The organism is Ideonella livida (genome assembly GCF_010499455.1).
In the GTDB taxonomy this organism is placed as follows: domain Bacteria; phylum Pseudomonadota; class Gammaproteobacteria; order Burkholderiales; family Burkholderiaceae_C; genus Ideonella; species Ideonella livida.
Window position 1 is genome coordinate 170536 of the sequence record NZ_JAAGOH010000001.1, and the last position, 53255, is coordinate 223790.

General features: G+C 65.9%; 66 protein-coding genes and 1 tRNA gene (1 of these 67 running past the window's edge). 20 read left to right on the top strand and 47 right to left on the bottom strand.

Going from position 1 to position 53255, the window contains the following annotated elements; genetic code table 11:
* Positions 1-197: 197 nt before the first annotated feature.
* From G3A44_RS00785 to G3A44_RS00915, 27 genes are all read right to left on the bottom strand, one after another.
* A complete protein-coding gene (locus G3A44_RS00785; RefSeq protein ID WP_163455577.1) occupies positions 198-635 on the bottom strand; it encodes a hypothetical protein in 438 nt (145 codons plus the stop codon).
* 22 nt (positions 636-657) lie between these two features.
* A complete protein-coding gene (locus G3A44_RS00790) occupies positions 658-1203 on the bottom strand; it encodes a hypothetical protein (RefSeq protein WP_163455578.1) in 546 nt (181 codons plus the stop codon).
* A gap of 5 nt (positions 1204-1208) precedes the next feature.
* Positions 1209-2321: a hypothetical protein gene (locus tag G3A44_RS00795; RefSeq protein WP_163455579.1), complete on the bottom strand. Its 1113-nt coding sequence runs from the start codon at positions 2319-2321 to the stop codon at positions 1209-1211.
* A 337-nt stretch (positions 2322-2658) separates the two neighbouring features.
* Positions 2659-3246: a hypothetical protein gene (locus tag G3A44_RS00800; protein WP_163455580.1), complete on the bottom strand. Its 588-nt coding sequence runs from the start codon at positions 3244-3246 to the stop codon at positions 2659-2661.
* On the bottom strand, positions 3246-4067 hold the full coding sequence (locus tag G3A44_RS00805) for a hypothetical protein (RefSeq protein ID WP_163455581.1): 822 nt from the start codon (positions 4065-4067) through the stop codon (positions 3246-3248). Before G3A44_RS00805 ends, G3A44_RS00800 begins: the two co-directional genes overlap by 1 nt.
* Positions 4060-4941 (bottom strand): hypothetical protein, encoded by an 882-nt coding sequence (locus tag G3A44_RS00810; protein WP_163455582.1) that lies wholly within the window; start codon positions 4939-4941, stop codon positions 4060-4062. The genes G3A44_RS00805 and G3A44_RS00810 overlap by 8 nt, the downstream gene beginning before the upstream one ends.
* Before the next feature lie 13 nt (positions 4942-4954).
* On the bottom strand, positions 4955-6553 hold the full coding sequence (locus G3A44_RS00815; protein WP_163455583.1) for a hypothetical protein: 1599 nt from the start codon (positions 6551-6553) through the stop codon (positions 4955-4957).
* A 57-nt stretch (positions 6554-6610) separates the two neighbouring features.
* Positions 6611-7090 (bottom strand): hypothetical protein, encoded by a 480-nt coding sequence (locus tag G3A44_RS00820; RefSeq protein WP_163455584.1) that lies wholly within the window; start codon positions 7088-7090, stop codon positions 6611-6613.
* An 81-nt stretch (positions 7091-7171) separates the two neighbouring features.
* Positions 7172-7756 carry a hypothetical protein gene (locus G3A44_RS00825; RefSeq protein ID WP_163455585.1) on the bottom strand — a complete coding sequence of 195 codons (585 nt, stop codon included), beginning with the start codon at positions 7754-7756 and terminating at the stop codon, positions 7172-7174.
* The gene (locus tag G3A44_RS00830) at positions 7746-8657 is read right to left on the bottom strand and encodes a hypothetical protein (RefSeq protein ID WP_163455586.1); all 912 of its coding nucleotides are present in this window, start codon (positions 8655-8657) and stop codon (positions 7746-7748) included. The genes G3A44_RS00825 and G3A44_RS00830 overlap by 11 nt, the downstream gene beginning before the upstream one ends.
* Positions 8654-9034, bottom strand: coding sequence for a hypothetical protein (locus G3A44_RS00835; RefSeq protein WP_163455587.1), 381 nt, complete (start codon positions 9032-9034; stop codon positions 8654-8656). The genes G3A44_RS00830 and G3A44_RS00835 overlap by 4 nt, the downstream gene beginning before the upstream one ends.
* 44 nt (positions 9035-9078) lie before the next feature.
* Entirely contained in the window at positions 9079-10137 is a 1059-nt protein-coding gene (locus G3A44_RS00840; RefSeq protein WP_163455588.1) for a hypothetical protein, read from the bottom strand.
* The gene (locus tag G3A44_RS00845; protein WP_163455589.1) at positions 10137-10721 is read right to left on the bottom strand and encodes a hypothetical protein; all 585 of its coding nucleotides are present in this window, start codon (positions 10719-10721) and stop codon (positions 10137-10139) included. The genes G3A44_RS00840 and G3A44_RS00845 overlap by 1 nt, the downstream gene beginning before the upstream one ends.
* 59 nt (positions 10722-10780) lie before the next feature.
* On the bottom strand, positions 10781-12220 hold the full coding sequence (locus G3A44_RS00850) for a hypothetical protein (protein ID WP_163455590.1): 1440 nt from the start codon (positions 12218-12220) through the stop codon (positions 10781-10783).
* Positions 12204-12530, bottom strand: coding sequence for a hypothetical protein (locus G3A44_RS00855; protein ID WP_163455591.1), 327 nt, complete (start codon positions 12528-12530; stop codon positions 12204-12206). The genes G3A44_RS00850 and G3A44_RS00855 overlap by 17 nt, the downstream gene beginning before the upstream one ends.
* A 254-nt stretch (positions 12531-12784) precedes the next feature.
* Positions 12785-14383: a hypothetical protein gene (locus tag G3A44_RS00860; RefSeq protein ID WP_163455592.1), complete on the bottom strand. Its 1599-nt coding sequence runs from the start codon at positions 14381-14383 to the stop codon at positions 12785-12787.
* 112 nt (positions 14384-14495) lie between these two features.
* Positions 14496-14855: a hypothetical protein gene (locus G3A44_RS00865; RefSeq protein ID WP_163455593.1), complete on the bottom strand. Its 360-nt coding sequence runs from the start codon at positions 14853-14855 to the stop codon at positions 14496-14498.
* Positions 14852-15067: a hypothetical protein gene (locus G3A44_RS00870; RefSeq protein ID WP_163455594.1), complete on the bottom strand. Its 216-nt coding sequence runs from the start codon at positions 15065-15067 to the stop codon at positions 14852-14854. Before G3A44_RS00870 ends, G3A44_RS00865 begins: the two co-directional genes overlap by 4 nt.
* Positions 15068-15069: 2 nt before the next feature.
* Positions 15070-15591: a hypothetical protein gene (locus tag G3A44_RS00875; RefSeq protein ID WP_163455595.1), complete on the bottom strand. Its 522-nt coding sequence runs from the start codon at positions 15589-15591 to the stop codon at positions 15070-15072.
* A 172-nt stretch (positions 15592-15763) separates the two neighbouring features.
* On the bottom strand, positions 15764-16057 hold the full coding sequence (locus G3A44_RS00880; protein WP_163455596.1) for a hypothetical protein: 294 nt from the start codon (positions 16055-16057) through the stop codon (positions 15764-15766).
* A gap of 107 nt (positions 16058-16164) precedes the next feature.
* Positions 16165-16650 (bottom strand): VUT family protein, encoded by a 486-nt coding sequence (locus tag G3A44_RS00885; protein WP_310734300.1) that lies wholly within the window; start codon positions 16648-16650, stop codon positions 16165-16167.
* Complete coding sequence (locus G3A44_RS00890) at positions 16644-17318, bottom strand: hypothetical protein (protein WP_163455597.1); 675 nt, start codon at positions 17316-17318, stop codon at positions 16644-16646. Before G3A44_RS00890 ends, G3A44_RS00885 begins: the two co-directional genes overlap by 7 nt.
* Positions 17319-17350: 32 nt before the next feature.
* Complete coding sequence (locus tag G3A44_RS00895; RefSeq protein WP_163455436.1) at positions 17351-18025, bottom strand: hypothetical protein; 675 nt, start codon at positions 18023-18025, stop codon at positions 17351-17353.
* A gap of 94 nt (positions 18026-18119) precedes the next feature.
* The gene (locus G3A44_RS00900) at positions 18120-18392 is read right to left on the bottom strand and encodes a hypothetical protein (RefSeq protein ID WP_163455598.1); all 273 of its coding nucleotides are present in this window, start codon (positions 18390-18392) and stop codon (positions 18120-18122) included.
* Positions 18393-18468: 76 nt separating this feature from the next.
* The gene (locus G3A44_RS00905; RefSeq protein ID WP_163455599.1) at positions 18469-18936 is read right to left on the bottom strand and encodes a hypothetical protein; all 468 of its coding nucleotides are present in this window, start codon (positions 18934-18936) and stop codon (positions 18469-18471) included.
* A 77-nt stretch (positions 18937-19013) separates the two neighbouring features.
* A complete protein-coding gene (locus G3A44_RS00910) occupies positions 19014-20018 on the bottom strand; it encodes a terminase small subunit (protein ID WP_163455600.1) in 1005 nt (334 codons plus the stop codon).
* Entirely contained in the window at positions 20015-20680 is a 666-nt protein-coding gene (locus G3A44_RS00915; RefSeq protein ID WP_163455601.1) for a helix-turn-helix domain-containing protein, read from the bottom strand. Before G3A44_RS00915 ends, G3A44_RS00910 begins: the two co-directional genes overlap by 4 nt.
* A gap of 130 nt (positions 20681-20810) precedes the next feature.
* Here G3A44_RS00915 and G3A44_RS00920 point away from each other — a divergent pair, with 130 nt between their 5' ends.
* Positions 20811-21173 (top strand): DUF6232 family protein, encoded by a 363-nt coding sequence (locus G3A44_RS00920; RefSeq protein ID WP_163455602.1) that lies wholly within the window; start codon positions 20811-20813, stop codon positions 21171-21173.
* Positions 21174-21533: 360 nt separating this feature from the next.
* Here G3A44_RS00920 and G3A44_RS00925 read toward each other — a convergent pair whose 3' ends face one another.
* The 11 genes from G3A44_RS00925 to G3A44_RS00975 form a co-directional block, all read right to left on the bottom strand.
* Positions 21534-21995 carry a hypothetical protein gene (locus G3A44_RS00925; protein WP_163455603.1) on the bottom strand — a complete coding sequence of 154 codons (462 nt, stop codon included), beginning with the start codon at positions 21993-21995 and terminating at the stop codon, positions 21534-21536.
* Positions 21996-22587: 592 nt separating this feature from the next.
* Positions 22588-22974 (bottom strand): hypothetical protein, encoded by a 387-nt coding sequence (locus tag G3A44_RS00930; RefSeq protein WP_163455604.1) that lies wholly within the window; start codon positions 22972-22974, stop codon positions 22588-22590.
* A complete protein-coding gene (locus tag G3A44_RS00935; protein WP_163455605.1) occupies positions 22971-23204 on the bottom strand; it encodes a hypothetical protein in 234 nt (77 codons plus the stop codon). Before G3A44_RS00935 ends, G3A44_RS00930 begins: the two co-directional genes overlap by 4 nt.
* Complete coding sequence (locus G3A44_RS00940; RefSeq protein ID WP_163455606.1) at positions 23201-23728, bottom strand: hypothetical protein; 528 nt, start codon at positions 23726-23728, stop codon at positions 23201-23203. The genes G3A44_RS00935 and G3A44_RS00940 overlap by 4 nt, the downstream gene beginning before the upstream one ends.
* Positions 23728-24096, bottom strand: coding sequence for a VRR-NUC domain-containing protein (locus tag G3A44_RS00945; protein ID WP_163455607.1), 369 nt, complete (start codon positions 24094-24096; stop codon positions 23728-23730). The genes G3A44_RS00940 and G3A44_RS00945 overlap by 1 nt, the downstream gene beginning before the upstream one ends.
* A complete protein-coding gene (locus G3A44_RS00950; RefSeq protein WP_163455608.1) occupies positions 24093-24806 on the bottom strand; it encodes a phage antirepressor KilAC domain-containing protein in 714 nt (237 codons plus the stop codon). The genes G3A44_RS00945 and G3A44_RS00950 overlap by 4 nt, the downstream gene beginning before the upstream one ends.
* A 737-nt stretch (positions 24807-25543) precedes the next feature.
* Positions 25544-26764 (bottom strand): hypothetical protein, encoded by a 1221-nt coding sequence (locus G3A44_RS00955; protein ID WP_163455609.1) that lies wholly within the window; start codon positions 26762-26764, stop codon positions 25544-25546.
* Positions 26757-27707: a hypothetical protein gene (locus G3A44_RS00960; protein WP_163455610.1), complete on the bottom strand. Its 951-nt coding sequence runs from the start codon at positions 27705-27707 to the stop codon at positions 26757-26759. Before G3A44_RS00960 ends, G3A44_RS00955 begins: the two co-directional genes overlap by 8 nt.
* Before the next feature lie 9 nt (positions 27708-27716).
* Positions 27717-28253, bottom strand: a complete 537-nt coding sequence (gene ssb / locus G3A44_RS00965; protein WP_163455611.1) for a single-stranded DNA-binding protein — start codon at positions 28251-28253, stop codon at positions 27717-27719.
* Between the two features lie 3 nt (positions 28254-28256).
* On the bottom strand, positions 28257-28517 hold the full coding sequence (locus G3A44_RS00970; RefSeq protein ID WP_163455612.1) for a hypothetical protein: 261 nt from the start codon (positions 28515-28517) through the stop codon (positions 28257-28259).
* A gap of 222 nt (positions 28518-28739) precedes the next feature.
* Positions 28740-29237 (bottom strand): phage regulatory CII family protein, encoded by a 498-nt coding sequence (locus G3A44_RS00975; RefSeq protein ID WP_310734301.1) that lies wholly within the window; start codon positions 29235-29237, stop codon positions 28740-28742.
* 715 nt (positions 29238-29952) lie between these two features.
* Here G3A44_RS00975 and G3A44_RS00980 point away from each other — a divergent pair.
* Positions 29953-30573 carry a hypothetical protein gene (locus G3A44_RS00980; protein ID WP_163455614.1) on the top strand — a complete coding sequence of 207 codons (621 nt, stop codon included), beginning with the start codon at positions 29953-29955 and terminating at the stop codon, positions 30571-30573.
* A 107-nt stretch (positions 30574-30680) separates the two neighbouring features.
* Here G3A44_RS00980 and G3A44_RS00985 read toward each other — a convergent pair whose 3' ends face one another.
* The gene (locus G3A44_RS00985; RefSeq protein WP_163455615.1) at positions 30681-31043 is read right to left on the bottom strand and encodes a hypothetical protein; all 363 of its coding nucleotides are present in this window, start codon (positions 31041-31043) and stop codon (positions 30681-30683) included.
* Positions 31044-31194: 151 nt separating this feature from the next.
* On the opposite strand from G3A44_RS00985, the gene G3A44_RS00990 reads away from it, so the two are divergent.
* The 14 genes from G3A44_RS00990 (at position 31195) to G3A44_RS01055 (ending at position 40989) form a co-directional block, all read left to right on the top strand.
* Positions 31195-31566 carry a hypothetical protein gene (locus G3A44_RS00990; RefSeq protein ID WP_163455616.1) on the top strand — a complete coding sequence of 124 codons (372 nt, stop codon included), beginning with the start codon at positions 31195-31197 and terminating at the stop codon, positions 31564-31566.
* A gap of 223 nt (positions 31567-31789) precedes the next feature.
* Positions 31790-32566 (top strand): ERF family protein, encoded by a 777-nt coding sequence (locus G3A44_RS00995; protein ID WP_163455617.1) that lies wholly within the window; start codon positions 31790-31792, stop codon positions 32564-32566.
* The gene (locus G3A44_RS01000; RefSeq protein WP_310734302.1) at positions 32563-33360 is read left to right on the top strand and encodes a YqaJ viral recombinase family protein; all 798 of its coding nucleotides are present in this window, start codon (positions 32563-32565) and stop codon (positions 33358-33360) included. Before G3A44_RS00995 ends, G3A44_RS01000 begins: the two co-directional genes overlap by 4 nt.
* 10 nt (positions 33361-33370) lie before the next feature.
* Positions 33371-34465 carry a coiled-coil domain-containing protein gene (locus G3A44_RS01005; RefSeq protein WP_163455619.1) on the top strand — a complete coding sequence of 365 codons (1095 nt, stop codon included), beginning with the start codon at positions 33371-33373 and terminating at the stop codon, positions 34463-34465.
* A gap of 14 nt (positions 34466-34479) precedes the next feature.
* Positions 34480-35364 (top strand): recombination-associated protein RdgC, encoded by an 885-nt coding sequence (locus G3A44_RS01010; RefSeq protein WP_163455620.1) that lies wholly within the window; start codon positions 34480-34482, stop codon positions 35362-35364.
* A gap of 7 nt (positions 35365-35371) precedes the next feature.
* Positions 35372-35860, top strand: coding sequence for a hypothetical protein (locus G3A44_RS01015; RefSeq protein WP_163455621.1), 489 nt, complete (start codon positions 35372-35374; stop codon positions 35858-35860).
* A complete protein-coding gene (locus G3A44_RS01020; protein ID WP_163455622.1) occupies positions 35857-36237 on the top strand; it encodes a GNAT family N-acetyltransferase in 381 nt (126 codons plus the stop codon). The genes G3A44_RS01015 and G3A44_RS01020 overlap by 4 nt, the downstream gene beginning before the upstream one ends.
* On the top strand, positions 36234-36527 hold the full coding sequence (locus tag G3A44_RS01025; RefSeq protein ID WP_163455623.1) for a hypothetical protein: 294 nt from the start codon (positions 36234-36236) through the stop codon (positions 36525-36527). Before G3A44_RS01020 ends, G3A44_RS01025 begins: the two co-directional genes overlap by 4 nt.
* Positions 36524-37285, top strand: a complete 762-nt coding sequence (locus G3A44_RS23350; protein WP_239061632.1) for a hypothetical protein — start codon at positions 36524-36526, stop codon at positions 37283-37285. The genes G3A44_RS01025 and G3A44_RS23350 overlap by 4 nt, the downstream gene beginning before the upstream one ends.
* Before the next feature lie 28 nt (positions 37286-37313).
* Positions 37314-39086, top strand: a complete 1773-nt coding sequence (locus tag G3A44_RS01035; RefSeq protein WP_163455624.1) for a DNA cytosine methyltransferase — start codon at positions 37314-37316, stop codon at positions 39084-39086.
* A 70-nt stretch (positions 39087-39156) separates the two neighbouring features.
* Positions 39157-39474: a helix-turn-helix domain-containing protein gene (locus tag G3A44_RS01040; protein ID WP_163455625.1), complete on the top strand. Its 318-nt coding sequence runs from the start codon at positions 39157-39159 to the stop codon at positions 39472-39474.
* A gap of 86 nt (positions 39475-39560) precedes the next feature.
* Positions 39561-39929, top strand: coding sequence for a hypothetical protein (locus tag G3A44_RS01045; RefSeq protein WP_163455626.1), 369 nt, complete (start codon positions 39561-39563; stop codon positions 39927-39929).
* Between the two features lie 100 nt (positions 39930-40029).
* A complete protein-coding gene (locus G3A44_RS01050) occupies positions 40030-40383 on the top strand; it encodes a hypothetical protein (RefSeq protein ID WP_163455627.1) in 354 nt (117 codons plus the stop codon).
* 117 nt (positions 40384-40500) lie between these two features.
* Positions 40501-40989: an XF1762 family protein gene (locus G3A44_RS01055; protein ID WP_163455628.1), complete on the top strand. Its 489-nt coding sequence runs from the start codon at positions 40501-40503 to the stop codon at positions 40987-40989.
* Between the two features lie 793 nt (positions 40990-41782).
* Here G3A44_RS01055 and G3A44_RS01060 read toward each other — a convergent pair.
* The 7 genes from G3A44_RS01060 to uvrC form a co-directional block, all read right to left on the bottom strand.
* Positions 41783-42073, bottom strand: a complete 291-nt coding sequence (locus G3A44_RS01060) for a hypothetical protein (protein WP_163455629.1) — start codon at positions 42071-42073, stop codon at positions 41783-41785.
* Positions 42074-42159: 86 nt separating this feature from the next.
* A complete protein-coding gene (locus tag G3A44_RS01065; RefSeq protein ID WP_163455630.1) occupies positions 42160-43290 on the bottom strand; it encodes a site-specific integrase in 1131 nt (376 codons plus the stop codon).
* 164 nt (positions 43291-43454) lie between these two features.
* Positions 43455-43530 (bottom strand) — tRNA-Val (locus G3A44_RS01070).
* Positions 43531-43542: 12 nt separating this feature from the next.
* A complete protein-coding gene (locus G3A44_RS01075) occupies positions 43543-43830 on the bottom strand; it encodes an HU family DNA-binding protein (protein ID WP_163455631.1) in 288 nt (95 codons plus the stop codon).
* 77 nt (positions 43831-43907) lie between these two features.
* Complete coding sequence (locus G3A44_RS01080) at positions 43908-44822, bottom strand: DMT family transporter (protein ID WP_163455632.1); 915 nt, start codon at positions 44820-44822, stop codon at positions 43908-43910.
* 30 nt (positions 44823-44852) lie between these two features.
* Positions 44853-45419, bottom strand: a complete 567-nt coding sequence (pgsA, locus tag G3A44_RS01085; RefSeq protein ID WP_163455633.1) for a CDP-diacylglycerol--glycerol-3-phosphate 3-phosphatidyltransferase — start codon at positions 45417-45419, stop codon at positions 44853-44855.
* Positions 45420-45538: 119 nt separating this feature from the next.
* Positions 45539-47584 (bottom strand): excinuclease ABC subunit UvrC, encoded by a 2046-nt coding sequence (uvrC, locus tag G3A44_RS01090; protein ID WP_163455634.1) that lies wholly within the window; start codon positions 47582-47584, stop codon positions 45539-45541.
* Positions 47585-47621: 37 nt separating this feature from the next.
* On the opposite strand from uvrC, the gene earP reads away from it, so the two are divergent.
* From earP to mnmC, 4 genes are all read left to right on the top strand, one after another.
* Positions 47622-48740, top strand: coding sequence for an elongation factor P maturation arginine rhamnosyltransferase EarP (gene earP / locus G3A44_RS01095; RefSeq protein ID WP_163455635.1), 1119 nt, complete (start codon positions 47622-47624; stop codon positions 48738-48740).
* Between the two features lie 272 nt (positions 48741-49012).
* The gene (gene efp / locus G3A44_RS01100) at positions 49013-49567 is read left to right on the top strand and encodes an elongation factor P (RefSeq protein WP_163455636.1); all 555 of its coding nucleotides are present in this window, start codon (positions 49013-49015) and stop codon (positions 49565-49567) included.
* Between the two features lie 94 nt (positions 49568-49661).
* Positions 49662-50666 (top strand): heme-dependent oxidative N-demethylase subunit alpha family protein, encoded by a 1005-nt coding sequence (locus G3A44_RS01105; protein WP_163455637.1) that lies wholly within the window; start codon positions 49662-49664, stop codon positions 50664-50666.
* A 15-nt stretch (positions 50667-50681) separates the two neighbouring features.
* Positions 50682-52814, top strand: coding sequence for a bifunctional tRNA (5-methylaminomethyl-2-thiouridine)(34)-methyltransferase MnmC2/FAD-dependent 5-carboxymethylaminomethyl-2-thiouridine(34) oxidoreductase MnmC1 (gene mnmC / locus G3A44_RS01110; RefSeq protein WP_163455638.1), 2133 nt, complete (start codon positions 50682-50684; stop codon positions 52812-52814).
* Positions 52815-52829: 15 nt separating this feature from the next.
* On the opposite strand, the gene rpiA is transcribed toward mnmC, so the two are convergent.
* Positions 52830-53255, bottom strand: partial view of a ribose-5-phosphate isomerase RpiA gene (gene rpiA / locus G3A44_RS01115; protein ID WP_163455639.1) — the 3' portion only. The gene runs 237 nt beyond the window's last position; 426 of the gene's 663 nt are visible here — the last part of the coding sequence; its start codon lies off the right edge, out of view; the stop codon is at positions 52830-52832.

Below are 53255 nucleotides of genomic sequence, written 5' to 3' on the forward strand. Positions count from 1 at the left end.
CCGGCAGGGCTTCGCAGCCCTCTCCACCCGGGCCGCCATAGAAACAGGCGTGCTCAGGCACGAAAAAGGCCGCTATCCCTGCGGGAGGGGCGGCCTTGCGCCGCGAATGCTACTCGGGCTGCCAAGCCCGGCTCCCGTTTTTTTCGGGAACGGCGGTAGCGTAGCCCCTCAACGACGGAACTGCAAGCCACGTGGATTTACTTGGCATCCTCGGGCACGTCCTCTCGAATCCATCTCCCGGAGAAGACTGCTGAGGCACCGCAGTAGGAATTTGGCTTGCCCGACAGAATGGCCCCCGCCCTGGTGAACGTGGCCTGGAACACTTCGCCCTTGACAGGCTTCAGGTCCGAGTCGACGACCTGCATGACTACGGCGGTTTCGCTGGCTGACTGGATTCTGCCGCCGGTGAGCTCAACTGCCCGGAACTCGCACATGTGGCGCGTTCTCTGGTTCCCGGAGCGAAGCGAGATGGCAATCGGCACAACAGGAGTACCGACCGCCTCTTCATTGAGGACCACAAGGTCGCCCACGTGTCCTCGCTCAGCGTACTTGAAGAGCGTGAGATCTTGTGCGGCAACGCCTTGCAAACAGACCGAAAGCGAAGCAAGGATTGCCGAGGAGGTGATGCGGTTCATACCAGTGCCGGTTGATTGTTCGTTACCGATTATCGACGGCAGCGGACACGCTCGGGATGTAGGTCAGATCGCCCTGGGCGGCCAGGATGACCTTGGGCACATAGGGCGGGAGCATCAAGGTGTTGCTGAAGTCCTGCACGGCGAACGTGAAGACGACCCCGCCGCCCGGCATCACCATGATCAGGTCCCCTTTGCTCAGCTCGAAGTAGCCGGGGGATCCTGGGGCCGCCAGGGGCTCAATCCTCGCCTCCTGCAGTGCGGGGGCATCGGGGCCTTGGCCGTTGTCCAGCATGGACGAGCCGGAGTAGCCGCCCAGCAGTAGGCACTTGGCATGGATCTGGTCCTCGGGCAGGACTGGATCCCAGTCAACATCCGCCTCGTCCTCGTCGGACAGAACCGGGACCCCGCCCAGCAGGGGCAACCCGCCGATTGTCTCGCCTGGCGCGTCGGTGTGGGCTGTGCGGGATACCGACTTGCGGTAGACCTGACAGTCCATCGCTGCGGGGTGGTTGAGGGTGATCATCCGAGCGCTCAGCTGCAGGCTGGCGGCGACTGGGGAAAGGCTCATGGTGTTCAGGCCTTCTGTGCGGAGAGGAGGTCCAGCAGGCGCTTGGCGTCCTGTTTTGAGACGGTCCCCAGCAGAGACTTCAGCTTTTCGGCGGCGCTCGAAAGCTGGGCGTCACGCGCTTGCATTTCAGCCCGCTTCTGAGCGAGCTTGGCCGCGCGGTCCAACGCCCGCTTCTGCCCTGCCGGGGTTCTGGCGGCTGCTGCCTTGCGGTCGGCGGCTTCCTGCGTGCTTTCTACACGCGACTTGACGAGCCCGCGCTTGGCCTCGGCCTCCTGGCGCCGGGCGGCCTCCTTCGCCTCTTTGGCGGTCACGCGAATGGGGGCCTCCACCTCCACCTGGGTGCGAGCTCGCTCCAGCATTTCGGAGACCCGGCCGCGAACGGCTGGATCATGGGTCATGGCCCGCATCACGCGCAGGAGGTGCTTGCAGCACACGCCTTGAAGCTGCGGGTTCCGCTGGTCAGGGTAGCCCTCTTCGGGCCGGCCATGGACGAACCCGCCGATGGTCGCGATGTAGCGGAACCAGTACCGGAAGCGCCCGCAATCGCACTCAAAGCGTATTTGTCGCTTGAGCAGGTCCGTTGCGAGGGTCTTCGTATCGGCGCCGCGCTTGCCCGGGGCCGCCACGTAGGCAGCCCAATCCCGCTCATGGAATCGAACGTGCACGTAGTGGCGCGCCACGTCTGAATCGGGGCCGGAGTTGGTCACGAACTGGAGAGTCCCGGCCTTCGGGCCGGCTGGCCAGGCTTGAACGACAGTGGCGATCCGGATTTCCTCGTTTGCCCGCTCTCGGTCCTCTGGTCGCGACAGGTTGATGGCCTGCTGCGCCGTGATCCCGCCTTTGAGGCGGGCGCCCAGCTTGCGCGAGAACTCCCGAAAGGTCCTGATGTCGTCGTGGGTGATGGGGCGTGACTTGCCGCCGAGCGTGGTCAGCAGGAAGCGCTCAGCGTCGTACTCCCCGCCCACGTCGGTGTTGGCGAGGATCTTGGACTTCGTGCCGGCGGTGTAGCGATCCGCCCTCTCCGCTTTGCTGGCGCGCTCTACGGCGGCCTGGTGTCCGCGCACGCCGAAGAGTTTGGAGAGGTTCAGCGTCTTGCTCTTGGGTGTGGTGGCCATCATGCGCCCGTGCTGAGAGGGTTGTCCTCCGTGCCGTCTCGCTGCCAGGAGGTGGTGACGAGCCCCGTGTGCACCTTGATCCGCTGGAGTTGGGCAGGCGTCGGCAGGATGAGCCGGCGTGGCGAGAGGGGCTGCTCAGGCGAGTCCAGTCCTGCCGCGGCCTGAATGGTCAGCCACTCTCCCACGTCCCCATAGACTTCGTGCGCGATCCTGTGCAGCCCATTCCACTCGTAGCCCGGCGGGACCTCCTTCGCGATGCAATCAGCCCACTCCGGCTGCGTCTGGCTAAATCGCCGGACCAGGGCAAAGAACTGTGCCGCTGCGGTGTACCTGGTCGCCATCAGAACCTCGGCTGCCCGTGCGCGAAGTGCATCCCCGAAAACTCCCCCGTGCCGGCCGACGGCCTGCCCGCAAGAGGAGATGAAGCGCCTCGGGCTCGGAAAGTGGCAGCGACGGCCTGGGCGCTGGCGGCCGTGAGGTCATCGCCAGCCCGCAGCACGTGGGCAAAGGTCATCAGTTGCTCTGCCATCCAGCACAGCGCGAGGATGGCCATGTGGCCGTTGTTGGCGGTCGAGTCCATCCGAATCTTGGGCTTGCCGTCGGTGTCCAGACCATCGAACTGCACCGCATTGCCTGGGTTCCACCGCTGGGCCTTGCTGTCGATGGCAAGCCGGCCCATGGACTCCATCGTGCGCAGTGCGAGTACAGAGGGCCCCACGGTCTCCTGCGCGTACAGCCAATCGAAGTCAGCACAATCCCACCGGTCAGTGACGAACGCCACGTCAGGGCGCGAGCGGTCGAGAAGGATCCCGGTAGCAGGGCCAACCACCCGGAGTGCGCCGGATTCCATGTCCACCGCACCCACCATCGTGACCGGCTCCCGACCAAAGGTCACGAAGGTGGCCTGCATCGCATGAAGCTTGCTCATCACTGGAGCCCCAAAAGGTCGGTCTCGAGCGCAATGGGGAAGTCCCCGAGCATCAGTAGCCCGTCCAACAGGGTTTGGTAGTCGGCACCGTCCAGAGAGAGCATGACCGCTGCAGGCGTGTCCTCCGAGATGGCCATCGGCGCGCCCAACTGCTCCACCACGGACAGGCCTGCGGACGGGTAGCCTGCGCCGCTGTTGTCATCGATGTGCGGCAGCGTGGCCACAAGGTCCAGATCAATGTGAAGGACCGTGGTGCTGAATTGCTCCTGGGCGTCAGCACTGGCGTAGGCGTCGCCGGATCGGACAGAGCACGGCCATGACAGGCCAGCACCTGCGGCCGCCTCGTAACGGAAGGACTGGCCCTGCACGTCGGCAACCCAGGCCAGGAACTGCGCCGCGATGTCGGCTGCCGTCTCCGACTCTGCCGCCACGATCACCACCTGAGCCCGGCGCATGGCCCGAGTCGTGCGCAGTTTGACCCAGCGGCCATCGTCCAGGCGAACGAACTGAGGGCGGGCGACATTGACGCCACCCTCCTCCGCTGGGGCCGGCTGGGTGTCCTTCGCCAAGGCCAAGAACATCACCGGCAAGAATGCGGACGTGGCGCCGCCAGGGCGGTTGGAGTTTTTGCGCCACGCCCCGAGCATGTCCGAGACCGCATCGATCATGCGGTCCGGGACGAATGCAATCGCTGGCTGCCCGTTGTCCCGCGTAGCCCAATGCCTCCCCGCTTCTGTCGTCGGGATGTACCACGACGAGCGGAACTGGAGGATCCACCGAGCGAAGCCGGCCTTCACCGGCAGGAAGGGGCCGTCACCCACGGCGGTGCACCAGCGAAATCGCCCCGGCCAGGCTGGCCGCGGACTGCGTCTCAACGGAGGCGTTCTCCGAGGGAGCCTCTTCGCGCCGGGCGAGAAGCATGCCGGAGAAGTCCGCCGCCTTGTCCGCAAAGGAGGCGCCTGCAGGGGTCATGGACGGCCGCTGGAAACTGTGGGCGGAATCGAGCGCTTGGCGCAGCGCCGCAGCATCAGGCCGACGAGCCAGCAGGCCCAGCAGATAGGACTGCTCCCCGGACATGGTGGCCAGTTCAGCCATCACCCGCTCCAGCTCGCCGCGCGTCTGAGCCAGGGCCGAATCCAGGGCGGCGAGCTCTTCGGCATGCTGCTGCACCACGCCGTCGAAGGCGGATAGGTCCACGCCCGCCCCTTCGCGAGCCGAGTCCAGCGCGTATCCGCGGTTGGTGGTGAAGTTCGGCTCGCTCACATAGTCGAAGCCGTGGAAGTTGGTGGGGTAGTCACAGTCCGTCCGTCCCGCCGCGAGCGAGATGGCGGAGGAAAAGCCACCGACCTTAGACGCCCACATACTGGCGGCGGTGCGCCCCGTCAGGGTGTCCAGAAACTCGGTCTGGTGGAGGATCTCACCCTCGGGCGAAGCCTCCAGGCGCACCGTGACCACCGCAGGCTCAAGCGGGACAACTTTGCCTTGGTCGATCACGGCCTCTTTGGGCTCCATCCCCCAACGCTCCCGCGTCCAGTGCCCGAGGTAGCCGCGCAGATCCCGGTTTCGCACCCGCTCTTGCACGGCGGGGCTGTTGATGATCTGCGCCAGCCGCGCAGTATCAAATGCCCGCGGGAGTCCGCGATGCTTTCGCCCGCGGTCTTTGACGTTGAATTTGATTGGATCGAGTCGCAGCATGATGCGTCCTTTGTCAGTACCACATACAGGCCAGCAGGCCGACACTGCGGGGGGCCGTTTCGTTTTCGCCGGTGCCGCCAATCAGCTTGGCCTGGCCAGAGTTGTTCTCCGGGGCGCCGGTGTACGCTGGGTGCACAGACACGGTGCCGTTGCCCTCGGTCGCAATACCGCCGTCCGGGTCGGTGTCGCCGTTGCCAGTGCCCGCGATGTACGGGTGGCCGTGCAGGCGCAGCTTGTCGCCCACCCATGCGCCGATCCCGCGCCCCGGCTCAACACCAGCGCCCCGGTCGGCAAATCGAGCGAACTCGCCCCCGAAGCGCGGCATGCGAAAAGTGCTCCAGCCATCGCCCGAACTGAACATGGTGTGGCTCCCCCCACCAGCCAGCCACACCGCGTCTGAAACGACCTTGCCGGCCGCCTGGGCGTGGCCCCAGAGTTCCCCGTACTGGCCGTCTCGGGCGAGCAACTGCCCGGCGATCTCGACGGACCCGGCGGGCGCGCTCTCGCCGTAGTGCCCAAATACCTGGCCAACCGGCCGGCACGCCCGCACCGCGGCCGCCACACTGGCGTTGATCATGTCCTGCACCTGCGAGACGCTCAGGTGCGCCGTCTCGCCGGTGTGTTGCCCAATGGCAGTGCTTGCCGCATCTGCCAGCAACTCGGTCATGTCCACATCCACCGTGGTGCCATCGTTCATGGCGAGCGTGAGCACGTTGCTCCATTGGTTGTAGCTCGCCAACCCCTGCAGGTACTTGTCCCCTGGGAGACTCGACAACTGGGAGGCGACGTAGGCCTCCAACTGCTGCTTGGGAACCGCATGCAACGCCGCCGAAGCATTGCCGGGGAGTTGCAGCGCCCCCAGCATCGCCACGCTGCCATCGCGCTTGACCACCTCGGCGTCATCAGCAGCATTGATGTTGGCTCGCGCCCGGGACCTTGCCGTCACGTCCAGCGACTGCATCGCATCGTGGCGCAGGTAAAGCCCATCGTGCCCCGGGGACTCCGCGTGTGCGGCCATGGCGAGGGCCATCGTCCCAGCCTTCTCGGCTGCCACGTTGGCCCGGGCCTGAGCTTGACTCACATCGGAGAGGGACTGGGGGGCATCGTGGCGGACGTACTGCCCGTGCGGGTCCGCGTGCTCTGTGTGGGCATGCATGACCGAGGCGTCATAGCCCGATGAGGGGTCAACCGTGACCGTCACGCTACCCGCCGGAACTTCGCTCAGGTCAAGCGTCCAGGACGATGCAAGGTCCACATCAGCCCCGCCACGATGGGCGCAAACCCAACCCGGGGCCGAGTACACGGCAAACAGCACGCCGCCAGCAGACGGCGCCCCCCCGATGTAGAACCCCACCTCGGTCGCTTGGTACTGCGCCCCAGCGAAGCCGCTGGCAAGGGCCGTCAGAGTGGCAGAACTGCCAGTCGACGCGCCATAGGTGATCTGGCACACCTCCACCGGCTGGACCAAGGAGGTCTGAGACTGGGCGGGCACGTAGCCCGCCGCTTTGCCCAGCACGACGTGCGTAACGGAAATCGACTCACCCGCGGCATAAGCCGCCGATGCGGCAGCCTTGCCAACGGTGGTCAGGATCGGGGTGACAGGGAGCGCCATGACTCGACTGTCATGGCACGAGTAGACACAGACCCCGCCGGATTACCGGGGCAGCGGTCAGTCAAACAACCGCGTGAACGCCAGTTCCTTCAGTTCAATCCAGTCGTCCTGGTGCAACCCAGTGAGCGTGTTGAACTTGATGTTGACGCCGCTCTGGAGGGACAGGCCCTCCAGCCTGAACCACTCACCCGCACCATCTGCCTCGCCGGGACTGGCGCCGGGGGCGCAGGTCACGACGGGGCCCATGACGGCATCTCCCACCGCGTAGGTTTGGCCGCCGTTGTACTCGGCGACCTGGTCCCCATTGACGGACACGGAGCCGGCAGCATAGGGGACATGGACGGAGCCGTCCACATTGCCCCCCAGGCCGCCGACCGTGGTGATGAAGGCCCCGTAGGCAGCCAGCGGGTAAGACGGGTCCACGGGGATGGCGTAGAACACCCGCAGGCCCTTGGCTGCTGGCGCCAGGACGCCATTGATCGCATCGATCAAGGCCTGACGGCTCACGAAGGCTCGGTAGGTCACAGCAACGCTCATAGCGCTTCTCTTTCAATATGAATGATGAGTGCGAAGCATGCGGCCGCCGCTCCTGATAAACCTGCAGCAGTTACCGCCTGGTCAGCTTGAGAGCTTGTACTGCATCCGGCAAGCGAGGCTCATCCCAATTCTGTCCAGCCGGGACACGCCAGCCGGCAGCAGATAAATGCGGTTTTCGTTGGAATATCGCTCGCGTTGCAATCGAACGCACAGCCAACCATCCCGAACATAGGCAAGGACAACGTCACTTCCCGAAATGAATTCGGCCCGCTTGTCGTCAAGCGAAATACGCGGGGACGTGGCCCCTGGGATTGGCAGGAAAACCATTGATGATTCAAGAGGGTCATACCACCAAAGCCATGCACCAGCACGGTCCATGAACGTGACACATGGCCGCATAAGTTGGTCGAAGGCAAGCCCTATGTGCCAGATACCAGGCCTGGAAAACAGCGCAGTCGCCTCGGCAATGTCGTCTTCCGGCGCGCACATTACTGAATCACCGGCCAACCATGCGCGCCACACACGGACCTCATGCCCGGCAGAGGAGTCGGAGATGGCCTGGCCTCCGAGTTCGAAGTCAGTTGTCGGCGTAGGTCTCGGCCAATCGTCTGGAGACCTGAACTGCCCAGCCGCCGAAACAATCGTCACCACTGGATCAACCAGCATAGCGCGACCAGGTGGCAGTGACGGAATAGGTGAGAACGTTGGTCGAAACCTTGTTGAGCGTTGCCGGGAACTCAACCTGGAAAGTTCCGAGGCCTGTGATCGTGTGCACGATGCTTCTGAAGCCGCCTGTGGCGTTGTTCCCCTGGGTGAGGCCCCACGTGACGTTCCAAGTTCGACTGAGCGAATTTGCCACGTATGTTGTGGCCACGTAGGTCCAATTGGCGGAGGACATGGAGAGCACCGTTCCACTCGGAGTCCCGGTAATCGCCCCCAGAGTACCCGAGTAGTTCCACATGTTGGAGGACATACTGATGGCGGCGAGTGAACCGCTCCAGTAAGTCGATTCAGCACAGCGCGCAGCTCGGATCGTCGCACTACCGGCGGCCACTCCGTTGACGGTGACGGGCACCACAACATCCTCTGTCGGCACGTAGACGCGGCGCTGGTAGGTCACATCCAGGCTGTCCTCCGCCGTCTTCGTGATCGTCACCGGGTTCCCGTTCGAGTCCTTGAAAAGCGCATGCGAGAACGGGACCGTTGCCGTGCCGAACCAAACGTCGGTCAGATTCCCGGTGCCGGCTCCTGCTGCAAATCGCCAGGTCTGGGTCGTGTACCCGTAATAGGGCGCCGTGGTCGTGACACCGCTGGTTGAAGAAAACACCGAAGTGGCCGTGGCAGCGACATTGGAATATGCCGAATCGGTAACGGCCGGGGTTGCAGTGCCAGTGCCGATATGGCACTGAGGATGCGGTGAGTTCGTCGCCATGCTGTTCAAGCCGGCGTCTGTGATGACGTTGGGGAACCACTCCAGCTGCTGCTTGATGTTCCCGAATTTGTCGCGAACAGTCGCGCAGATCATGCCCTGAACGCCAAAGCAGACGGGGATATTGATTTCACTCATGACAGTGTGATTCCAGAAATAGACACGCTTGGGTTGATGGATTCAACTTGCATTTCAGCCGAAATCAGAGCATCCCGAAGAACGACGCCGCCAATTGCAAATGAGGCGGAAATTGCCTCAGTCGTGGTGCCGGCATTAATCAGAGCATCCCGAAGAACGACGCCGCCGACAGAGAAGGCGGGCACGACGGATTCCGTCGTGGTGCCAGCGTCCAGCAGCGAAGTTCTAAGAACGATACCCCCCAGAGAGATTGCGGAAGTAATCGCATCCGGCTCGACCGAAGCCGTCCCATCAATCAGTCGAAGCCCACCCACCTCGATCTGCGGGACAACGGAATCGGTGGTGACGTTGGCGGGATAGAGGAGGCTGGTCTGCACCTCACTGCGCAGGACGCCGCAGAGGGGAAGCGGGGCACCGAATATCACGCAGCCTCCCGAACGCCATGACCTCCAACCCACACGTCATCCACCGAATCCCGAACAAAGCTGAACAGGTCTCGGCCTCCAGCTGATGTCGCCGCCACGGGCGCATCCCCCAAGGTGACGAGGAAGGCCGGGTCAAAGGTCAGGACGCGCCCGCCAATTTCGTCCTGCAGAACATGCAACGTGATCGCGGGACATCCAATTGCACCTGTGGGCCGACTCACGTTCGCATTGCCAATCAGCCGCATGCGAAACACATTTGTGCCAGTGGCGAGGTTGAGGGCGACCGCGCCGAGGACATCCCCCAGGTCCGTGATGCCGACGGACTGGGTTCGGCTGAAGGTGTTTGCTGTCGAAAGCCCGGCCTTCGTCTGCTCCAGGGTATCCACGGCGGCCTGAAGGGCCGCAACAGCGGCACTGTGCGCGGCGCCCGTGACGTATCCCGTCAAAATCTGTGTCAAATCGGCCGCGGACACCTTCCCTCCAATGAGGGTCAGCAGGTCGGAGATGATCTCTGGGTTTCCCAGGAGCGCGGCAGCCAGTTCCTCGACGGTATCCAGCACAGCAGGGCTGGTGCCCACCAGGCGGTCGATTGCGGCAGCGATTGCAGCGTCTCGATCCTGAGTGATCTTGGCGACCAGCGACTGGTGGGCTGAGCTGCTCCCGTCGTGAGACGCAAGCGCACCAGACGCGTCGCCATCTGCCCCATGGAGCGATTGCAACCACTCCGATTCAGTCCCCTCAAAACCATTCGCCAAGGCCGCAGCATAGGCGCTCTGCCCGGCGGGCCCTTGAGGTCCTGGGGGACCTTGAATTCCGTCCTCGCCAAGGCTTTGCACCTGGTTGCCATCTGCGTCGATCAACCGGCCATCCGCCGTGACGCCAAGGACCGCCACCACTCCGGCGGCAACCTGAGCGCTTGTGGCGTGGGGTGTGGTTTTGTGGTTGTCGAATTGTTCCGATGACACTGCATAGATGGCCTCGCGCAGAGCGTCACGCTCCTCCATTGACGCTGCGACGTAGGCGCGGCGCTTGACAATCTTCAGGTCCTTGGCCATCAGTTTCTCGCGATGATGCTGGGGGCCGAATACACGTCAACGGCCCGGTAAAGGGTTGCGATCCCGACTTCCCGCTCCGCCTTGCGAAGCAGGGCCACGAGTAGGAGGAATCGAGCCGCGAGGAGGGAGCGCAAGCTGCCGCGGGTTTGGAGCAGGTCTGCGCCACTGGCGTCATCGCCGTTGATCTGGACAAGCACACGGCTGGTGAGCCAACGCCCGGCAGCTGGTGTCAGGGCCAGTCCGGAGGGGTAGGCTTTGGCGGCGTCGTGCCAGAGCTGGGCGCACTCCCACATGTCAGGCCAGAGCATCTGCAGGTACTGGGTGAGCATGTGCAGGCCACGGCGGGGGTTTCGCGCCTTCCACTGCCGGTAGAGCTGCCGGGTGTACGCCTCTTCGGCCCCCGGCCGGTCAAACGCCAGGCCGTCGGCCGTGATCGCCTGCCTCAGCACGCTCATGTGTGCTCTGTGCGGGATGGCCTGAGACTCCACCGCGGTCAGGGACGGGCGGATCATGGCGGAGAAGACCTCGCTGAAGATGGCCTTGAGGGCTTCCTCTCGGGCGTCTGCGGCGTGACTCTCGCGCAAGGGCCCGAGCGCAGGGGGGATCTCCTGGGCGGGCGTCAGGGGGGATGGCTCAAACTCGGTCATTGGGTCCAAAGCCCCGAGCTATCCGACACGCGGGAGACCGTGACGGTGATGCTGGCATCCGCGACATATCGCCAGTCTTCGGGCAAGACGGCGCCGTAGGCCCCCACGGACACGGAGTAGTCGCTGACGGTGTCCTTCAGCGCCGCGATGTTGGCCCCCAGGAGCGCATAGGCATCCCGCTGGCGCCAGGGCGCCTTGGCCAGGCCCTGGGAGGCATTGGCCGTGCCCTTGCCGTAGTGCTGCAGCAGCAGAGACCGGATCTGCGTTTCTACATCCGCGGGGTCGAAGATGGCGGGGACGGCTGCCGTCACCGTTACGGGGATCTGGCACTCGCGTGGCTCAACATGGCTGACCTGATAGCTGTCATCTGCCCGCCCAACAATCGCGGCCACCTGGGCATTCGTTGCCGCCGCGGACTGCCCAGACACGGAAGCTGCCACAAACAGTCGGTTGATGTTGCTGGGGCTGGCTCCCCGCGCCTGTTCCTCAACCTGCTCATTCCAGACGGCCAGGAACTGCAGGTTCCCGCCCAGGTGCCGACGCAGGTAGTAGTCCCATTGCCCGCGGTAGACGGGGTTGTCGTCGTGCACACCGGGATACGCCGCCATCACCCGCAGTTGGGCGATGGTCGGAGGGTTGGCCCCGGTGTCGACCACATCGGCGAGCGTGAAGTCCAGGTATCCATCAGCTGAGGACGACAGGTAGTCCAGCGCGAACGCTGCGCCGTCCGCAAGGTCGCCAACGGCACCAAGGCACTCCGTGACGGTGACGGTCAAGACCTCGCCGGGAATCGGGCTGTAGCCAGTGATTCCTGTGGCACCGAACCGGACGACTACCCGGCGGTACTCGTCAACTTCGACGGCGAAGACTCGCTCCCCCTCCTCCACCCCGTGAAAGCCAGGGACGTACCGATACGTGTTGCCGGCGGCATCGGCGATGGACAGCCCAACCAGGAATGCGTCGTCTGCGCTCTCAGGCACGATCACTTCCGCGAACGGGGCGACAGACGAGACCGAGTGCGAGAACGTCCGCGAGGTGGTTTGCCGGAGGGTCAGTTGCACAGTGCCGCCCTGGGCAACAGTGGCGCCCCCCTCAAGCGCGTAGGTCCGACCCTTGGGATCCGAGAACCCGCGGCCGGTGGCCAGGGTCACGGCCGATGGCCCCGAGTTGGTGGCGATGATCTCGACCCGAGCCGGCTTGGCCAGTGGCAGGACGCCCCGCAGGGCGGCGTCAGCCAGCACTGTCCCGTCACGGGCCTTCGTCGCCCACTCGGTCTCCGCGATGGACACCTGAGCAGAGATCATGGCCAGCATGGCCGCCATGGCGTCCAGCGAAGCCAGGAAGGTGGGGTCTTTGGCCGCCAGCGCAGCTTTGGCAGCCGGATAGTTGGCAGCAGCTGCGGCGATGGCCGCATCAAAGTCAGCCTTGAGATACACGGACGGAGCCCCCAGCGTCGATGTAGGCCTGCACCTCTGCCGCACTGACCTGGAGGGTCAAGGCCAGGTTGTCGGGGCCTGTCGACTCACCCAGGATCTGAACCGCGGCCGCGGGCATCATCCCGACAATGGGCACGTCCTCCCGCAGCTTTTGCTCCATGACTGTCCCGGCACCCGAGGCCAATGGGCGCATGAGCAAGGCCGGCGCGTCGAAGCCGTAGGGGCTACCGAGGTAGCCCCAGGCTGGGGTGCTGACCCAATGGGCCACCATTGCGGCAGTCCGTGCGGGCGATGCGGGCGAATCAAACATGACGAGATGGTCGGCCCCCGCTGGGGACGACCTGCCGCCAACTTACCGACCCCTCCGCTCCTCCTCCTCGGCAGCTATGGATCGTCTGAGCAGGGAGACACTGGCGTGCAGCCGCTCGACATACCGGTTCAGCGCGACCGCCAGGACCAGAGTGGGCAAGGCCAGCGACAGGCTTGCAGCGGTGTGCACAGCGCAAAGGACTACCGCCCCGGCGCAAGCCGCTGCGGCTGCCGCATCAGTCACGACTGCCCTGATCATGCTCCGACCAGCTCCGCCAGGTGAGCCATCACGTCCGCAGCAGGATCCGTCGTGAGTGATGCACCAATCACTGGCGCGGCGGGAGATGGCGACAAGCGAGCCGCCGGCTCGCGGGGGATGTAGACGACCTTTTCGAGGAAGGCGAACGACATGACGTCGATCATGTCCGGGCTCTTGATCCCGTCTCGGGCCATGTCCTCTTTCGAGGCCATCTTGTACTTCAGGCCGCCGTGCTCGACAAAGTGGTACGGCAGGTTTGAGCCCTGCTTGGTGATCTTGTTGCGGTGCACCGGCGGCAGGGCCGCAGTGACGCTGACCCGCCCTTGCCTGACCGCATCCCGGAACCGAACTTGCGCGCAAGCTCTTTGGTTGTAGTATCGATCCCGGAACTCCTTGCGAAAGCAAGGCTCTCCCCAGTTGATGCGGGTCACGCTGAATCCTGAGCGCTCGACCAGTTTGATCACCGAATGCCCGATACCGCCCGCATCGGTGTAGGCGAGGATGTCGCTGGCGCCGCGCAAGATCTCCACGATGTCGCCGCTTAGGTCCACTTCATCCCGGGTGTTGCTGACTACCGGGAACGCGAAGAACTCCACTCGACGGGCATCCTGGCCTTGGTCCTCGCTGCCGATGATCTTGGCCATCACCAGGACGCTGTCGTCTCGGTACTCGCCGGCCGCCACATCCACCAGAAGGACCACACCATACGGCTCGTCTTCGCCGATGATCTTGCGACCTGCCAGGATGGTCTGAACCTCCTCGCGAGTGAGGAGGATGTTGCTGGTGTCCGAAGCAAACAGCCCGCGAACCCGGACCTTGTACTCGACAGTGTCGCGCCCGCCGCACTCGAATGCGCGATCTTTGAGCCACTGGTCAGTGACGAAGGGCGAGCGCTCGGACGAGAACCGGAGAGGCAACCATGTTCCTCCGGCCTCCCGGCTCAATTCGTGGTGCGAGTCGTAGAAGCGCCCGGCGCTGCGGACGCCTTGGGACGCCATCAGCGTCCGGTTGCCCGCCTGGGTTTGGGTGCCGTCGATCACGTCGAAGTGCTCGTCTGGCACACCCGCGGCCTCGTCCACGATGATGAGCTGCCAGTACCGGTGCTTGCCGGCAATGCCGACGGCCTGGCCCGCCTGCATGGCCACCTGCCCGATGAACCACTGATCCGCGTATCCGTTGACCCGGACCCGGGTCTTGCTGATGGTGTAGTAGGCGTTGATCCAGGCGTGCGGCCCCTGAGCGATGGCCATTCGCCGGTCGCCCAGCTCCTTCCAGACACCGTCGGCAACTTGCTGGATGCGAGGTGCGCCGATGTAGGTGTTGGACCCCACCTCCACCTTGCCGTCGTAGTAGGCGTAGGGGTGGCATAACAGACTCCAGAGGGCGATGACCGCGAAGCACGCGGTCTTGCCGGTGCCTGTGCCGGACACCACGGAGACCTTCACCGCTGGGTCCACCATGGACTGCAGAAGATCTGTCTGATCCTCAGACGGGACCATGCCGCAGACCTCCACCGCAAAAGCCAGCGGGTCCGCGTGATAGCGCTCAATGAACGGCCGATAGCGCCGGTCTCGGAGTAGGTCTTTCTTCGCCACGGCGCCAAATGTGCCGGCGGAAAAGCTCGCTTTGGTGCGGACTTACCGGATTTGCCGGCGTTTCCGGTTGGCTATCTATTCAAAAAGCAGACGATTTGCACATACAGATTATTCACATAATCAGTGCATCAACGGCCTGGGGAGCATCAAGCCAGACCGCCGGAGACGGCCCTTGCGGAAGGGCGTCCCTCATGATCTCGTCCTCAAAGGCCCAACCCTCCCACAGCCCAGGCGCGCGCAGCCAGACTGCGGCCACCCACTGCCCGTCGTGCGCAACCAGGACGGACCGACCATCCCGAGGCGCGCTCTCGATGGCTCTGACGCTGGGTAAGGCGGCTGCCCGAAGAAACGCCACCGCCTGGTCGACCCACTGGCCGACGGCCTTCGGGTCCGGCTGTTCTGCGCCTTCGCCGCGGCGCCACCGATTGAAGGCCTCCAGGTTGTCGGCCAGGGCCTTCAGGTCGGCGGTCACTTGTCGTCCTCGCTCATCATCGGCATGCGGCCCTCACACTCCTTGAGCGCCTGCCGCAGCACGGCCAGCGAGTAGGCCCGGCGGGTCGCCCGCCAGACGGCATTCACCCCCTGCTGGAGCACGAAGGCCATGAGCAGCAAGCCAAGCCCGAGGGAAAGGCCATGCCCGATGGCCAGGGCCAGCCAAGTGGGGAGAAAGGAATTCATGTCCATGTTCACACCTCCTTGAAGGAGCCGCCCCGCAAGAGTGCACGCTCCATGTCCATACCCTGCCGGCATCGCGCAGCCCTCGGAAGAACCACGGAAGCCGCGCGCTCGGCATCAAACACGGGGGACCCGATGAATGCCCCGATGGCCCTGGCCGATTCCGTAGGCGATGCCAGCAGCCTTTCAAAGCTGAGCACCAGCACTGGCCGGCCGCCAATCACACGCATGGCCTTGCGCCGCTCTTCCGGGAGGCTCCGCTCGAGCTTGCGCCGGCCTTCCCGGTCAATCACAGTCCCCGTCATCAAGCACAGGAACTTGGCCGTGGACTTCGCTTGCTCCCGCACATCCCGGTCCAGCCAGATCACGCGGCAGTCGTCAGGGAGCCCGACGCGATGCGGGTCCAAGACCTTGACCGCACGCCCTGCGCAGGCGCCCAGGAATTCAGGCGACATGGGCAAGGCAGCCCGGTCTTCCTCGAAGTCTGGGAAACTGCCGACGCACGGGATGCCGCCAGCGAACAGCATTTGCATGGCCAGACTTGAGCCGCACCGGCCAAGCCCGCTCACGACGACGGAGGCTCCGCTCACCACGCGACCCCCTCAGCCCGAGCTGCGCTCATTCCTGACCTCCCCAGCTCTCCCGGACCCACGGTTGCGAACCGTGCGCGCCGATGGCGTCCCACTGCCGCCACTTCTTGCGCTGTCATGCAACGCCAACAGCCGCCCGCGCCGCCTTCTGTTCTTCCCTCGTGGCAAGCCTGCGCCCAAGGCCGGAGCTGACAAGCATCGGCTCCTTTTCGCGCCAGCCGGAAACGTCGCGCTCAAAGAACAAGCGCGGCTTGTTGCAATTCCAGGATGCCATGCAGCGGCGCTGCTCGGAATCAACCTCAACGATCCGCACGGGCCAAACAGCAACAGTGCTCATCGTGGTGTTGCCCATCTTGTGCCGGCCAACGCTATAGACAGTCATGCCGGGCTTCAGCTTCTCGAATTTCATGCTCACTCCATCTGTGCCGCGCTTTTCACCAGGCGCTGCATAACACGTCGTTGCAGCGGGACCTCATCCGGCAAGCCGGCCTCAGCCCCTGAACTCTGCGTTGTGCGTCACGCGGCAACTCGCTGCGCCGTGCGTGCCAGCACCCAGGCCCACAGCGAGCCCCCCGCGATCTTTGCCACGAACTGCAGCGCCACGATTTGTGGCATCAACGCACCAAAGGCCAGCGTCGGGAAGATCAGCGAGTCCACCGCCGCGCCCGCCACGTTTGAGCCGTTGGCCCGGAACAACCACGAACCGCGCAGCCGGGCGAAGGTGGCCCAATCAACCAGCGCCGCAGCCGTGAACGCGGCTGAGCTGGCGACCGCGATCTTCCCGGCCGCCGGATTCAGCGGGTAGGTCAGCGCGCCGGCCGCAACGATCAGCGCGAACATCTGCCACGCCTTCAGCCGAACGTGCAGCCAGTCGCGCAGCGCCAGGTCCATCCCGATCAGCACGAAGGCATTGATGGGCGAGACTGCCGGCCCCCAGGTGGCGACGGAAAGGTTCGCCAGCGTCATCGCGGCGGCGTAGATCACGATTGCGAAAGTCAGCACAGGGCCTCCTGAATTGGCCGCTCCGTCCACAGAGTCGGCGGGTTGGTTGAATCAATGCGGTGGGCCATACAGTCGGCGCACTTGCCGTAGTCCTTGAAGTTCCGCGCCACGTTCACGCTGTCAGCGCTGGCCAGCGGCCACGGGCCAGAAGACTGGCCAAGCATCCGCAGGCCGTGAACCCACGGCAGCGGGCCGCGCTTGGCCAGCGCGTTGAATGCCTCGTCCATGCGCCGGCACCATGCGTCGGTGCCGATCTGCCAGAACTGCGCAGTCGATCCAAAGCACACGCGCTCCCACTCGTCGCACAGCTCCAGCAAGTAGTCAACCGGCAAGCCCATGTGCCACACAGGCAGGCCCAGGCTGCGCCTAAACGGCCATGTCTTGACCATCGCGCGCTGTTGCTCCACGGTGCCGTCTATTGCGTCGGGCACAACTGCCCAATGTGGATGCGCCAGGTGCGGCTCGATCCATTCGTAGAAGCCGGGCAAGTCGAACGGGATGCCGCGCGTGTGCACGCTGAATGCCCCGTTGTCCAGCATCACAGACTGGCCGATTCGCAGGCACACGTCCAAGTCGCGCGGTTCGGCTGCGCTCACGCAAAAGCACTTGCCGCCCATCTTCAGGAGCTGTGCTCGTGGCGTCAGTGGTGTGCCGTGATAGTGGATCATTTCGCTTCGGTTAGGGCCGCACAACAGGTCGCTCAAACGGACGGCCCTGGTGGGCCGCCGTTTAGCTTTGCGATAGCCGATCCCCCGGGGGTTGCGGCCGGCTGCGCGCCAGTCGTCGCCTCACCACGCAGCGCCAGGAACATCGCATAGGCCGCAACGTCCAGCGGATCGCCCTTCGCCGCGTGCTCATGCAACTGGCGGTTGATGTCAGCGGCGGGCCACGCCGGATCGTCCCAGCCGCTTCGGCCCTTGGCGCGGGCCTTGGCCAGTTTGGCCTTGAGCATCCCGGCGAAGCGGTCCACGGCCAAATTGTCGGGATGCGGAGCCGGAGAGCTGACACCGAGCGCAGCGTCAATGGCAACGTCCAGTTCTTCGGGAAAAGGTGCTGACGCGCGCCCGTTACCCTCGCCAACAAGGATGGACGAGAAGCCGCCAAGATCGAACTCTTCATCCTCGGCTCGACTGGCAGTCTGGTTTTGACGGATGAACAAATACCGCCGCGCATTGGCCTTGAGGTCAAGGCAGTAGCCCCGATGCTGGCAGCCGTTGAACGGGCTTGCGATGTTGTCGTCACCGGGCCAGCGCTCATCTTGCTTCACCACCGGCTGCGCAGCCAGGGATACCAAAGCCGCGTACCACCCCCGCTTCATGTCGCCCACACAGCCCGCCGGCTGGGTCTCTCTCAGCCAATCGTCAAACGTCATCATTGACACCCCACCAGTAGCCCCACGGCCGCGCAGACGGCCACCAGGGCGAACATGTACAGAGCCGCGGCGCCGCGGTTGGCGGCGTCTTGCGCAGTCACGCCTTGGCGACCTTGCCCCGCTTCGCCACCCGGCACAGGGCGTTCACACGGGGCCAGTACAGCTTGAGCTTGGCCTTGTCGGTCTTGCCGGACTTCACGGCGACGATGTAGCTCTCGTGGTCCCGGGGCGAGCCGGCGCCGGTGATCTGGAACCCATCGGGGATGGCTCCTCGGACGGGGACCACTGCCACCACCTCGCCAAACTTTTGCTTCGTGCTGCCCTGGGCCTGGCTGGACCAAGAGACCGAATCGCCGACTTTGAAACTCATGACTGACTCCTGAAAGAAACAGGGCCTCAGTCTCCGGCGAGACTGGCGCCAACCCCGCGCCGATACCCCAGAGCAGTCAGAGGGCGCTCGACGTGTCATCCAGGCTCGCAGACTCCCGGGCCACTCTTGCCGCGGTCGCAAAGCCAATCTCCAGGGCCTCACGCTGGCTCAGGAACGCAAGGGACTGGTCATAGACCGCAAGTAGGTCCTCCAGCGCCTCAAGGCCGCAGGAGTCGAACGTCAAGCCTCCACCAGTTCGGCACGACTCCGACGCCAGCGCAAGGCAGCGAAAGGCGCGAGTCATGTGCTCGTCCGTCTCTGCCCGCTGGAGATTCCCGGCCTGTTCCATGGTGCGGATGTGCTGCACCAGGTCAGCCAAAACACGCCAGTCTTCCACCGCGGCGCACCCCGCCCGGGCTCGGGCGAGACTTGCTGCCATGACCCCGACCACCTCCAGGCGCTTGCTATCAGGCACCAACTCATCGTCCGGGGACTGCTCCAAGAGCTTCGTCCGGACTGATTCAATCCGCGCCTTTGCGTTCATCGCCGTCGCCTGAGCCACTAGGCGCTGCAGGGGGCTCGGCTTGCTCGGCACAAACGGCCGTCGTGCGCGCTTCGCCATCAATCGCCATCCATCCCGGACGCCGCGCGACGAGACCGAACCTGTTCGGCGGTCTCTCTGGACTTGGCCATTGCGGCGCCGAAGGTGGCCCCCAACGCTGCAGCAGAGGCCACATCAGTGGCATCAGGTTCTTGGTCCCGATCCTTGAACGCGCCGATGATCCGACCCATGTTGGCCCAGTGGGCATCTTGATCTGCGGTCTTCATCTCCAGCCCATCTTTACCGACACGCAGCCCACGGAAGAGCTTACGGGCCGACCCTTTGAGCGCCCGGGTATCAGCAAAGAACGGCTGCACCTCCCCTTCCCCTCGGCACTCCAGACACTCCGGATTCGGGTCCTGCTTGGGGTTGTACCAAGCGACCGGCTCCTCAAACTCCGGCATCACATCCTTGCCGGACTTGGCCAGCAGTTCAGCCCGCCGGGCCTCATGCTCCTGCCGGGCCGCCGTGACCTCGCTGGGCTTCATCAGCGGCTTGGTAGGGTCCGGCGAATGGCAGTAGCGACAGCAGACCCGCCGCATTTGCATCAACTCCTGGGGGTCCGCCGTAGCCATCGCCATGGTTTCCCGGGCGTACTCTTCAATCGAAATCCCCAAATGCTTGGCCAGGGCCGCCTCGTGGGCCTGGATTACCGCCTTGACCTTAGGGTCCGATAGCAAGCGGAATGCGGTGACGCTGGCCCCATTCGGACTGAACCCGGCCTTGATCGCGGACTGCAGGCCATTGCGGTCGACGAGGTAGTGAAGGATGAAGGTTCTCCAGCGGGCGAACTTCGATCCGGACAGGGCAGCATCCCATCCGGGCTCAAGCCCGACAGGAAGCCTTTCCCCGCTCGCGTCAATGGCGGAAGGCAGTTCGACCGATGGGGGCTTGCGCAAAGGCTTTCGCTGTTTCTTGCCTTTGGTCTTGCTCGGTGGCTTGTCGGTAGGTTTGGATTTGGTCTTGGGCGATGGCTTGTCGAAAGGCTTGGAGGAAGCCTTGTCGGTTGGCTTACTTGCGCTCATTGCGGCTCCTTATGGGTGACGAGCAGGCTCGCTGCGGCAGCGGTCAGGCCGGACAGCAGGTCGGGAGCTGCGCGGCTGGTGCGGTGGGCCAGGGCGCGGTGCGCTCGATCACGGCGAGCGACGATGACCCTGGCCAGTTCTGAGGCCGCCTCACTCTTGAGGATGACGGTCGCGAGACCCTTGGCCTGGTCGTCAAGGTCTGGGTTGAGGCGGCGCATCGTGGCGATGGCCCGATCAAGTTCCAGGGTGGCGGCGCTCAGGCGCATGGTCTCAGCGATGTCCACGCCCATCGTCCGGACTGCAGCGACGTTGGTTGAGACCATGGCCTTCGCCAGTTCGCCCAGCTGGGAGGTGACATAGGAGGCGATCTGGCGCTGGGCGCTTGCTGCGGGGTCCTTGTCGGAGTCTTCGGCGAGGCCGAAAAGGTAGTCCAGCGTGGTGCCGTACAGGCGAGCGAGCTTCACCATCTTGTCCGCCCCGAGAAGGCGCGAGCCGGACTCTGCAATGCAGAGCTGGACAGCGGTCTTGTAGCCTACGGCTGTGGCTGCTTCGATCTGCTGCATTCCGGCGATCTCGCGAGCTGCGACCAGGCGCTCTCCGACGAGCTTGGTGAGCTCTCGCATCTGTTGCTCGGACGCCAGGCGGCGAGCCTTGTTCTGCATGCCAGCGTCAATGGGGTGATCAGGCTGCATTTTTCGGGCCCAACGTGGTTGATGGGCGCGGATTATTTGGAAATCTTGCCTGGGGTATTAAGGCTAAAGTTCAGCGGTTACCGGACAAGAGCGGCGCAGCATGAGCGAGTTGAAGTTTTTCGAGCACAACGGCGTGATGGTGACGAACGCCCGGCTGGTTGTGGACGGCCAAACCTACGCGATGGCGAACATCACCTCTGTCAGGGTGAGCGTCGTCAAGCCGAACCGTGTGCCCCCCATCGCTGTGGGCGCTCTGGGCCTGCCCGGCCTGTACGCGCCTCACCTTGAAATGACCGTCCTGTTCGTGCTGCTGGCTGCGGTGATCTGGCGGCTGCAGAAGACCTGGTACACGGTGGCGATGACGACGAACTCAGGCGAGGTCAATGCAATCAGGAGCCATCAGCGGGCGTTTGCCGAGGCCGTTGTCGGTGCGCTCAACAAAGCAATCGTCTCGCGAGGGTAGCCATCTGGCCATGGGAGCCCAGCCGGCCATGCGCCAGAGGCGAGGATTTCCAGCGCCGTCTCAATGCCCCATGTGACCTCAAGTGCCCGGCGCTCCTGCCTGGAGTAGAGAGCGTGCTGATCAAACAGGCCGTGACAGCCGACCACCAGTGCGCCACCGAGGCCGGGGTGCACCGTGCACAAGGGAAAGCAGAGGTTGTCGTCCGCCTTCATGCCCGCCCCTTTTCCGGTGTTCGGGTGCGCGGCCTGGCTGTACCCATGGACACCGCAGCGCTTGCACGGCATAGCGGCCACCAGGCGCCGGTAGCCTTCGTGCCTCACGGCTATCCGCTTGGGGTCCGGCGATGCGGCATCTTGGAGATCATGAGCCGTCGCCATCCTGGCCCGGGCAGTCATCAACGCTGGACTCGAAAGCGGCGTGGGAACCTTCCGAATCCGCGCCGCAGCCATCGCAGCAGGCTTCGCCCTCAGTGGCGTCTTGCGCTGCAGGGCCGTTCTCTTCATCCGGGAATCCTTCCTCGTCATCATCGAACACGACACCCAGGTCCGTGACGGCGTAGGCCTGGACTTGCAGCAGGTAGTCCGCGCGCTCTGAGCTGGTCAGCTTGGCCGTGCTACGTCGGGTGCGCCGCACCTTGCCGCCGGCCACCGTCTGGAACTCCCATCCCAAGAACACCTCGGCAAAGTGGATGTGCCACGCTTCGGGCGTGTAACGCGCGCCAGACACGCGGGCCTGCTCCGAGATCTGAGCCAGGATCACGCCCCAGTAGTACCGCAGGGCCGGCAGGCTCCACCCTGCTGGGGACTCCTCGACGGAGATCAAGGGCCGGCCTCCGCGCTGCAGCATTTGCTGGGCGACGGCCTCAACACGCTTGGCTGCGGTTCTGGCGCCGTCCTTCGTTCTGGGTGTGAATTGCATGAGTGGGGGTTGGCTTCAGCGCTCGCCAGCATGCGGCCCCCCATACCAGGGTGTAGGCGCCACTTACCAAGGCCATGCCCGAATGCCCACCGGTCCAGGCGATCAAAAGCCACGCAGGCTGGCCAGCCAACCCCAGGAACGGGGCAATGCGCCGGCTCCTGGGGCCGCCAAGTAGGGAGCCCGCCAGCGCACTCAGCCCGGTGACGGAGACCCAGATATCCAGGAAACTGAAGGCCATCACGGAAACACGCTCTCTGGAATCGGGTGGGACTTGAACTCTGTGCACCGAACCAGCGGACGGCCATCTTGGACCCACACAACGCGCAACCCCCCCAGCGGCACAAGGCAGTCGACCGGCCCCCGGTCGCATCGCAGGCACTGGCCCGGAACGGGTGCCACTTGGCCGACGGGCCGGCGGGACACACGACCCGGGCAGCGGGAGTCTGTGCAGCCTTCTGGGCCGCAGCGGCAGGGTCGCGCGGTCATTTGTCGTCGCTCACTTGAGAACCTCTGGAATTTCAATCCCGAGCCACGCAAAGCACTGGCGGACGTGCGCAGGCTCCAGATCCTTGCGAGCGAGCCCGGCGTTGATGGACGCAGACAGCCGGCGCAGGAGCATCTCGGCCTCCACGCTGCGCACCAAATCCTCGCGTGTCGCCCATGCCATGAGCCCGAGCGGGTAGCGAATCCCCTTCGATGGGACTGCAACATCCCGCCCAAGATCTGGCCGCCATGCGGCGATCCCCGCGGGGGACTTGGCGACGATGTACTGCTTAGACAGGCTCAAGACCGGTATCTCCATCGCTTGCGCCGGCGCAAAGTCGTAGAGCTTCAGGATCCAGATCGTTCCAAGAGGCTTGGTCGGTTTCGCAGCCTTCGTCATGGATCAACCCCCCGGCTCTTGTCCGCATACTGCCGGTCCCAATCGTCCAGCGCCTTGCGCAGGGGCGCCGCTATCCTCTTCCTGTCCGCCAGATCCTTGCGGCGCTCCCTCACCACGCACTCGGCTTCGGCCAGTGCGGTGGCGTCCTTGGCGATGCGGGCATCGTATTCAGCCAGCGTGCGGCGGGCGTCGGCGATCTTTTCGGCCAGGGTGGGGAGTTCGATGCTCACAGCTCCACCCCCAGGCGCTTCAGCACGCCGGCAACGGCTTCCTGAGAGCGCTCGCCGTACACGGGACCGAACGGCCCGATCTTCTCCAGCTCTTCCCGCGCCGCCTCGCGCAGCTGACCCCGGAACTCCCGCCGCAGCTCGATGCCGGCACAGTCCCGCGCCTCCACGGCGGCGATGCGCTCTTGCTGAGCCTGGATGCGACGGGTGACCTCTTGCTCTCGCATCACGGCTTCCACGCGCCCAATGTCCCACGCTGGCTTCAGCCAGTGCCCGACAGGCGGCGGATTGGTGTCTTGGGAGCCGAAAGCCAGTGCCCCGGTGATCGCGGACATGAACAGCTCTTGCAGCCGCGGATCGTCCAGGGGCTTGGGGTGCGCGGCCTGGGCTTCCAGCGCATCGGCAGCGACCAGCAGGTCCGCCATCCGCTCGGGCGTCGCAAGAACACGCAGCACGCCCTGGAATCCCGCCGGGACCGCAGCCGCATGCATGCCGCGAAGGCGGCTGGCCAAATCTCGGTATTCCATCAAGAGAACTCCAGTTTGATCATCCCCGCGTAGCCTTTGACCACTCGAGAGGCGGCCTCCCAATCCCAGCAGAGCACGGCCAGCCAGCCGGCCATCTGCAGAGCGTTGATACGGTCGCGCTGCTCTTTGGTCGGGCCCTCTCCAGGGCTCTTGAACTCAATGGCCAAGCCGATGTAACCGCCGCGCGCCACAGGCCACTGCCAGTCCGGCACGCCCGGCTTGACCCCCTCAGCCTTGAGCCTTCCGGCCGTCGCCTTGCTCCGCTGGCCACCGTTGGGCACCGCGTGAGACAGCTCAATCTCCGGGATCCGGCAGACGGAGGTCCAGCGGACAAAGGCCGCCTGCATGGCATGTTCAACGTCCCTCATGCAGCCTCCTTTATTGCCTTGCGCGCCTGGTGCTTGGCCCACTCCCCGGCCACCCACTCCACGCCCTTCGGGGTGAATCGGGCCCGGGTGTAGGCATGCCCGTGCTTCGCGCCAGTGCGAACCTCAAACCGGCCGGCGCCGATGTGTTCGGCATAGGCCGTCAAATCACCGCCCAGGCGGTACATCACCCGTCGATCCAGCAGCCAATCACGAAACTCGCCTTCCTTGGCGCCCAGCAACTTGGCCACCTGGCGGAAGCCCTGCGACCCAGTGGATGCGGTCGCATACCGGTCTGCAAACTCAACCTTTGGCGCGGCAAGCTGAAGCGCCCTCTGCTGGCGCTCGATCTGCTCGGCCTGGTCGGCGGCCAGGCGCAGCGCCGCAGATAGCGAGCGTGGGATCAGCGCCACTCCGCTTTCCAACTCCTGCCAGCGCGCCACGATCCGATGACGCATCAGGACCGAGTAGCCAGCCACCAGGGTGATCGTCAAATCCTTGGGTAGCGCCAGCATCGGGTAGCTCTGGCCGTTCTGGGGGTCGGTCCAGTTCTGGGCATACCCCTGCTCCGCCAGCCCCAGCTCGCTCAGCATGACCCGTGCGTCACGCAAGATGTGCTTGTGCTCTTTCCCTGTCAACTCCGCGATCTCACGGCTGGTCATGGTCACAGGCGCGATGCCGGACATGCCCCCGGCCTCAACGAGTTGTTGCATTGTTGGGTCCTTCAAATCATGGCCGCCTGGCCAGCCACAAACTCATCCACCCAGTCCCGCTGGGATTCGTCCCGAACCGGAGCGTCTTGGCCGGCTCCTTGACGCCGGCAGACCTGAGACCTTTGAGACTCGCCCGCCCGACGCGAGGAGCGCTTGCGCACCGGCACGCGACCCTTGCCCACCGGGATACCTGCACGCTTGGCGCAGTGCCGGCCGACGGGAACACCGTTCGGGAGAGGTGTCAGCAGTCCGCGCCCACAGAGCGCGCACCGCAGAACGCCGGGGATCGTCTGCTTAGGCTTGGTCATGCCACTGGAAGGTAAGCTGATTTGCCGCCTCCTTGCGCCCTGATACCCCAGCCGCGCGCCTTGTCGTCCGGGTCGGTGGTTTGCCGTCCGCTGGGGCGATCAGGTGGAGTTGCTCTCCCGCAGTGGGGCCCGTAAACATGGCCCCGGCATATCGGGACGCCAACGCCCAGATGCTGTTGATCGTGTCGGCCACAGTCCACCGCGAAGCGCCGTCTGGGATAGCCCTGTACTCCAGGTACATCCGGTCCCCGATCCGCGCCTCTCGGGCCTCGAACCAGCCAGTCCCCACTGCATTGCGCAGGAGTCGACTGGGCGCCGATTCGCTGGATGGCTCACCGATTGCGGCGAGCACATCGGAGACCCGGAACCAGCGGCGATCTTTCAGCCCCCAGTCCCTAGCCCGCGCAGTCCACTCCGAACGAGGGGCGCTCATGCTCCAGCCTCCTCTTCGTTCGGCTCAGGACTCCGTCGGAGTCGCTCACGAAGCGAGGCAGGAGGCGGCACTGCCTCACGATGCCGGCGCTCGATCTCAGCCAACACCGCCCGCCCGGCTTCACGCCGGGCCTCAGCCTTCTCCGGCGATTCTCCCTGTGAGGGCTGAAACCCGGCGGCCCGCGGAGCCTGATGGGCCATGGGGCTCCGGCACCAGTTGCGCCAAGTGGCCAGCCAGTCCGCCTTGGTCGCATCCTTGCCGGTCTTGGCACACCAGTGATCCCGGAACTTCTGCGCCTCCAGCCGGACCTTGGCCTCATCCCACTGCGAAAACTCAGCCAGCGCCCACAAGCCCCAAGCCTTCGGGAGCGACCAGTCCCCCGGGAGGCGGGCCCCACGTGCCGACGCCTTGCCGGGCCCTGCCGCCTCAGGTCCGGTAGCGTCTGGGTCGGCATCATAGCCATCGCCGTTGACGGGCACGTCCTCGGAAAACTCAGTTGTTGCCGGCGCGGCAGCGCCGGGGGCCGTGACATCGCGGCTCGAATCTGCGCCCTCTTGCGCCGAATCGGCCGATTCGCCCGGCAAACAACTAATACCTTTCTCTTCCTGCTCCTGTTTCTGCTCCTGCTCCTGCTCCTGATTCCCGGTAGTCTTTTTCTTAGGCTTGGAGAAAGCCTTTCCGGGTGTCTTTCCGCGCGGCGGCTGAACTGGTGGGTGATCCGGCCTTTCCCCGGGCACGACACCATCAAAAGCCGAGCAATAGCAGGAGGTTACGAATGCTCGCTCGTAGGATGGGCCCAACTCGCGCAGGGCAGCGCGAAGCACCTTCCAGGCCTCCTCTTTCAGCGGGCACTCAGGAATGCGCGACCACGTCGCCGCCCAGCTCTTGACGACGTTGGGGCTCTGGGGGTGGTTGTAGACGATAGCCTTCGGCACCCAGATGAGGCGGGCTTTCCAGTCGGCCAGCGCCATGCCTTGCTTAGAGACTTCAGCGAAGGCTTTGTCAAAGTCTTCGATTTCCCACCCGAGCATCTCGGACAGGCCCGCCCGCCCGACGGGCTGCAGGCCGGGAATGTTGGTCGTCTGCGGCCCCATCAGCAGGACCATCCACAGGGCCTGCCCGCTGGCGTGCAGCGGGCTCAACGCGTTGAATTTGCGGTCAGACCAGGTCTGCACCGAAACCTTGCGGTAGGGAGACATTTCGGGCGCGTCATGCATTGGCGAGCCCTCCAGCCAACTCCCAAACGCTACGCGGTACGCTGGCATGCGGGACTACAGAGCGAGACAATGGCACGTCGTCGCCGGAAACAACCGTGACGCCCCTGGCGACCGCCTTCCGCCTGACGCCCACCTTGCTGAATACGGGAATTTCTGGGGCGCTGAACACCAGTTGGCCCTCAGTGCCGCGGAGCTGGGCAATCTTGCCGTTGCGCAATCCCGGCTCCACCAGGTTGGGAATGAGGTCAGGATCCACCCCGAGCACCTCAGCGAGGCCGGGGCTCGTCATTTGGGACTTGGCCTGCCGAAGCGCCGCCAGAGCGTCCTCCCAGGTTGCGCGGATCGCGCTCCGGGGATTGGCCTTGAGCTTGGTACGCACGTGGTAGCGGGCGCATCGCTCAGCATTGGTGTAGGCAATCGGGCGCTCAACGTTGTGCACACCCATGCCCCAAAGCGGCGTTGGAGACCCGCCCCAGCCTTCGCGGCGAACCCACTCGACCACGGATGCGAGCCGAAGCCCTTTCATCCGGTTGAGGTTGCTTCGAATCGCAGCGGGCGTAAGGCCGCACGCATGGTGCAGGTCGGCAACGCTTGCTGGACCTGCCCGCAGGCGCTTCACGAGAGCGCCAAACGCGATCAGGTCAGGCCATACCACCGCCGCAGCTTTGCTGCGCAGAAAGTCTGGCTCAACTTCACCGGGGTAAGCCACATCCTCTGGGATTGGCGCGCCCCACACCGGGCTGTAGGGCCCGCGCCCCTTGCGTCGGGTCCACCCGTGGATGGAGATCAAGCCATCTGCGTGGAACCGGACCAGGATCCGCTGCAGGTGCTGGATGCACGCTCCCCCAATCTGCTCGGAAACGTCCAGCCCAGACAAGCCGCCGGCTTTAGACCCAGCGTAGACGCAGGCGAGGATGTTGACCAGTGCGTTGATCTTCTTCATGCCTTCACCTCAGAAGGGGATGTCATCATCCATGTCCTCGAAACTGGAGCCGGACTTGGCCGGGCCCCTGGGTGCGGGCGCAGGCGCCACGGGACGGCGCTCTGCCATCCGTTCGCCATGCGTCCGGCCGCCGCCACGGTCCTCAGGCGACCCAGCCGGCCGGCGGGTGGCCCTTTGTTGGCTACGAGGCTCACCCTCAGGCTCTTCACTTTCTCGGCCGCCCAGCAGCTGCAACTGCTCGGCCACGATCTCGGTGGTGTAGTGGTCTTTGCCGTCCTTGTCCTGCCACTTGCGGGTCTTCAGGCGGCCCTCGATGTAGGCCGGGCGGCCCTTGCGCAGGTACTCGCCGGCCACTTCGGCCAGGCGGTCATAGAGCACGACGGAGTGCCACTCGGTTTCTTCCACGCGCTCGCCGCTGTCGCGACTCTTCCAGTTGCGGGTGGTGGCCAGGCGCAGGTTGCACACCGCCGAACCGCTGGGGGTGTAGCGGACCTCGGGGTCGCGCCCCAGGTTGCCGATGAGGATGACTTTGTTGATGCTGGCCATGGGTCAGTCCCCCTTGTTCTTGGCGGTCATGACGGCGGGCGGCTTGAGCGACTGCCGTGCCGCTGCGCAGTCCCCACAGCGATAGACGCCCTGGAGTCCTTTGCGCTTGCGGCAGAGGCCAATCGGGCGGTAACGGTTGCAGTCCAGGCACCACACAGTCACGCCCTTGTCCTGGGGAATCAGCGCTTTGCCGTGGGTCGGTACGTAAGACCCGCGCACAGCGGAGCCCTCCCGGCGCAGTGCCGGGCCCTTCTCTTCAATCATCGGAATCCCTTCTTCGACTGACGGATGCCAGTCCCAACGTGGAATAGCCCGCAGCAACGACAGAGGTACGGAGACGCCCGACCGTCGCTGCGCTCTCGATTTCTTCGGGCCCGCTTGGCAGCCCTCTCGGCTCTCCCGAGGTAGCGATGGGCAACCTTGCCCACGCAAGACGCGGCGGCATCACGGGAACCTCTGTCAACGCGACTGCCGCTCATCACACCCTCAGCTCAACTCGCGCAGCGCGTAGGCGCGCCGCTCCAGTGAATCCGCCTTCCTGGCCCGCATCGCCTGGATGAATGCGAGTGCGGCCTGAACGGCAGCGATCAACTCGCCAGCCTCGCGCTGGCAGTCGTGCAGCTCGTTCTCGGTGATGTCGTCATCTGCCAGAGACGAGCTCACCTTGGCCACCAGTTCGGCGAACTGTTTGGCCAGCTCCGCGATGTGAGCGTGGCCAGTTCCTGCAGCCGCTCCGCCGGGCATAGGGACGACAACCGCCCCGACTTCGGCCGCGAACGCATTGAGAAACACCCAGTTGGCCGTGTACTGAGTGGCAGTCACCACATCCACGGCGCCGGCCTTGGCCATGCGGTTCCTCGGGTCAACCTCTTTGTAGAGGGTGTCCCGCGGCTTCCCGAGCCAATCGGCGATGTCTTGGGCGCTCACTCCTGGGGAGTTGTGCACCAGGTCATACAACGCGCGCTCAAGCGCTGCCCTGCTCATTGCAGCACCCCCTGCCCTGCTGGAATAGACCGATCCCCGACACAGGGCGACAGTCCGGCCCCATGAACAGAAAGCACTCGACCCCGCGAATCCCGGTCCCCGTGGTCATCACTGAAGACGAAGCCCTGTGGGCGCGTCGGGCGCTTATCCGCCTGTTGGTGCGCGTCATGGAGCGCATCAACCGCGGTGACCCGGTGTGACACGGGCCGCGCGGCGGGCCATTGCGCGGCGCTGGAAGCAGTTCCATGACGCGTCACGACTCACCCCCGTCAGTCCCCCAGTCCGGATCCACAGCAATGGCGAACAGGGCAACGACCACAAGGAGCGGGACGATCAGGACCGACAGCCACCGGGGCCACCAAGGATCTCGGGACATGGCAACCCCTTAACTGCTGGTTTTTTGTTGGACACTGACCCGGCTCAACACTGCCGGCTGACGGGTGGCCAGCTTGGTGGAGCCGCTGCATGCCCGAGCGAGTTCCGCCCCGAAGTGCATTCGGGCCCAGGCCGCCACGACCCTGTCGGCAGCGATTGAGTGCAACTCTTCAGGCCACTGGCTAACAGCCGATGGTGTGAGGCCAGTCAGCGCGGCGACCTTCTTCACGGACCCACCCAGGAGATGGATTGCTTGCGCTTTTTTCATGCCCTGGATGTTAACGCGTTTAACTCTATGCAGACAAGCCCGCTTAACTGCCCCGCTGTTCTAATCCGTGAAATGAGTTCACTTCGCGAGCGGCTGGAAGAGGTCATGGCCGCAAAAAAGTGGACCCGCTCCGACCTGCTCCGGATCACCGGACAGTCGCAATCCCTCGTGTCCCAGTGGCTCGGGAAGGGGTCCAAAGAAATCAACGAGATGCACAAGCTCGGCGCTGCCGTTGCCCTAGCGCGCGAGTCGGGCTATTCGGCCCTTTGGATCGCAATCGGCGAAGGCCCAAAGTTCGTGCGCGATGTCGAAGACGCGCGCTTGGTCGGACAGAGCGCCACCCAGAAACAAGACCTAGGGGCGGCCTTGACGCTGTTGGCCGGAGCAGTGGCGCACCGAACGCGTGTCGAAAGAGCCCAGCTTGCAGCCCTGCTGCGCATGCTGGCCGAGGAGCCGGACGACCGCGAGGAGACTTGCGCAGCAGTCATGGCCTGCCTTGAGCCCAAGAGCTACTTCCGCTATCTGCAGACCTGGGAGGAAACCGCCCGCAGCGTCGCACTCCGTCTCAACCCGGAATGGCTGGGCACAGGGCAGGACTTCGTGGATCTCGTAGATGAGATGCGGGCAAAGGGCGAAGGCGGCATGCTGGCCGAGGTGCCCAAGCTCCCCGATCTGACGCGCAAAGCAAAGTAAAAAGGCCCCATCCATCCCTGGATGAGGCCCCAGCAACGGCCGCGGCCGTTGCTAATTTGATCGGGTGACTGGACGACCACGCGAGTAGCCATCCCTCCTAGTCCACGTCACGCCGCTCGACGCTCCTCGCGCGCCACACCTGATCCGTGGCTCGCCTCGGCCTTCGACCAATGCACTGTCTCTGCATTGATGATGACCTGACCGCCGTGGATGGTGATGGTCTGCGCTGGGCGCGGGTCGGCCGGTGGCACTTGCCCACCGGCGGAAACCTCCCGGCCCGTTCGGGTCGAGAGGTTCGCGATGACATCCGATCTCATGGTTCTCCCTAACTGGCAAATCGCCAGGAGGGCGCTTGTAACCGACAGTGAGATGACGGTCAATGGCGGCAGCGCCGCCTCCCAGACCGAGTTTGCCAACACGCCCGCCGCCGCGAGCATGTGGACTACCAAAAACGGCAATTGGTACAGCATCCCCGAGTCATCGGCGGCCCTCGGACGAAAGTCAAACTCATCGACACCCGGAATAGCCCTGTTTTTTTGTCAACAATGTTAACGCGTTTAACTCTTCGACTTAAACGAGTTAAACTTCTTCCATCGCATCCAACGACAGGAAGGAGAGCAGTTGAACCCGCAAAAGCTGATCGCCAAGAGCCGCGCCGCAGCGGACCGGCACTGCAAGGCAGCCGGGGTCTCCAACGACCCCGGGCAAGTCGCGGCGGCCCGCCTGGAGGCCCTGGAGCGAGCAGTGAAGGCTGCCGCCGCCGAACTGGCGCCCAAGACCGCCAACCCCTGGGTGGAGGTCGAGGACAACGGCGTTGTCTTCGAGGTCTCCGAGGAAGAAGATGGATTCGCCGTCTGGCACATGGGCTCGCAGATGAGCGAGCACCTGGATGACCAGGTGATCGCTGCACTGGTCCGCCAAGCGGCCGCCCCCTTGGCCGCCCTGCAGGCCCAGGGCCGTGAGGAATTCGCCCCCCTGGAGGCGATCCTGTGACCCCCGCGGCAAAGGCCCAGGCCGCCCGGGTGGTCGTCTTCACCCGCAACCCGGAAGCCCATATCGCTGGGCTGCTTGCTGAGTCCCGCCGCCGAGCGGCCGGGACGGCGCCACGGATTCCCGTGACCCTGGCCGGAAGCTACCGCCGGCCTTCCCTTCTTCGCAGTCTCTGGGCGTTCCTGACCGCCCCGAGCCCCGACCTCTCCCGCTAAGGAGTCAGAACATGAACAACACCGCCAACTCGGTGGTGCAGGCGGAGCCCTGCCTGCCCGCAACACAACCCGCCTCCCCCGCCTTTGCGGGCCTTGACCTGATCGCAAAGGCCGTAGAGCGCGGCTGCTCAAGCGAGCAAATCGACCAGCTGGCCGCACTGGCGGAGCGGATGGCCCGCGACGCCAAGAAGGCCGCATGGTCTCGCGCCATGGCCGCTTTCAGCCGTGAGCCCATCGAAGTCTTGAAGAACAAGACGGCGGACTTCCCTGGGAAGAACGGGCGCGTGAGCTACAACTTCGCTGACCTCACGTCGGTCACGGACGCCATTCGCCCTGCGATGGCCAAGCACGGTCTGTTTTACCGGTGGGAAGAGCGCACCGAGGGAACCACGGTGCATTGCACCTGCTACGTGGGCCACGCAGACGGCCACGAAGAGAAGGGCTCCACCCTTTCCGCGCCGAAGGACGACTCGGGGTCGAAGAACACGATCCAAGCCAGCGGCTCAACGATCTCCTACCTGCGCCGGTACACACTTCTTGGTTTCTTCGGCCTGGCGCCGCGCGATGGCGCTGACGACGATGGGCGGACCGCGGCTCCCACTCCGGGCACCCAAGCCAAGGGCGCTGGTGCGGCAGAAGAGGCTGTTGACTACAAGCGCAACCTTGAGGCCTGCCGCAACCCGCAGGCATTGGCCCGCGTGATGAACGGCATCCCGTCGTCCGTTCGCCAGAAGTTCCTGCCGACCTACCACGCCTGCCTGGCCGTACTGCAGGAGGCCGCGGCGTGATCCGAGACCCCTCCCCGCAGGGGTCGCCGGAGTGGCACCAGGCGCGGTGCGGCGTGCTGACTGCCTCCCTGTTTGCCCAGGCCATCGGGACCACTTCCAGGGGGTCTGCTGGGCGGACCCGTGGAGACGCTACGGCATCCTCGGAAGAACTGGCGGCCATCCTGGCGTGCGAGCGGATCTCCGGCAAACCCTACCGCGCGCTGCTGGACAACGAGTGGACGAGCTTTGGCCATGAGCAGGAGCCCATGGCCAAGATCGAGTACCTGGAGCGCACAGGCATTGCGACTGATGACGCCGGCCTGATCCTGACCGACGACCGCAAATTCGGGTACTCCACCGACGGCGAGGCCGAAGACAGGCACGGCCTTGGCCTTGTTGAAGTCAAAAGCCTTGCAAGCGCCCGCCGGATCGCTGAGTTCTTGTGTGCCCCCGACAAGCGCGAATGGGCCATGGGTCAGTTCAAGCCGCAGTGCAAGGGCGGGCTTTGGCTCACCAACCGGGCTTGGCTGGACCTGATTGTCTGGATCCCCAGTATGGAGTCCGTCAACAAGCATTTCTGGTCTTGGCGGATCTGGCGTGACGACGACGAGCTGGAGCAAATGGAAGAGCAGTTGTGGCGGTTCATGCGCCGCGTTGACGGGCTCGAAGCCATCTTCCGTGCGCCCCCACTTCAGGACGAACTGATTTCCCTGGGGCTCCCGCCGGCGATCCGGCACGGCGCCCCGACCGAACAGCCCGAGCTTGTCGCTGCGCAGGCCGCAACCACCACCGAACTCCCCCTTTCCCTCTTCTGAGGATCCCGCAATGATCGACACCACGACGACCCTGGAGCGCCCGGCTCCCTCCACCGACCTGACCCCCGCCGCACGCGCCGTGCTGGCCCTGGGCTCTACCCGGGCAGAAACCGAGCTGCGGGCTTTGGTGAGCCTGAGCGAAGGCCTGACTGCGGTGGCCGACGACGCCGGCCGCGATCAGGTGCACCGCGCTGCGATGCAGCTTCGCACCGCCCGCACCAATCTGGAGAAGAAGGGCAAGGCCGCCCGTGATGACGCCCAAAGCTTCTCCAAGGCGGTGATCGCCGAAGAGAAGCGCCTGATCGCCATCGTGCAGCCCGAAGAGCAGCGATTGCTGGTGATCCGCGACGAATGGGACGACCGCAAGGCCGCCCAGGAGCGCGCCCGGGTTGAATCCCACGAGAAGCGCCTGGCCCAGCTGCAGGGCCTGCGCCTGATCCCCGCCGATGCCCTGACCAAGACCCCCAGCGAACTGGAAGGCGCCATCGCCAAGCTGGTGGGCTACGCCATTGACCCGGCCGTTTGGGAGGAGTTCTCCAAGAGGGCTGAGACCGTCAAACTGGAAATCATCGGCGAGCTGCAGTCCTACTTGGTCCAGGCCAAGGACCGCGAAACCCTGAAGGCATCACTCCGGGAAATGGCGATCCTGCTGCAGGCCCAGCAGGCAGAGCAAGAGCGCGAGGCTGCCCAACGCCGCGCGCTGTGGCTGGAAGAGCAGGCCAAGACCGACCCCGCGCCGATCCCGATGCAGCCCGTCACGCGGGAAACCATGGACGACATTGCGCAGGAAGTCCCCGCAGACCCTGCGCCTGCCGAGCCGGCTGCAGCAGCAGAACCCCCCTCCGCCACTGTGGTCACTGTGGCCCAGCCCACGGGCCCCAACCTCTCCGGCGCTCCGGCTCTGAAGCTGGCCGAACTGTGCGCCGTGTTGGGCGTCAGCCTCACGGCGGGCGACCTCCTTGACCTGGGCTTTGCCCACCACTCCGGGGAGAACAGCCGCAACGCCAAGTTGTACCGGGCTGACCAAGTCCAAGCCATCGGTAAAGCCGTGAAGGCCCGCATCGATTCCGGCATTGCCAAGTGGGCCGCCGCCGTCTCCGCCTGAACGAGGAACCAACCATGATCAAGTCCGCCATCATCTTCGCTCTGGCCGCTGAAAACGGTTTCGATCTGGACCGCGACAGCGCCGCCATTGCGCCCCAGGCCTTCCTCCCCTGCGGCCCGTCCCAAGCTCAGTCCATCGGCTGGGTTCCGCCGCGTGGCGAGAAGCACGGCCCGCTGATTGAGTCGGTCAACTCTCAGTGGATCCTGCGGGTCCGCATTGAAACCAAGGTGCTGCCCGCATCCGTGGTGAAGGCTCGCACGGCTGAACTCGCTGCAGAAATGGAGCGGAACACCGGCCGCACCCCCGGCAAGAAGGCCCTCCGGGAGCTGAAGGAGCAGGCCATTCAGGAGCTGATGCCGCAGGCCTTTGTGCGGCAGCGTGGCTGCCTGGTCTGGATCGACCCCAAGGCCAGCCGCATGGTGATTGACGCTTCCCCTGCGGTTTGCGAGGACATCATCGGCCTGCTGGTGAAGGCCTGGCCTGGCGTCACTGTGCAGAACCTGCAACCCCACACGCCGCCCAGCCTGGTCATGGCCGGCTGGCTCCAGCATGGCCCCCAAACCCCGTTTGCGCTGGGCCGCTCCTGCACCCTGAAAGCTCACGAAGCCACCCGGGCCATGGTTCGCTATGCCCGCCACGCCCTGGACATTGACGAGGTGCGCGAACACCTGGAGCAGGGAAAGTACGTCACCTCACTGGAGCTGTCCTGGCATGGCCGCGTTGGGTTCAAGCTGCAGGACAACTTCCATTTCAAGGGCATTGACTTCGCCGATGTGGTGTACGAGCAGAAGTCGCAAGACGTCGACCACTTCGACGCCGATGTGGCCATCACCACCGGCGAACTGTCCATGCTGATTGATGACCTGGTGGACGCCATGGGCGGCCCGCTGCAGGCCTGAGGAAGCCGTGAAGTTCGACCGAGTCGTGCGATGGGAGTCCGCCACCTGGACCCCGCGCAAGCTGGCGATGCACATGAGCAAGCCCGCGCGCCAAGCAGCAAGCCAGGCCGCGAAATACCCGTTGCTGGCTGATGTGCTGGAGGCACCTCCTCCCGCCAGGGATCCGGCGGCTGAACTCCGGGCCCGCCAAGCCCGGATGACATCGGCGGAGAGCTCCATGCGCAACCTCCACGCGTCGCAGTGGCGAAATGCAAGGGCCAAGTACCGCGCGTGCACCCAAGAACAACGGGACGAGATTGACGCGAAATGGGCGACGTGGACCGGCCCACGCAATCCGGTGTGTTTCAGCTACCTAGTGCGCGTGGCCTCCGGCGAGTACCAGGCGATCACCGACCGCATGCGCCAGCGAGATCGTGAACTGAAGGCGGCCATCGATGCCCAGCGGATGGCAGAGGCGGCATGCAAACCCCAACTCTTTGAGGACGACTCCAAATGAGCGACCGCATCAATACCCCCTACGGGGCTTTCGAAATCGGGCCCATGCCCAGCCAACCCCAGGTTGCGCTGTGCCACGGCTTTTTTGTGCACCACGCCAAGCGCGGCCAAGGTTTCGGGCACCAGCTCAAGGCCCACCAGAACCGCATCCTGCGCGAGCGCCTGTACGACTTCAGCATCTGCACCGTGGACGGCGCCAACGAGCGGCAGAAGGCCGTGCTGACCCGGGCCGGCTGGCACTGGATGGCCAGCTTCCGCAACAGCAAGACCGGCGGCCACACCGAAATGTGGGGCTGGCATGTGCAGCCTACCGCCGCCGAAGCGAACACCTCCGCTCAGGCGGATCTGGCTCTGGAACTGGAAGGAGTCACAGCATGAGCAGCGGCGTCTTCAAGAAGCTGGCCAAGGCGCGCAAGGTGGCCCATGGCGCCGGGTTCCTCCTCCAGAAGCTGGAGGCGCAGTTCGGCGCCGAGTTCGGCGAAGGCATGCGGATCCAGGTCCGCCAGGCCATCAACGAGTGCCGCCAGCAAGGCGCGGCACTGGACGCGGTCACGGCGCAGAACGCAGTGGAAGCCGAGCGCATGCACGAGAAGCGTGCGCAGAACATCAAGGAGGCAGCCATCGCCAAAGCCACCGCCATCGCCAAAGCCACCGGGGACCATCCATGACTGACGCCACCAAGACCCTGGCCCAAGCCGCCCAGGCGGTGCTCGAGCGTTGGGATTCGCCGCAGTGGAAGTGGCTGAAGGAAGGGCCGACTGCCGACCTCATGCACGACATGCGCCGGGCCCTGGCCGCGCAGGAAGGAGCCAAGCCGGTGGCCGTTTGGGAATGCAAGGCCGGCGGGCTCAGGCCGTTGACGCAGACGCAGTACGAAAAGCAACCCGGCAACATCAAGAGGCATTACACGCGGATCGCCACGCATCCGGTGGCGGTGCCTGCCGACCCGCTGGACTGGCCGCTCCCGTGCGACGTGACAGTCGGGCATGTCACGATCAAACGCGGCTGCGATCTGCGGGCGTTGGTTTCCCGCATGCAGGTGCTCTATGACATGGTGGCGGCGCCTTTCGTCACGCGAGGTGAAGCCGCATGGGATGCGTTGACTGAGCAGTTCGTGGACGAGTTCCTTGAGGGCTACGAGCGCTTGGGCAACGACGAAGAAGGTCGTGACGCGCTTCATGTCCCGAGCGAAGCCGAGCGATTCGTCATCAAGGACGCGATCATGGGCCTGTTGGCGGAAGCTGATGGTGTCGCGCGCCGGCTCGCCGCCGCCCCTGCCGCGCCGGCCCAGGCGCAAGCCGAGCGCTTGGACCTGGATCACCTGATTTCGGAGTGTGTCCCGGGCGGGTCGATCTGCGACCCGCAGCATGTGGCGGACGCCATTCGGGCCTACTTCGATTCCCGGCGTGCCGCGCCCGCCGCCTGAAGGCAGCGCGACCGAAAGAGAAATCACCATGAACCGCGTAGACGTTGAAATCCGCCACTTCCATCTCTTCTCTGGCATCGGCATGGGCGCCAAGGGGTTCAACCGTGGCAGTGCCCGTGTTGGCAACCTGACCGCAAAGTTCCGGTGCCTTGGCGGCATCGATGTGGACCCCGCCGCCGTCCGTGACTTTGGCCGCGTGGCCGGCGTCCCGGGCACTGTCATGGACCTTTTCGACCGGGAGCAGTACCGCGCTTTCCACGGCGAGGAGCCGCCGGCAGACTGGCGCGAAGCCACCCCACAGGACATTCACCGGGCCGCGGGCAATGAGCGGCCCCATATCGTGTTCCTCTCTGCCCCGTGCAAGGGCTTCAGTGGCTTGCTGAGCGAGAGCAAGAGCAAGACTGACAAGTACCAGGCGCTGAACCGCCTCACGCTGCGCGGCGTGTGGCTGATGCTGGAGGCCTGGCAGCAAGACCCGCCGGAACTGGTGCTGTTCGAGAACGTGCCCCGCCTGGCAACCCGTGGCCGGGCCCTGCTGGACCAGATCACCGCCATGCTGCGCTCCTACGGCTACGCAACGGCCGAGACCACACACGACTGCGGCGAGCTGGGCGGCCTGGCCCAGAGCCGCAAGCGCTTCTTGCTGGTGGCTCGCCACCTGGAGAAGGTGCCCCCCCTGCTCTACCAACCGCAGACCCGGCCGCTGCGTGCTGTGGGCGATGTGCTGGGGCGGATGCCCCTTCCCGGAGACCTGCGCGCTGGCCCGATGCACCGCGTCCCCTCATTGCAGTGGAAGACCTGGGTTCGTCTTGCCTTTGTCGAGGCCGGCAGCGACTGGCGCAGCCTCAACCGTCTGGCCGTCGCTGATGGCGTGCTGAGCGATTACCTGATCGTCCCTGGTCACCACAACGGCCAGATTGGCGTGATGGCGCATGACCCGAGCGGGACTTTCGCTGACGTGGAGGCCGGCTCGTTTTCCGTGGCAGACCCGCGGGCCCGCCGGGGAGCAGCCCAGTACCAGCAGTACGGCGTCCGCCGCTGGAGCGACACCAGCGGCGCCGTGACAGGCCAATCTGCGCCGGGCGGTGGCTCTCACTCTGTCGCTGATCCGCGTTGCCCGAACGTGCTGCACAACAACGCATTCCGCGTCGTGCGGTACAGCGACCACGCCCAAGCCGTCACGGGCGGCACAGGCTCAGTTGGCGGCTGCGTTGCCGACCCGCGGCGCAGCGGCCCGGCATTCGGCAAGTACGCCGTGGCCCCCTGGGAGTCCGCCGCAGGGACGGTGATTGCAGGCAGCACGACGGGACAGGGCGCATATGCCGTGGCCGACCCCCGAAGCGGCATGGCAGCCGACCGGGAGGCCTATCAGTCCGGCGGGCACTACGGCGTGCTGCGCTGGGATGAGCCGAGCGGAGCAGTCAGTGCCGCCGCCTGCCACGACAACGGGCGCTGGAGCGTTGCGGACCACCGACTGCCGGTGTGCACCGAACACCTGGCCGCCGTCATCCTGTCTGAGGACGCCACCTGGCACCGGCCGTTCACCACTCTGGAGCTTGCCGCTCTTCAAAGTCTGGTCGATCCGGAGGAACAGATCGAACTGGACGGGCTGAGCGATCAAGCATGGCGTGAGCGCATTGGCAACGGCGTCCCGCCGGCAGCAGCCGAGGCCATCGCCAGCGAGATGGGCCGCACCCTGCTGCTGGCCTGGAGCGGGGAGACGTTCGCCCTGTCCATGGCTCCCGTGTGGGTCCGCCCCACGGTTGCAGCACTGATGGTCGCCCAAGGAAACATCGCCTGACCAGAGACGCCCCAGTTCGCCTGGGGTACTAGCGGCAGGCCCACCCCATTTGCGGCAGAACATGTCAGTCATGAACAGCCAGATCCAGCCCAGCACGCAATTCATCGTCATCCAGGCCCCGCCCACCGTTGACCTGGCTGGCGCAGCCGAGCTGATGAAGGTCCACCCGGAGAGTGTTCGGGAAATGATCCAGACCGGGGAGCTTGCCGCTGGCCAGCTTGGTCGTGGCTACGTCATCCGCACGGCCGATGTGATGGCCCTGGTGGACCGCAGCGTCATGGAGCAAACGGCGGCCCGCGTTGCCGCCCGCCAACGGTCTGGGCTCCCGACTGCCGGTGTGGTGGCCAAGTCGCCGGCCCGGCGCGTGCTGGGGAGGGCCCCGAAGTGAGAGGCAGAGCGCCGCCATCACCGGCGCAGACACGGTGTTCGGTGCATGAAGTGTTGTGGCTCACCCCACCCGAAGCGAGAAAGACCATGCAAGAGAAACTGCAACGACTGACCCGGTCCACGATGACCGAGGCCCAGCGCGCGTGCCACGACCTGCTGTGCGACGTGTTCCACGGCGAGCACCACGCGCCCGAGCGCATCTATGCCTTCGGGCGCGGCATCAAGTGCCACGCCGAGAGTCACCGGCTTTCGACGTTCGACTTCGACTACCTGACGCGGCTTGTGGTGCTGGCCCATGACGCCTGCGTGCGGGTGGAAGTGGTCAGCAGCGGCCCCGGGCGCATCGGCCTGGTGCTGCACAAGCGCGCCGGCCGCACCGGCAGCAGCTACGACCGGCACCCGACGATGGAAGAAGCCATCGAGCGCGTGCGGCCCAAGCGGCTGCAGGCAGCGTGAGGCCCAACGCCAAGGGTAACCGGCCCGCGTAGGCGGGACGCCGTAGCGGGTCCGGTTGACCCGCCTGTTCGGCCTCTGGTGCCGAAGCGAAAGGACAGACATGCCGACACTGAGATTCGAGGGCTACAGCGACGACACATTCGGCGAGGTGCTGCACACGAAGGACGACTACGACAACTGCGCCAGCGGCCGACCGATCGAGTACCTCGTGAGCGACCCGGCCACGGGCTTGGGCATTGTGGTGACGGGCCAGCACTGCCCCGGCGCCAGCGGTAGCTGGATGATCGGCGTGGCGAACCACGACCCCGACTACAGCGACCGCGATTTTCCGCGCTGGCCGATGCGGCTGGAGGCGCAGAACTACCGCAACGGATTCCAGCCGGCACTGGTGATCGAGGCGCCAGAAGGTGTGAAGCTCACCTGCTTGACCCGCGACGGTGGCGACGAGGACTGAGGCCGAACGCCTAAGTTCAGCTGCGAACCTAAACGAGCCGCCCACCCTTGCAGACAGCCGATGGCCGTCCGCTGCAACGCAGAGTTAGGCATGGTGCACGAAGCGAAAGGACAAGGAATGCGAAAGACACTGCTGCGCGTGGTGCCCTGCGACCTGAAGACCGCGAACGATTTTGTACGCAAACTGCACCGGCACAGTCGGCCCGTGGTGGGGCACAAGTTCGCGGTAGGCGTGGAGGCCTGCACGCGCACCGTTGAAGGCGAACAGTGGGAATTGGTGGGCGTGGCGATTGTGGGGCGCCCCGTGGCACCGCGCCTGGACAACGGCAAGGCCGCCGAAGTGACCCGCCTTTGCACCGATGGCACGCGCAACGCATGCAGCATGCTCTACGGGGCTGCCCGCCGCGCTGCGCGTGCCCTTGGGCATGCACCGATCTACACCTACACGCTGCCCGATGAGGGCGGCGCCAGTTTGCGGGCCGCTGGATTCAGGATCGACAAAGAGGACGCGGGCGGAAGCGCCGCGATGTGGCATAGCCGCCCCGGCCGGACGGCCGAGCCCGTTGGCGATGACCTCGTGGGCGGTAAGTGGCGGTGGGTTGGCTGAAAGAAGCCGCGATGAGCGACCAAGAGACGACGAACGAGGTGCAAGTGCTGCGCAAAGAAATGCGCCGCGTGCTGCAAGCGCCCAACGCCGAAGGTGAGCACCATGCCCAAGACTGACCACGACACCAATCCGGCAGAAGACGGGCATGTGTGGTCGACCGCAGAGCTGGGCCGGTGCCAAGCCGATAGCGACGGAGACTGCTGCCACGCAGATTGCCCGCAGTTGCGAGACAACGAACCGCACGCCACTGGGCGGCACTGCCCGCTTGATGTGGGCGACAACGTTGACGACTCATGGCTTGATGACAGCGAGCCGGAGTGCGAGCGTTGCGGAGACGATGGCCGCGACCCAATGAACGACTACCTGTTGCCGTGCCCGGACTGCGGCGGGAGCTGCTGATGCGTGTTGCGTGCATCCTAGGGCAGGAAACCTACAAACCAGGTGACCAGGCCCCCGATGGCTACCTGGCGTGGCACGAATGGGCCGAGGTGCAGCACAAAGCTGGCCTGCGGCAGAAGCAATGCGGCCGGTGCGGGTTGTGGCACTACCCGCAGCAGTTGAGCGCAACGGTTGACCGCACAGAGATGACGCGCGTGGTGAAGCGCCGGCCGACGGCCGTGACGGTTGAGACGCCAGTCTGCAACGACTGCAACAAAGGGGCCAGCTGAAGCGGCGACAAGTTCAGGGAATCGACACATCACCGCGACATGTCGATTTTCTGGCTGAATTTCGACATGTCAGCCCAAAAGAAGGCTACGGCGCATGCACAGGCCAGTTGCCGTCGGGGTCTACATCACGAAGGTCGCTTGAGCGCCATCATGAGGCTTTCAAACTCGCCTTCAGCTGCATTCAAATCCCCATAGCAGTCGCGATTCGACATTTCAAAGCCGAGCGCACACGAAAGCCAGTGGACGACGTAGCTTGCCTTTTCACGAGCGTACCCGTCCTCGGTAGCGCTGCAAAACTCTTTCCCCAGTGCAGTCACAGCGGCAAATACAGCCGCCTTTTCAAAGGAGGTTGACGCCTCCCTTGCAAGCTGAATAAGCTCGCCAAGCTTTTGAGCAGTGAATACAGGATCGTTCATGGTGGTTCAACCACGTTGGTTTGAAGACCATCACAATAACTCGAAACGCCCGAACAAAAACCAATACAAATATTTTTCTCTCCGGATCACCACAACTGCGCTGCCAAGTCCGAACCCCGCAAGTTGGCGTATCGCATCATCATCCGATGCGACTTGTGCCCGGTGATCTTCATGATCTGCGCTTCGGACAGGCGGGTGCGCTCGAACAAGCGCGACGTTGCTTCGTGCCGCAAGTCGTGGAACCGAAGGCCTTTGGCGCCGGCCTGGTTGAACACCCCAGCGAAGCGCTTGGACAGGTAGTCCGACACCGCGACCAGGTGCCGTTTGTCATGGGTTCCGTCCCACCACGGGAACAGGATGTCGGGAGGTTGATCCGGGTCTGGGGTCCGCGCCTCGGTGTAGATCTCGAGTTCTGCCAGCGCAACAGATGACAGCGGGACCTGTCGCTTATCCCCGTTCTTGGTCCGGTCCAGGAACACCGTCCGCCGGGCCTTGTCGATCTGGGGGAGCGTCAGGGTGTACATCTCACGCAGGCGCATTGCTGACTCGACGGCCAGCACATACAAGAACCGATGGGCGGCTGGATGCTCCATCGCCAGGGGCCTGTGGGACCTATGCAGCACCCCGGAGGCTATGACCGCCAGGATGGCCTCGTGCTCGCCAGGCTCCAGCCGGCGGTCCCGCTCAACGTCTTCCCGCTTCACCCCGCCTGATGCCTGCACGTCCGCCACGCTGTACTGGGCGTAGCCGTCCGGCAACGTCCGCAGCGGGTGATCTGGCAAAGTCAGGAACCCTTTGCGCATGCCCCAGTCTGTGCACCGGGCCACAGCACCAACGCGGGCCCGAATGGACGCAGGCGCAAGCGCCTCCAAGCGCTTCATGTCAGCAATCCACGCGTCCACCCATTGCGCGTTGATGGTCCTCAGCGGGGTATCACCTCTGCTCCGGAGGACGGCGGACAAGGCCTGCTGGTCTTTGTCACTGGGGTGCGCCTGTCGCTCGTACTCGCTCACCAGGTCGCGCAGCACCATCACGGACACCGGCCGCTCAAGATCTGTCGGGACTATCCCTCGGTCTAGCAGCGCATCAAGCTTGGCCGCATACGCGTCCCCCTCCTCTTCGGAGTCGAACGTCAGGTAGAGCGGCCGGTCCAGCACCCCAGAGCGCTTGAAGACGTATTGCCACTTTCCGTTTGGGGTCTTTTTCTTTCCTGCCATCCCGAGACTCTACGCCGTTTCTAGGCGTAGCTCAGTTGGTGAAGTCTGAATTTTGGTTGGTCAAGACTGGCTTTGGCGGGTCATTCGGCGGGCGAAACGCACAAAGAAAAACGGCCCGGATCGCTCCAGGCCGTTGATTTCATTGTATTTTTTCTGGGAGACGGTGGTGGGTGCTAACGGGCTCGAACCGCTGACCTACGCCTTGTAAGGGCGCCGCTCTACCAACTGAGCTAAGCACCCGTCTCCTGGGTCTCAGTCCTTCTGGGGACTGTTGACCGCGTCCTTCAAGCCCTTGCCAGCCTTGAAGCGTGGCAGCTTGGCGGCCTCGATGGCCACCGGCTCGCCGGTCCGGGGGTTGCGGCCCGTGCCGGCCTCGCGCTGGCTGAGACTGAAGCTGCCGAAGCCTGGGATCGAGACCGACTCCCCCCGGGCCAGGGCCTGGGTGATGCCTTCCAGCACGGCCTCCAGAGCCCGGGTGGCGGACAGCTTGGACAGGTCGGCTTGACGGGCCAGATGGTCGATCAGTTCAGTCTTGTTCATGGGCCGTGTGGCGCCTGCGGCCGCTTTAGCATCGCAGGCCTGGACCCGACGCAACGCTGAGCGGCGTGTATGTTACTTCACTTTGCAGCTGGGGCAGGGGCCGCTGCGCCACGAACCACCAGCGCCACGCCACAGGCAATGAGCAGCACGCCCGGCAGGGCCCAGCCACCCGGGGTCTCGCCAAAGAGCCACCAGGCCAGCGCAACGGTGCAGGGGGGCACCAGGTACATGAGGCTGGCCACCTGCGTGGCCGCCCCGCGTTGGATGAGCAGGTAGAGCAGCGAGCTGGCCCCCAGGGTCAACGCGCCCACGCTCCAGGCCAGGGCCCCCATCATCTCGGGCGCCCAGTCGACAGCCTCCGGCTCCAGCAGTGCCAGCGGAAGGCTCACCAGACCCGCTGCGGTGAGCTGCACGATGCCGGCGGTGCGGACGTCGCAGGGGCGGACAAAGCGCTTCTGATAGAGCGTGCCCCCGGTGATGGACAGCAGCGCGGTAACGGCCATGGCCAAGTTGGCGGCATGCACTTCACCGCCGCCGAGCTTGTGGGCCACCACCATGAACAGGCCGCCAAACCCCAGGGCCAGTCCGACCCATTGACGACGCGCCACATGATGGCCACCCGACCAAGACAGCCACAGCCCGGTCAGGATGGGCTGCAGGCCCACGATGAGCGCCGAGGTCCCGGCCCCCATGCCGTCCTTGACTGCCGCCCAGACCCCGCCCAGGTAGCCGGCGTGCATCAGGACCCCAGTGACGGCCAGATGCAGCAGTTGCCGGCGGTCAGACGGCCAGGCCGGCCGCGCCCAGGCCACCCACAGGCAGAAAGCCAGCACGGAGAACAGGTAGCGCAGGCAGAGGAAGGTGAAGGGCGGCGCATGCGGCATGCCATAGCGCGCAACGATGAAGCCCGTGCTCCAGATGAGCACGAACACGGCCGGCATCAGCCGCACCACCTGGGGGGGCAGTGCGCCCGCGGCAGAGGAAGAGGTCATGAAAGAGGGACAAAAGATCCGCAGCGGCGCTCAACGCGCCTTGGCTCGGATCTCAGGCAGGGCCTTCTGGAGGTAGTACACCATGGACCAGATGGTCAGCACGGCCGCCGCGATGATCAAGGCCGTGCCCCAGATGCGCGTGTCCACGACGCCAAACAGGGCCCCGTCGAAGAGCAGGAAGGGGATGGCCACCATCTGTACCATGGTCTTGAGCTTGCCCAGCATGTGGACCGCCACGCTGCGCGAGGCGCCGATCTGGGCCATCCACTCGCGCAGGGCAGAGATGGCGATCTCGCGGCCGATGATGACCAGGGCGATCAGCGCGTTGACGCGGTCCAGCTGCACCAGGATCAGCAGCGCCGCGCAGACCAGGAACTTGTCGGCCACGGGATCGAGGAAGGCGCCGAAGGCCGAGCTCTGGTTGAGCCGACGCGCCAGGTAGCCGTCGAGCCAGTCGGTGAGCGCCACGACCACGAACAGCACGGTCGCCACCTGGTTACGGGTGGCGGCCTCCCAGGGCAGGTAGAACACCCCGACGATGAGCGGGATGGCCACGATGCGGGCCCAGGTGAGCAGCGTGGGAACGGTGAAAAACATGGACAGGATTGTGCCGCGGGATTCCTTCAGCCCTGTGTCGCCCGATCGGGCGGCCCAGGGCGGCGCAAGGCCAAGGGAATCGAAGCCGGCGCCAGCACCGGGCGACGGCCCCGGCCGGGTCAGTGCAGGGCCTTGTAGATGTCCTCGGCCAGCTCGCGCGAAATGCCTTCGACGCTGGCCAAGTCGTCCACGCTGGCGGCGGTGACGCCCCGCACACCGCCAAAGCGCTGCAGCAGCCGGGCGCGCTTCTTGGGGCCGACGCCGGGGATCTCCTCCAGCCGGCTGCCGCCGGTGCGCACACTGGCGCGCTTGGCACGCATGCCGGTGATGGCAAAGCGGTGCGCCTCGTCGCGGATCTGCGCCACCAGCATCAGGGCCGCGGAATCAGGCGGCAGGCTGAGCTTATCGCGGCCGTCGGCGAAGACCAGCTCCTCCAGTCCGACCTTGCGGCCCTCGCCCTTCTCCACCCCCACCAGCAGGGACAGTGGCAGGCCCAGGGACTCGAAGACCTCGCGTGCCACGCCGATCTGGCCCTTGCCCCCGTCCACCAGGACTACATCCGGGAGGCGGACCTTGGCGGTGGCAGGCGGCGGCCCCTCCTGGGCCACCTGGTCGGCCAGCTTGGCATAGCGGCGGGTCAGCACCTGGCGCATGGCGGCGTAGTCGTCGCCTCCGGTGATGCCCTCGATGTTGAAGCGGCGGTACTCGCCACTCTGCATCTTGTGGCCCTGGAAGACCACGCAGGAGGCTTGGGTGGCCTCGCCGGCGGTGTGGCTGATGTCAAAGCACTCCACGCGGAAGGTATCCAGGTCCTCCAGCGGCAGGTCCAGCACATCCACCAGCGCACGGGTGCGCGCCTTCTGGGAACCTTCCTCGGCCAGCAGGCGGGCCAGGGCCAGGTCGCAGCCGGTGATGGCCATGTCCAGCCAGATGCGCCGCTGGTCGCGGGGCTGGTGCTGGGCGGTCAGGCGCACGCCGGTCTGGGCCGAAACGGCCGCCAGCAGGGCCTTGTCCACAGGTTGGCTGCAGACCAGCAGCGGCGGGGTGAAACCGTCCAGATAGTGCTGGGCGATGAAAGCATGCAGCACCGCCCGCTCGGCGCGGGCTAGCCGTTCCTCGGCGCTCAACGCGGCCGCCGGGGCCTCCCCGTCCTGCAGGGCGACGGCCTCGTCGGCCTCCAGGGTGGTCGCGTCGTCCACATGCGCCGGAAAGAAGGCACGGTCACCCAGGTGCCGCCCACCACGCACCATGGCCAGGTTGACGCAGGCCCGGCCACCGGCCACCTTGACCGCAAGGATGTCCACGTCGCGGCTGGCCCCGGACAGGCTGCTCTCGTCCACCGACTGCTGGTGCTGCACCTTGGCCAGGGCCGCCAGCCGGTTGCGGATCTCGGCCGCCTTCTCGAACTCCAGCACCTCGGCATGGGCCATCATCTGGCCCTGCAGCGCCTCCACCACCTCCTGCTGCTCACCCAGCAGGAAGCGTTCGGTATCTCGCACATCACGGGCGTAGTCCTGCGGCGAGATGAAGCCCACGCAAGGCCCCGAACAGCGCTTGATCTGGTACAGCAGACAGGGGCGTGACCGGTTGGCGTACACCGTGTCCTCGCAGGTGCGCAGCCGGAAGACCTTCTGGATCAGCTGGATGGTTTCCTTGACCGCCCAGGCCCCCGGATAGGGCCCGAAGTAGCGGTGGCGCCGGTCCACTGCGCCCCGGTAGTAGGCCACCCGGGGAAAGGCATGGCTGGCCAGCTTGAGGTAGGGGTAGCTCTTGTCGTCGCGGAAGAGGATGTTGAACCGTGGATTGAGCGCCTTGATGAGGTTGTTCTCCAGCAGCAGGGCCTCGGCCTCGCTGCGCACCACCGTGGTCTCCAGCCGGGCAATGCGCGAGACCATCAGGCCGATGCGGGTGCCGCCCAGGTCCTTCTGGAAATAGGTGGAGACACGCTTCTTCAGGTCCTTGGCCTTGCCCACATAGAGCACCTGCCCGGCGGCGTCGAAATAGCGGTAAACCCCGGGCAGACCGGGCAGGGCCGCCACCTCGGCGAGCAGGCGTTCACGCTGCGCCGCGCTGGGGGCGGGCGCGGTCGGCTCGGCGGGCCTGGGGTCCGGGACGTCACCGGGCGGGGGGGGCAGGCCTTCTGCGGCCGGGTCGGAGGCAGTCATCAGGCGCGGATTGTGCCGCCGGGATAATGCCCGGCCCATGCCCGACGCCGCGCCCGCCAGCCCCCCACTCCCCTCCCCCACCGCCCCGCGCCCCTGGGACCTGTTCTGCCGGGTGATCGACAACTTCGGCGACATCGGCGTGTGCTGGCGGCTGGCCGCCGACCTGGCCGACCGGGGCCAGCCGGTGCGCCTGTGGGTAGACGACCCGGGCGCCCTGGCCTGGATGGCTCCAGGGGGCCACCCGGGGGTGCGGGTGGGCCGCTGGGATGCGCACACCTGCTGGCCGGCGCCTGGCGCCGTGGTGGTCGAAGCTTTTGGTTGCGACCCGCCGACGGAATTCGTCGCCGCGATGGACCGGCAGCGCGCCCAAGGCCACCCGCCGGTATGGATCAACCTCGAGTACCTCAGCGCCGAGGATTACGTGGAGCGCTCCCACCGTCTGCCCTCGCCACAGTGGCGGCCGCCGGCACAGGGCCTGGTGAAGTGGTTCTTCTACCCCGGCTTCACCCCTGCCACCGGTGGCCTGCTGCGCGAGCCCGGCCTGTTGTCACGGCTGGCGGCTGCGCCGCCGCCGTGGCAGCAGGCGGGGGCCACGCCGCGACCTGGCGAGACCGTGGTCAGCCTGTTCTGCTACCCCCACGCCCCGCTGGCGGAGCTGCCCACGCTGCTGGGCCTGCAGTCACAGCCCGTGCTGCTGCTGCTCACCCCCGGCGCAGCCACCCGGGCCTGGCCACAGGCTTGGCCTGACGGCCCGCCACCGGGCTGGCGCGTCCACCCACTGCCTTGGCTGACCCAGCCAGACTTTGACCGCCTGCTGGCCGCCTGCGACCTGAACCTGGTGCGGGGCGAAGACTCCTTCGTGCGCGCCCAGTGGGCTGGCCGGCCGATGCTCTGGCACATCTACGCCCAGGACGACGGGGCGCATGCCGCCAAGCTCGACGCCTTCCTCGACCTCCTGACCCGGGACGCTCCCCCGGCGCTGGCGGACGCGGTGCGCCACCTGCACCACCGCTGGAATGGCATGCCCACCGGCGGTGTCTGGGCGCCTCCGGCGCTGCAAGACTGGCAGACGCTGGCACGGTCGTGGCGGTCCCGTCTGGCCCTGCAGGACGACCTCACCAGCCAGCTGCTGCGCTTTGTCACCCAATCTGGGTAAAATCCCGGGTTTTGCGGAATTCGGCTGCCTCTCCAGGCATCTGGCACCGGCGGGGTCTTGCACGGACCCATCCAGGCGCCGGGTGGGCGTGACGGCCAGAACCGCCCGATACGCCGGCCAAGCCCCAAGGGGGCGGTCCGGACCGGGCGCCCGCCAGAACCTTCCCAGCTGAACCTCAACACCCTGGCCCCGTGCCCGCCGGCAACTTCCGCCGCCCGGACGCCCGGCCGACACCGCCCGCACCGGGCGGTCATTCCCTACGGAACCGCACCATGAAACTCGCTCAGGAAATCCGCGCCGGCAACGTGATCATGCAGGGCAAGGACCCGATGGTCGTCCAGAAGACCGAATACAGCCGTGGCGGCCGCGGCGCGGCCACCGTGCGCATCAAGATGAAGAACCTGTTGAACGGCGGCGGCGCCGAGACGGTGTTCAAGGCCGACGAGAAGATGGACCTGGTGATCCTCGACAAGAAGGACTGCACCTACACCTACTTCGCCGACCCGATGTACGTCTTCATGGACACCGAGTACAACCAGTACGAAGTGGAAGCCGACAACATGGGCGACGCCATCTCCTACCTGCAAGACGAGATGGCCGTGGAAGTGACCTTCTACGACGGTAAGGCCATTTCCGTGGAACTGCCCACCACCGTGGTGCGTGAGATCGAGACCGAGCCCGCCGTCAAGGGCGACACCTCCGGCAAGGTCATGAAGCCCGCCCGCATCGTCGGCACCGGCTTCGAAATCGCGGTGCCGCTGTTCGTGGAAAACGGCGACAAGGTCGAAATCGACACCCGCACCCACGAATACAAGAAGCGCGTCTGATCCCGCGCCGGCTGGAAGTCCGCTTCCGGCCCAAGAATGGGGGCACCTGCTGGTGCCCCTTTTTCATTCCTGCAGCCCGCGTCCGGTCCCGCCCATGTCCGTCGAAACCCCGCCCGCCTTCGACTTCGCGCACGCCCTGACCGTGCCTTTCCGCATGCAGCCAGGCCTGCGCCGGCTGCCCGAAGGGGCCGTGCAGCTCACCCCGGTGCGTGCAGGCGCCCGGCACCTGCGCGAGAAGCTCGCCGTGCTGCTGAACTGGCCGGACCAGGCGCTGCTGACCCTGCCGGACTTTGACGCCGAGCCCGCCCTGCAGGCACTGGCCACCCACGCCGCAGCAGAACACCCCCAGGCCTGGACGGTGGACCCGGACGGCAGCTGGCGGGCCCGCGCCCTGGGCTGCACAGTCCGGCCGGACGGCAGCCTGCAAACCTTGCCCCAGGCCTGGGTGGAACCTGCCCAGGCCCTGCACGCCTTGCCCACCGCCTGGCGCCGGGCCGCACTGCTGGCGCTGGCCTTCGAGGAGGACTTCGCCATCGTCGACGGGGCCAGCGCCACGCTGCCGTGGCTGGCGGTGTGCCTGCCCTCGCACTGGGCGCCGGCCCAGAAGCTGGGGCAGCACTTTGCCCAAGTGCACGCACCGGTGGCCGACGCCGAGCTGCTGCGCCAGTCGGGGGCGCACCTCATGGCCCTGGTCAGCGGCCCGCAGCGCTGGGAGCGGTTTGTCTGGACCCTGACCCGCCATCCCCGTCTGCACGCCCATCCCGACCGCTGCGACCCGGCTCCCTGGCCCGAGACGGTCACGCCGGACGCGCTGGCTGCCCAGTGCTGGTGGCGCACCGAGCGCCAGACCTTCATCCCCTTGCCGGAACGGCGCCAGGCGGTCTTCACGATCCGTGTGCAGAGCACCCGCCTGCCGGAAGTGCCCTTCACCCCCGAACAGGCCCAGCGTCTGCATGACAGCCTGGCCTCGATGAGCCCCGCCGTGCTGGACTACCGCAGCCTGAGCCCGGCCCGCGACCGCCTGCTGCACTGGCTGTCCGGGCAAGCCCGCCCCCTGGACGACCGCCTGGGCACCGGACCGGCCGCCGCCTGGCGCTGAATCGAGAAGCAGGCTATGCAGACCCATCCGATCCAGCCCGCCCAGGTGGCCTTTGACGATCCGGCACACGGTGGCACCCCCTACGCCCCCGACTTCGGCGACGTCTACCACGCCAAGGCTGGAGCCTTCGCGCAGGCGCGGCAGGTGTTTCTGGGTGGCAACGGCCTGCCTGCCCGCTGGGCAGGCCGAGAGCGCTTTGTCATCGCCGAGACCGGTTTCGGCCTGGGCAACAACTTCCTGGCCACCTGGCAGGCGTGGCGCGAAGACCCGCAGCGCCCCGCCCGGTTGGTGTTTCTCTCCGTGGAGAAGCACCCGCTGCGCGCGGCAGACCTGGAACGCGCCCATGCCCACAGCCCGGCGCCGGCGCTGGCCCACGCGTTGCAGGCGCAGTGGCCGCCCCTGACCCACGACCTGCACACCCTGACTTTCGACGGTGGGGCCGTAACCCTGCTGCTGGCCCTGGGCGATGCCCATACCTGGCTGCCCCAGTGGGTGGCCGAGGTGGACGCCTTCTACCTAGACGGCTTCGCCCCGGCCGCCAACGCGCGGATGTGGGACGCACGCCTGCTACAGGCCTGCGGCCGCCTGGCTGCGCCCGACGCCACCGCCGCCACCTGGAGCGCCGCGCGTGCCGTGCGCGACGGATTGTCGGCCGCGGGCTTCGAGGTGCGGCGGGTGCCCGGCTTTGGTGGCAAGCGCGACATGACGGTGGCCGGACGGCGCGCACGGGACATTCCCCTGGCCCACCGGGTGCCGCCGGGGCGGTGGAGCGCTGCGCACACCGGTCGACCGGCCCGGCACGCGCTGGTGATCGGTGCGGGCCTGGCGGGTGCGTCCGCCGCGCGCGCCCTGGCCGCCCAGGGCCTGAGGGTGACGGTGCTGGAGCGGTGCGCCGGCGCCGCCCGGGAGACCTCCGGCAACCCCGCGGGCATCTTCCACCCCGTGGTGCATGCCCACGACGGCGCCCATGCCCAGCTGCTGCGGGCGGGCGCGCGACGCACCTGCCAACTGCTGCGCACCGCCCTGGCCGAGGGCGCTCCCCTGCCCGGTGAGGCCCACGGCCTGCTGCGTGGCACCCAAGCCGCCGACGAGGGCGAAACCGACCCGCACGGCCCCCCTGGGGCTGACCCCTTGCCAGGCATGGAGGCACTCATCGCCCGGCACGGCCTGCCGGCCGACTGGGTGCAAGCCCTGGCGCAGCCTCAGGCCTCGGCCCTGGCGGACCAGCCGCTGGCCGGCCCTGCCTGGCATTTCCAGGACGCCGGCTGGGTCAGCCCCGCGGTGCTGGTCCACCACTGGCTGAGCCTGCCCGGCGTGACGCTGCGCACCGGTGCTGAGGTGGCGGCGCTGCACCCGCCATCCCCCGACGGCGAGAGCAACGGCACGCCCACGGGCTGGCAGGCCCGGGACGCCCAGGGCGCCGTGCTGGCCCAGGCCGACGTGGTGGTGCTGGCCAATGCCCGGGGGCTGGCTCCACTGCTGCACGCGCTGCTGCCCGACGTGGAGGGCTGGCCCTGGGGGCAAAGCCGTGGCCAGGTGAGCTGGTGGCCGCAAGAGGCGGCCAGCGCGGTCAGCCTGCCCACTCTCTCGCGCCCGCTGGCCAGCGGCGGCTACGCCCTGGCCCTGCCGCCCGCGCTGGGCGGCGGGCTGCTCTGCGGCGCCACCAACCAACGGGAAGACGACGATCCGCAGGTCCGCGTCGCCGACCATGCCCGCAACCTGGACCGCCTGGGGGAATTGCTGGCGGCGCCCCTGCCCCAGGCCCAGCGCGAGGCCGCACTGGCGGCCGGCCCGCGGGGCAAAGTGGGCTGGCGGCTGATGGTCGATGACCGGTTGCCACTGATGGGCCCGGTGCCGCTGCCCGCGCGGACCCTTTCCGCCCAGGGGGCCCGTCGGCTGGAACAGCCACGTTTTGTGCCGCGGCAGCCCGGGCTCTACCTGCTGTCCGCCCTGGGCTCACGCGGGCTGACCGTGGCCCCGCTGCTGGGCGAGGCGCTGGCCGCTTGCATCACCGGGGCCCCGAACCCCCTGCCGGCCGACCTGCTGGACGCGGTGGACCCGGCACGCTTCATCGCCCGGGCGGCGCGCCGGCCTCCGACGAAGGGCCAACCGCCCGCCGATGCGGGCGGCGGCGATGCCCCGGCCTGAAGCCGGGACGCGCTTTCAGAAAGTCAGGGTGCGCACGCCTTCGGGCGTGCCCAGGAGGCAGACCTTGGCCTTGTGACGGGCAAAGATGCCCACCGTCACCACGCCAGGCCACTGGCTCACCTCGGCCTCCATGGCCAGCGGGTCGGTGATCTGCAGACCACGCACGTCGACGATGACGTTGCCGTTGTCGGTGGTCACGCCCGCACGCACCTGCGCCTGCCCGCCATAGGCCTGGCCAAAGCGGCGGATGACCTGGGTGGCGGCCATGGGAATGACCTCCACCGGCAGCGGGAAGGCACCCAGGGTGTCCACCAGCTTGCTGGCGTCGGCGATGCAGATGAAGCGTTCGGCCAGGTCAGCCACGATCTTTTCGCGCGTGAGCGCTGCGCCACCGCCCTTGATCATGTGGCCGCCATGGTCGATCTCGTCGGCGCCGTCGAT

Excerpts from the sequence above, each read along its gene's own strand:
- G3A44_RS00785 (WP_163455577.1), bottom strand. The coding sequence starts at position 635 with ATGAACCGCATCACCTCCTCGGCAATCCTTGCTTCGCTTTCGGTCTGT.
- G3A44_RS00790 (WP_163455578.1), bottom strand. The coding sequence starts at position 1,203 with ATGAGCCTTTCCCCAGTCGCCGCCAGCCTGCAGCTGAGCGCTCGGATG.
- G3A44_RS00795 (WP_163455579.1), bottom strand. The coding sequence starts at position 2,321 with ATGATGGCCACCACACCCAAGAGCAAGACGCTGAACCTCTCCAAACTC.
- G3A44_RS00800 (WP_163455580.1), bottom strand. The coding sequence starts at position 3,246 with ATGAGCAAGCTTCATGCGATGCAGGCCACCTTCGTGACCTTTGGTCGG.
- G3A44_RS00810 (WP_163455582.1), bottom strand. The coding sequence starts at position 4,941 with ATGCTGCGACTCGATCCAATCAAATTCAACGTCAAAGACCGCGGGCGA.
- G3A44_RS00815 (WP_163455583.1), bottom strand. The coding sequence starts at position 6,553 with ATGGCGCTCCCTGTCACCCCGATCCTGACCACCGTTGGCAAGGCTGCC.
- G3A44_RS00820 (WP_163455584.1), bottom strand. The coding sequence starts at position 7,090 with ATGAGCGTTGCTGTGACCTACCGAGCCTTCGTGAGCCGTCAGGCCTTG.
- G3A44_RS00825 (WP_163455585.1), bottom strand. The coding sequence starts at position 7,756 with ATGCTGGTTGATCCAGTGGTGACGATTGTTTCGGCGGCTGGGCAGTTC.
- G3A44_RS00830 (WP_163455586.1), bottom strand. The coding sequence starts at position 8,657 with ATGAGTGAAATCAATATCCCCGTCTGCTTTGGCGTTCAGGGCATGATC.
- G3A44_RS00840 (WP_163455588.1), bottom strand. The coding sequence starts at position 10,137 with ATGGCCAAGGACCTGAAGATTGTCAAGCGCCGCGCCTACGTCGCAGCG.
- G3A44_RS00855 (WP_163455591.1), bottom strand. The coding sequence starts at position 12,530 with ATGTTTGATTCGCCCGCATCGCCCGCACGGACTGCCGCAATGGTGGCC.
- G3A44_RS00870 (WP_163455594.1), bottom strand. The coding sequence starts at position 15,067 with ATGGACATGAATTCCTTTCTCCCCACTTGGCTGGCCCTGGCCATCGGG.
- G3A44_RS00875 (WP_163455595.1), bottom strand. The coding sequence starts at position 15,591 with ATGCAAATGCTGTTCGCTGGCGGCATCCCGTGCGTCGGCAGTTTCCCA.
- G3A44_RS00880 (WP_163455596.1), bottom strand. The coding sequence starts at position 16,057 with ATGAAATTCGAGAAGCTGAAGCCCGGCATGACTGTCTATAGCGTTGGC.
- G3A44_RS00890 (WP_163455597.1), bottom strand. The coding sequence starts at position 17,318 with ATGATCCACTATCACGGCACACCACTGACGCCACGAGCACAGCTCCTG.
- G3A44_RS00895 (WP_163455436.1), bottom strand. The coding sequence starts at position 18,025 with ATGATGACGTTTGACGATTGGCTGAGAGAGACCCAGCCGGCGGGCTGT.
- G3A44_RS00900 (WP_163455598.1), bottom strand. The coding sequence starts at position 18,392 with ATGAGTTTCAAAGTCGGCGATTCGGTCTCTTGGTCCAGCCAGGCCCAG.
- G3A44_RS00905 (WP_163455599.1), bottom strand. The coding sequence starts at position 18,936 with ATGAACGCAAAGGCGCGGATTGAATCAGTCCGGACGAAGCTCTTGGAG.
- G3A44_RS00910 (WP_163455600.1), bottom strand. The coding sequence starts at position 20,018 with ATGAGCGCAAGTAAGCCAACCGACAAGGCTTCCTCCAAGCCTTTCGAC.
- G3A44_RS00915 (WP_163455601.1), bottom strand. The coding sequence starts at position 20,680 with ATGCAGAACAAGGCTCGCCGCCTGGCGTCCGAGCAACAGATGCGAGAG.
- G3A44_RS00920 (WP_163455602.1), top strand. The coding sequence starts at position 20,811 with ATGAGCGAGTTGAAGTTTTTCGAGCACAACGGCGTGATGGTGACGAAC.
- G3A44_RS00930 (WP_163455604.1), bottom strand. The coding sequence starts at position 22,974 with ATGACGAAGGCTGCGAAACCGACCAAGCCTCTTGGAACGATCTGGATC.
- G3A44_RS00940 (WP_163455606.1), bottom strand. The coding sequence starts at position 23,728 with ATGGAATACCGAGATTTGGCCAGCCGCCTTCGCGGCATGCATGCGGCT.
- G3A44_RS00945 (WP_163455607.1), bottom strand. The coding sequence starts at position 24,096 with ATGAGGGACGTTGAACATGCCATGCAGGCGGCCTTTGTCCGCTGGACC.
- G3A44_RS00950 (WP_163455608.1), bottom strand. The coding sequence starts at position 24,806 with ATGCAACAACTCGTTGAGGCCGGGGGCATGTCCGGCATCGCGCCTGTG.
- G3A44_RS00955 (WP_163455609.1), bottom strand. The coding sequence starts at position 26,764 with ATGCATGACGCGCCCGAAATGTCTCCCTACCGCAAGGTTTCGGTGCAG.
- G3A44_RS00960 (WP_163455610.1), bottom strand. The coding sequence starts at position 27,707 with ATGAAGAAGATCAACGCACTGGTCAACATCCTCGCCTGCGTCTACGCT.
- ssb (WP_163455611.1), bottom strand. The coding sequence starts at position 28,253 with ATGGCCAGCATCAACAAAGTCATCCTCATCGGCAACCTGGGGCGCGAC.
- G3A44_RS00970 (WP_163455612.1), bottom strand. The coding sequence starts at position 28,517 with ATGATTGAAGAGAAGGGCCCGGCACTGCGCCGGGAGGGCTCCGCTGTG.
- G3A44_RS00975 (WP_310734301.1), bottom strand. The coding sequence starts at position 29,237 with ATGAGCAGGGCAGCGCTTGAGCGCGCGTTGTATGACCTGGTGCACAAC.
- G3A44_RS00980 (WP_163455614.1), top strand. The coding sequence starts at position 29,953 with ATGAGTTCACTTCGCGAGCGGCTGGAAGAGGTCATGGCCGCAAAAAAG.
- G3A44_RS00985 (WP_163455615.1), bottom strand. The coding sequence starts at position 31,043 with ATGCTGTACCAATTGCCGTTTTTGGTAGTCCACATGCTCGCGGCGGCG.
- G3A44_RS00995 (WP_163455617.1), top strand. The coding sequence starts at position 31,790 with ATGAACAACACCGCCAACTCGGTGGTGCAGGCGGAGCCCTGCCTGCCC.
- G3A44_RS01005 (WP_163455619.1), top strand. The coding sequence starts at position 33,371 with ATGATCGACACCACGACGACCCTGGAGCGCCCGGCTCCCTCCACCGAC.
- G3A44_RS01010 (WP_163455620.1), top strand. The coding sequence starts at position 34,480 with ATGATCAAGTCCGCCATCATCTTCGCTCTGGCCGCTGAAAACGGTTTC.
- G3A44_RS01020 (WP_163455622.1), top strand. The coding sequence starts at position 35,857 with ATGAGCGACCGCATCAATACCCCCTACGGGGCTTTCGAAATCGGGCCC.
- G3A44_RS01025 (WP_163455623.1), top strand. The coding sequence starts at position 36,234 with ATGAGCAGCGGCGTCTTCAAGAAGCTGGCCAAGGCGCGCAAGGTGGCC.
- G3A44_RS23350 (WP_239061632.1), top strand. The coding sequence starts at position 36,524 with ATGACTGACGCCACCAAGACCCTGGCCCAAGCCGCCCAGGCGGTGCTC.
- G3A44_RS01035 (WP_163455624.1), top strand. The coding sequence starts at position 37,314 with ATGAACCGCGTAGACGTTGAAATCCGCCACTTCCATCTCTTCTCTGGC.
- G3A44_RS01040 (WP_163455625.1), top strand. The coding sequence starts at position 39,157 with ATGAACAGCCAGATCCAGCCCAGCACGCAATTCATCGTCATCCAGGCC.
- G3A44_RS01045 (WP_163455626.1), top strand. The coding sequence starts at position 39,561 with ATGCAAGAGAAACTGCAACGACTGACCCGGTCCACGATGACCGAGGCC.
- G3A44_RS01050 (WP_163455627.1), top strand. The coding sequence starts at position 40,030 with ATGCCGACACTGAGATTCGAGGGCTACAGCGACGACACATTCGGCGAG.
- G3A44_RS01055 (WP_163455628.1), top strand. The coding sequence starts at position 40,501 with ATGCGAAAGACACTGCTGCGCGTGGTGCCCTGCGACCTGAAGACCGCG.
- G3A44_RS01060 (WP_163455629.1), bottom strand. The coding sequence starts at position 42,073 with ATGAACGATCCTGTATTCACTGCTCAAAAGCTTGGCGAGCTTATTCAG.
- G3A44_RS01065 (WP_163455630.1), bottom strand. The coding sequence starts at position 43,290 with ATGGCAGGAAAGAAAAAGACCCCAAACGGAAAGTGGCAATACGTCTTC.
- G3A44_RS01075 (WP_163455631.1), bottom strand. The coding sequence starts at position 43,830 with ATGAACAAGACTGAACTGATCGACCATCTGGCCCGTCAAGCCGACCTG.
- G3A44_RS01080 (WP_163455632.1), bottom strand. The coding sequence starts at position 44,822 with ATGACCTCTTCCTCTGCCGCGGGCGCACTGCCCCCCCAGGTGGTGCGG.
- pgsA (WP_163455633.1), bottom strand. The coding sequence starts at position 45,419 with ATGTTTTTCACCGTTCCCACGCTGCTCACCTGGGCCCGCATCGTGGCC.
- uvrC (WP_163455634.1), bottom strand. The coding sequence starts at position 47,584 with ATGACTGCCTCCGACCCGGCCGCAGAAGGCCTGCCCCCCCCGCCCGGT.
- earP (WP_163455635.1), top strand. The coding sequence starts at position 47,622 with ATGCCCGACGCCGCGCCCGCCAGCCCCCCACTCCCCTCCCCCACCGCC.
- efp (WP_163455636.1), top strand. The coding sequence starts at position 49,013 with ATGAAACTCGCTCAGGAAATCCGCGCCGGCAACGTGATCATGCAGGGC.
- G3A44_RS01105 (WP_163455637.1), top strand. The coding sequence starts at position 49,662 with ATGTCCGTCGAAACCCCGCCCGCCTTCGACTTCGCGCACGCCCTGACC.
- mnmC (WP_163455638.1), top strand. The coding sequence starts at position 50,682 with ATGCAGACCCATCCGATCCAGCCCGCCCAGGTGGCCTTTGACGATCCG.